Below are 57,671 nucleotides of genomic sequence, written 5' to 3' on the forward strand. Positions count from 1 at the left end.
ACCTTTTTCTGAATTGAAATTACATAAGTTTTAATTTTATAGACTATAATAAGATGGTACGAAAAAAAATAATTCTGATAAGTTTTCTTCTTTTTGTGTTCTTTTCTTGTAATTATACGAATAAGAGACCACAAAATAATAATGACCATTCTATCCATAAAACATCTATAATAGATACAGTTTCTATAACATCATTAGTAGGGAATGATGCTATAGATAAATATCTCAATCAATTCAAAAAAATAGCAGTAGACAGTATTATTCCTTGGGCAACAGATAAGAAAAATCCTTATTCTGAAACATTTATTATTGGAAATAATAAGATAAAATTCATACAAGGATTAAGAGCATTAGATTATAAATCAAATGAGAGACACTATACAATTAATGATAACACTATAAAAATTAGTAGAATTCTCATAGATAGCTTACCTGTAGACTTTGATAAAATAGCTATAGATTATGGTGAAAATGCTGAAGTTTATCAAAAAGATAATCTCATATTATTTGTAAATCAACCTATGGGCTGGAATGGGCTTTCAAATTCATATCGCTTAATTCAGATTCTAGATACGAAATCGTATGTTTGTTATGAGTGTTTAATAAATTATTCAAATATAATGTCAATAGTTCATTAACAACTTGATGCTTTATAACTTTTTATGATTGTCTTAAAAATAGTACCTTTAAACCACAAAATTATAGGAAAATATTAGTAGAGAGTTGAACATGTTATTAATCTGTTTTTATGAAAAATATAATCATAACCATATTAATTTTATTTTCATCATTAACTTCTTGTAAAGTAAAGGAAAAAGAAAATATGAATAAAGAATATCATTGGGTCGCTTATGTGAAACCTGTAGCGGGCTACCCTATAAGAACTTATCGCGGGGTAGTATATGGAAAAGATGGAGCTAGTAAATTTGGAACAAGTTCAAATTTTATATTTGAAAACGATTGTCCTTTTCCCCTTTTTTCAATAAGTAATGGAACACCAGGTCTTTTTAAAAATGCCGAAGAAGGTGAAGCTAAAGGGGTTCCTACTCACTTGGATGTTTCTTGGCTTTCGTATGTAGAAAAATGTGAATATCTCTTAGAAGATCAACCTTTAGACAGCGTTAAGATAGAAGAACTTTTAAAAGATAAGGTGTATACTCTTTCTCTTAATGAGAATGATATTGCTCCAAAAATAGAAGAGTATAATATATCTGTAGGTTTAGCTCCAGGAGGAGTGGTTTTTGTTTGGTTACACAACTATGGTAGGGTTGTAGAAGTAGGGCGTTACCAAGCAAAAAAGACAAAAGATATTCATTTTGTAACTAAAGAAGAAGCAAGTCAATATTATAAAAGAACAGGAGATGTTGTCTTGGATGAGCATACTATAGAAAATAGAGATTATGCTATAAAATTAGGTATGCCTAAGAAGAAAATATTGATGAAACACAATGAATGCGGTACACCTGTTACTGAAAGTTCTGTTAAAGAAGATGATATTCTTAAGATTCCTTATGGAATATGGGATACCTTTAGAAAACGTTATCCTTGGAAAATGACTCTTATTACCAAAGACAGAACAAAATTCATTCACTCTTATTATTACCAAGGTCTTAATCGTGAAATAGAAGAATTATTTGGTGAAAGAATATGGGGTGAAAATCAAATAGAAAAATATAGTATCCCTGAAAAATTTCGATACACAACCATTGCTCAAAGGTCAGTACCCTTTGTTGTATATATTAAATTTTATGATGAAAAAGGCATTATTTATAAAGCTTCTATCAAGTTCAATGTAAAAGAAGCAATGGATGTTTTTGAGAAAGCATTTAAGGGGCAAGAAGATAAGGCAGGAGAACTTATTGTAGAAGTGAATCAAGAAAAAACAGATATAAATGCTCACCTAAAAGTAGGAGAACGTAACGAATGGTTTTGCAATGGTAGTTTTTCTATATCTGAAGATGATGAATGGTAATAAAAAATGAATAACTATGGGTTGAATTGGCGTTGGTAACAAATTTGTGAAAATTGGTTGTACAAATAAAAAAAAGTTGTACCTTTGTCATTATTTAATAATCTTTTGCATTATGAAGAAAATATTTGTCATTTCACTTGTTTTATTGGGGGTTGTAGCTTGTAATAACCCTGACGAGGCTATTAAAGCATATCAGCAAGCAAGAACGAGTATGAATGTACCTTCTCAAGAGAAAGGTGATTTAAGCTCTTTATCTGTTACTCCTCTTTTGGAAGTGGAACCTGCTGAGTTTGCAAAAACTATAGGAGATTTTGAAAAAAAATACGATAGCTTGCTGTCAAACACTAAAAACTTACCAGCAGACTTTGTAGCTAATGAAAAGAAAAATAATGCTTATTATTTGCTGTACTTTAAATCGGAATATTATTTAAAGCACCTAGATTATGCTGAAGAAGATGCACCTATATTCAAAAAAATAGAGGAAGAACTCAGCAAAGTAGATACTGATAATGCAGCAGATTTTGATGCTTATCCGTCATATAAGGACTTGGTGTCTAATCTTTTTAGAGAAAAGATTAGGACTTACTTGAGAAAATATGAGTTTAATGACCCTTGGGGTAAAATTTTGGCTGATTTCAATACTTTGAAGTCAGAAAATATCAAAAAAAGCCTTGCTTTTGATCTATTGGAGGGTATTTCGCCTATTTCATCGGAAGAAACTAATGAAGCTTTGATAGCTTTATTGAAAGAAAATACAAAAGATGCTGAACTTCAACAAAAAGATATGTTGGACTATGTTATTGGTGAGCTAAATAGACTAAAGGCGGGACAGCCTTTTCCTCCTTTTGAAGGGGTGGTAGATATAAATGATAAACCTGTAAGCTATAAACAGCTGAACTTAGAAGGGAAAGCTATTTTTATAGATATATGGGCTACTTATTGTCCTGATTGTAGAAAACAATTGCCTGCCTTAGAGGAGTTGCAACAAGCGTATAAAGGGAAGCCAATCACTTTTGTAAGTATTTCGGTAGACCGAGATAAAGAGGCGTGGAAGGCGATGGTGAAAGAGAAAAAGCTGAGTGGGGTTCACTTATATGCGAGTCCTGAAGTGAAAAAATTATTTAATAATTTGTATGACTTGAGGAATATACCACGCTTTATGGCTGTAGATAAAGACGGGAAAATTGTATCTATCAATGCTCCAATGCCGAGTGATACTGAAAAAATGGCACAACTAATGAGCACTTTGGGACTTTAATATATTGCTTTATCAATCATATTTGTAATGCTTATTCCGAATACTTTTAATATAGCAGCTGAGGCGGATATTCTTCTTTCTATAGATTCTGAAGCAACACTTTTGGCTGCACTACAACAATATAAAAATCCGTTTGTTTTGGGTGGCGGGAGCAATATGTTGCTTACTCAGGATATTAAAGCACCTGTTTTTCATATATTACTAAAAGGTATTGAAAAAGTAAAAGAAACCGACACGCACATTTGGCTGAAAGCACAAGCGGGTGAAAATTGGCACCAGTTTGTGTTATACACTTTGCAACAGGGCTATGGAGGGCTTGAAAATTTGGCACTTATTTATGGCAATGTGGGGACTACTCCTATACAGAATATAGGGGCTTATGGGGTGGAGATTAAAGATGTGATGGAAAGTTGTGAGGCTATTAATATTCACACTTTGCAGAAACGAGTTTTCACTAATGAAGAATGTGCTTTTGGTTATCGGGAATCGGTGTTTAAAGGGAAAGAAAAGGGGAATTATATCATTACAGCGGTTACCTTTAAACTTACGAAAAAAAATCATAGGTTGCACACAACTTATGGGGCTATAGAGCAACAACTTCAGCAAGAGGGAATTACCCAACCAACGCCCTCTGATGTTGCAAAAGCAGTGATAGCTATACGCGAGCGCAAATTGCCTAATCCTGCGCAGATAGGCAATAGTGGTAGTTTTTTTAAAAATCCGATTATTAGCAAAGAGGCGTTTGTGACACTTCAGCAAAAATATCCTGCTATACCTCATTATCCTATTGATGAACAACAAGTGAAAGTACCCGCAGGCTGGCTTATAGATACTTGCGGACTGAAAGGTTATCGCAAAGGTGATGCGGGGGTACATACTGAACAAGCCTTAGTGCTTGTAAATTACGGTAAGGCTACAGGCAAGGAGGTATTGGCTGTGGCGCATTACGTTAGAGAACAAGTGCAGCAACAGTTTGGTATTTTATTAGAATTTGAGGTTAATATTTTTTAAATATTGGTGATAAAAAGGAGTTTTATTTAGCAAATATTTTTTATATTTGCGCCTTAAACGAAAAATTGTGGATATATCAGTAGTTATACCGCTCCTTAATGAGCAAGAATCATTGCCTGAATTGTATCAGTGGCTTACTAAAGTGCTTACAGCGCATAGTTATACCTATGAAATTCTTTTTGTAGATGATGGTAGTACTGACGGTTCGTGGCAGGTAATAAAAGGCTTATCGGCAGCAGATAAAAGGGTGCAGGGGATTCGTTTTTTGCGCAACTATGGCAAATCGCAAGCACTTAATGCGGGTTTTAAGCAAGCAAAAGGCGAGGTAGTTATTACTATGGATGCTGATTTGCAGGATAGTCCTGATGAGATACCTTCTTTGTATAAAATGATTACTGAAGAGGGATATGATTTGGTATCGGGCTGGAAGAAGAAACGTTACGATTCGGTATTGGCTAAAAATTTACCCTCAAAGTTGTTTAATTGGGCAGCGAGGAAAACATCGGGGCTTCAGCTTCACGATTTTAATTGTGGACTAAAGGCTTATAAGAATGAGGTGGTGAAAAATATAGATGTATCGGGTGAGATGCATCGTTATATACCTGTATTGGCAAAGAATGTAGGTTTTGGGCGTATTACTGAAAAGGTGGTACAACACCAAGCACGCAAGTACGGAGTTACTAAATTTGGGATGAGCCGTTTTATCAATGGTTTTTTAGACCTTATTACAATTAGTTTTTTATCGCATTTTGGCAAGCGACCGATGCATTTTTTTGGGGCACTTGGTGTACTGATGTTTTTTATAGGCTTTTTGTTTGCTGCTTATTTAGGTGTAGATAAACTTTTTATAAATACCAATGGGCGACTGATTGCCAATCGACCTGAATTTTATATTGCTTTAGTAACAATGGTTATAGGAACGCAGTTTTTTATAGCGGGCTTTTTGGGTGAGATGATTCTTAGGACAAAAAACAATGAGGAGCGTTATAAAATAAGAGAAGTATTACTTGAGGACAAATAATAAATAGCAAAATAAGAAATTACTAACAAAAATATATAATATAAGCGATGGAATATCAATTAAAAATATTTAATTCATTGACAGGTGAGAAAGAGGTGTTTGTACCTCTGCACGAGCATAATGTGGGAATGTATGTTTGTGGGCCTACAGTGTATAGCAATGTTCATTTAGGGAATGTGCGTACCTTTATGTCGTTTGATTTTATTTATAGGACGCTTAAGTTTTTGGGATATAAGGTGCGTTACGTAAGGAATATTACCGATGCGGGACACCTTACCGATGATGGAGATGTGAATAACGATCGCTTTGTAAAACAATCAAGGCTTGAGAAACTTGAGCCTATGGAGATTGTACAAAAATATACGGTTGATTTTCATAAAGTGTTGGAAGTGTTTAACCTTTTGCCACCTACCATTGAACCTACGGCTACGGGGCATATTTTGGAGCAAATACAGCTTACAGAGAAACTTTTGAAAGATGGGTTTGCGTATGAAAGTAACGGGTCGGTGTATTTTGATGTATTGGAATACAACAAACGCGGACTGAACTACGGAGAGCTTTCGCGTAGGAACATAGAAGAACTTTTTGCTAATACTCGTGATTTGGACGGGCAAGGAGAGAAGCGCAACCCACAGGATTTTGCGCTATGGAAAAAGGCATCGCCAGCTCATATTATGCGATGGGCATCACCCTGGGGCGATGGTTTCCCAGGTTGGCACCTCGAATGTACGGTGATGAGCACTAAATACCTTGGCAACCAATTTGATATTCACGGAGGGGGAATGGACTTGAAGTTTCCGCACCACGAGTGTGAAATAGCACAAGGGAAAGCAGGACACGGAGAAAGCCCCGTACGCTATTGGATGCACGCTAATATGCTGACGATGAATGGGCAACGTATGAGTAAATCAACAGGGAACTATATACTACCGATGCAATTGGTTACAGGAGATAATACTTTTTTTGAGAAACCTTTTGCCCCAGCGATTATTCGTTTTTGCTTTATGCAGGCACATTACCGCAGTGTATTAGATATATCTAACGAGGCGATGCTTGCTGCTGAGAAAGGATTTAATAGGCTAATGGAGGCAGTGAAAATAGTAAATGAGCTTACTACAGATGTACAACAACCTACTTCACTACCCATAAAAGAATGGAAACAGAAGTGTTATGATGCGCTTTTGGACGATTTTAACTCACCAATTCTCATAGCACATATTTTTGAAGCTGTAAAATGGATTTTCCAAGTGAAAAATGGAGAAGAGAAGATTTCAGTAGCAGAATTGGAAACGCTGAAAAGCTTGATAAACTCTTTTGTATTTGAGGTATTGGGCTTACAAAGTGAAGAACAAGTGAGCAGTAATAACGACAAGCTGGATGGAGTGTTGCAATTACTTATCGGTATGCGAATGGAGGCACGAGCTAATAAAGACTTTGCACTTTCAGACAAAATACGCGATGCGCTTTTAGCACTTGGTATTCAGCTAAAAGATGGTAAAGAAGGGACTACCTATCAGTTATAAGAAAAAAGTAATTTTATTATATCTTTGATTTTCAGGCGAAAAAGAAAAAATATTACAAAAAATATAGTTTTTTTTTACGAATGTTTTTTGTATTCTTTATAAAATGTATATCTTTGCGGTTTGAAGATTAAAAAGTTTAGTAATTAATTTAAAAAATGCAAAACAAGGGACTTATAAAACTATTTACACTGCTGTTTGGGCTTGTAAGTATCTACCAGCTCTCATTTACGTATGTAGCGGGTAGAGTAGAAGATGAAGCTAAGGCGTTTGCTGAGGCAAAAGTACCTAATACTCAGCAGGATTACGTTGGGAAGCGGGAAGCTGTAGAAGCTAAGTATTTAGACTCTATGTTAGGTAAAGATGTGTATAACATCGGTATTGCTAAATTTACTTTTGCGGAAGTAAAGGAAAAAGAATTGAACAGAGGTCTTGACCTTAAAGGGGGTATCAATGTGATACTTCAGATTTCTGTGCATGACATATTAAAAGGTCTTGCTAACAATTCTAAAGACCCGATATTTAATAAATCATTGGCAGATGCTGATGTTCAGTTACGCAAGACAGATAAGACATATTTGGATTTGTTTTTTGAAGCGTACGAAAAGAATGGGGGGAAATTAGCATCACCAGATGTATTTGCTAATAAAACGCTTAGTGATCAGATTAATTTTCAGATGAGCGATAGCGAAGTGCGTCCTATTATTAGGAAGAAAGTGGACGAATCTATCGTATCGGCATTTGAGGTATTGCGCAAACGTATTGATAAATTTGGAGTATCACAACCTAATATTCAACGATTAGGGGCTTCTGGTCGTATTCTAATAGAATTGCCTGGAGCTAAGGATATAGATCGTGTAAAGTCGCTTTTGCAAAGTACAGCCCAACTTGAGTTTTGGGAAACATTTAAAAATACAGAGGTAATTCCTTATATGCAGGCACTTAATGAGCAGCTTAAGAGTACTGTAAAAACAACAGCTACAACCGCTGCTGCAGATACACTTTCGGCTAATAGTGCTATAGACTCACTACTTACAGATGTGAAGAAGGACTCTGTACAACAAGGGAAAGCAAATCCGTTGTTTGATTTGTTGCAACCAGTAAAAACTTATGAAGGTTCGCCTGTAATTTTTACAGCAACTTTAAAAGACACTATGCAAATAAATAGCTATTTGCGTTCTAACGAGGCTAAACGTTTGTTGCCTGCGGAATTGCAATACGCTAAATTTGTATGGGGAAAACCAGAAAAGAAAACGTCATTTGTTGAACTTTATGCACTAAAAGGAAACCGAGATAACACTGCGCCACTAACAGGAGGTGTGATTACTCAAGCAGACCAGACCTATGATATGCATAGCAAGCCTGCAGTTTCTATGCAAATGGACGGAAAAGGAGCTCGTATTTGGGAAGCACTTACAGGTAAGGCATTTACAGAACGAGGTAATATAGCTATTGTACTTGACAATACTGTATATTCGGCGCCAGGGGTTACTACAGGAGCAATTTCGGGAGGTCGTTCAGAAATTACAGGTAACTTTACTTTGAATGAAGCGATAGACCTTGCAAATGTGTTGCGAGCTGGTAAACTGCCTGCAGGAGCTAACATAGTACAATCGGAAGTAGTGGGACCTTCATTGGGACAAGAAGCGATAGATAGTGGTATGAACTCATTCTTGATAGCAACAGTATTTATTTTTGCTTGGATGATTTTCTACTATGGACGAGCAGGTATTTATGCAGATGTGGCATTACTTGTAAATATACTTCTTATATTTGGAGTGTTGGCAAGTATAGGTGCTGTACTTACCTTGCCAGGTATTGCGGGTATCGTGCTTACTATAGGTATGGCAGTGGATGCGAACGTGCTTATCTTTGAGCGGTCGAAAGAGGAACTTGCTAAAGGTAAGAGTATTGATTTGGCGGTAATAGATGGTTTTAAAAATGCGTTATCATCAATCTTAGACTCTAATATTACTACAGGACTTACAGCGTTGATTTTGTTGTTCTTTGGTAGTGGTCCTATTCAAGGTTTTGCTACAACACTTATCATAGGTATTTTGACAACTCTATTTACAGCTATATTTATCACGCGTTTGCTTATTGATTATAGTGTAGAGAAACGTCACCCACTTTATTTTACTACTTCAATCACCAAAAATTGGTTTAGGAATGTAAATTTGAACTTTATAGGCAAACGTAAAGTGGGATATGCTATTTCAATAGGTCTTTCGATAATAGGTATAATTTCACTCTTTACAAGAGGGCTTGACCAAGGTATTGATTTTGTGGGAGGTAGAACCTATCAGGTACGTTTTCAACACGAAGTAGAGCCTACACAGATTGCACAATCATTACAAACTACTTTGGGAACTGTAGAGGTAAAAACTTTTGGTTCGCCTAACCAAGTGAAGATATCTACAAAATATAAAGTGCAAGAAGAAAGTACTGAAGTGGATAACGAAATACAAGAATTGTTGTATAAAGGATTGCAATCATACCTTCCTGAAGGAACAACTTACGAAAGTTTTGCACAAGCGAGTTCTACTGATAAAGTGGGTATTATGCAATCTATGAAAGTGGGACCTACGATAGCTGAGGATATTAAGAGCAGTGCATTTTGGTCGGTAATAGGTTCGCTAATTGTAATAGGCTTGTATATATTATTCCGTTTCCACAAATGGCAATTCTCGATGGGTGCGATAGTGTCATCGGCACACGACGTGCTAATGGTACTTGGTATTTACTCACTTACTTATAGTATTATGCCTTTCAATATGGAGATTGACCAAGCGTTTATAGCAGCGATATTGACGGTAGTGGGTTACTCACTGAACGATACGGTGATTATTTACGACCGTATAAGAGAGGTGATGCGTGAGCCACATTGGTCACGTGAGAAGATTAACCACGCTCTTAATACAACCCTTAGTCGTACATTGAATACTTCATTTACTACTTTGGCGGTATTGGTTACCATCTTTATTTTTGGTGGAGAAACACTTAGAGGCTTTATGTTTGCAATGATTATAGGTGTATTTGTAGGTACTTATTCATCTATATTTGTGGCAGCCCCTATTATTTATGATACCGTGAAAGACGAGGCAGAGCCCGTAGCAGAAGTAGCATAAATGATAAATAATTAAGATTTTTTAAATGTTAATAATGAGAGATTTGAGAGAGGTAACTTTCTCAAATCTCTTTTTTTTAAGGAATAAAAAATAAAAAACGAAAAAAAAAGAATTAAATATTTGCAAAATTCAATAATAAGTTATACATTTGCGCAATAAAACGGAATGTATAAATTAACTTAAAGAAAAACATAATTAATAATCAATACGATATGAAAATGTATGATGTAGTTATTATTGGTTCAGGTCCTGGAGGTTATGTAGCGGCAATTCGTTCGGGACAATTGGGCTTTAAGACCGCCCTTATAGAGAAGTATGATACTTTGGGAGGGACTTGCTTGAATGTGGGGTGTATTCCTTCTAAAGCTTTGTTGGACTCATCTCATCACTATGAAGATGTGATGAAACATCTTACAGATCACGGAATTGAAGTTACAGGTGAAGTGAAGTTGGATATTGAAAAAATGATTGCGAGGAAGGCTGCTGTAGTGGAACAGACTTGTGGCGGTGTGAAGTTTTTGATGGAGAAAAACAAAGTAGATGTTTTTACGGGTGTAGGGAGTTTTGTATCGCCTACTCAAATAAAAATCACTCCTAAGGAAGGGGAAGCAGAAGTAATTGAAGCGAAGCATACTATTATAGCTACAGGCTCAAAACCAGCTTCTTTGCCTTTTATAAAAATTGATAAGGAACGAATAATTACATCAACAGAGGCTTTGAAGCTAAAAGAAGTACCTAAACATTTGATAGTAATAGGAGGTGGTGTTATAGGATTGGAATTGGGACAAGTGTACAATCGTTTGGGGGCTAAAGTTTCGGTGGTGGAATACGCTGATAGTATAATTCCAACAATGGACAAAGGCTTAGGACGAGAGCTTACCAAGGTACTGAAAAAACAAGGTTTTACATTCTATACAAGCCATCAGGTGAAAGAAGTAACTCGTGATGGTAATATGGTGGTTGTGAAAGCGAATACACCTAAGGGTGAGGAGCTTGTACTTGAAGGAGACTATTGCCTGGTGGCTGTAGGTAGGCGCCCTTATACGGAGGGGCTGAACCTTGAAGCTGCAGGAGTACAAAAAGATGAGCGAGGTAGGGTAGCGGTGAATGACCACTTACAAACAAATGTACCTCATATCTATGCTATAGGCGATGTAGTGCGAGGTGCGATGCTTGCTCATAAAGCAGAAGAAGAAGGTGTGGTGGTAGTGGAACAATTGGCAGGGCAAAAGCCTCACGTGGATTACAATCTTATCCCAGGGGTAGTATATACTTGGCCAGAAGTAGCATCGGTGGGCAAAACAGAAGAACAATTGAAAGCAGAGAATACGGCTTATAAGGTAGGACAGTTTGCTTTTCGTGCGTTGGGGCGTGCTCGTGCAAGTATGGATACTGATGGTTTTGTAAAAATATTGGCAGATAAAACAACTGATGAGGTGCTAGGCGTTCATATAATAGGAGCTCGTGCAGCGGATATGATAGCAGAAGCTGTTACTGCTATGGAGTTTAAAGCAAGTGCTGAAGATATAGCGCGTATATGTCACGCACACCCTACTTTTACAGAAGCTATAAAAGAGGCTGCCCTTGCAGCTACAGAAAACCGAGCTATTCACGCCTAATGAGTAGCTACTATATAGAAAAAGCTACCAAAAAAATGTAATTACTCTTTTTTGGGTAGCTTTTTTTGATACTACTATAAATATTATTAACAATTATTAGAAGGATATTGCATAATATTTAAAAGCCTATATGATAAACTTCAATTTATTGTGAGAATGAAAATAGAAGAAATGAAAAAAATATATTAAAAAATATATTAAAAAATTTTCGTAATTAAAAGAAATAGTTTATCTTTGCGGCACAAAAGAGGTGTAAAACTAAAAACTAATAACAAATAACTGAGAACTAAAATGGGTACACAATTTAATGACACTAAGACAGCTTTTGAGCTTAAAAGCGATTCGGAACTAAACTGGGCTTATTGGCTATTTAAAATGATAGGCAATAATACACTTATCAATGTGGGGACAGCTTTGACGAATTTTTCGTTGAAATTACATCTTCCTGTAGAAGGGATGATTCGCAGCACGGTATTTAACCAATTTTGCGGAGGTATTTCGGAACAAGATTGCTTGCCTGTAATTAAGAAAATGCACGAAAAAGGAGTAGGTTCTGTTTTGGACTACTCTGTAGAGGGTAAGGACGATGAAGCGTCATTGGAAGCTACATTTAAAAAGACAATGGAAACTATTGATTTTGGGAATAAACACCGCAATGATGGTATCCCAATTGTGGTTTTCAAACCTACAGGATTTGGTAGATTTGCAGTTTTCCAAAAAGTTACAGAGGGGAAAGAATTGACTGAAGCAGAGAAGAAAGAATGGGAACGCATCAGGGAACGTTTTGATGCTGCTTGCAAGAAAGCTTATGAATACAATATTCCTATTTTGGTGGATGCTGAGGAAAGCTGGATGCAAACAGCTGCTGATGACCTTGTAGAAGAAATGATGCGCAAATACAACAAAAAAGAGCCTATTGTATATGGTACTCTTCAAATGTATCGCCACGATAGGTTGCCTTACTTGAAAGCGCTTTACGAACGTGCGGTGAAAGATGACTTCTATATAGGTATGAAAATAGTGCGTGGTGCTTATATGGAGAAAGAAAATGAACGTGCAGCTGAAATGGGCTACCCAACTCCTATTTGTGCAAACAAACAGGCTACAGATGATAACTATGATGCAATGCTTCGCTTTATATTGGATCATATAGATCGTATTTCGCTATTTGCGGGTACTCACAATGAAAAGAGTGCGGCTTTGCTAATGAATTTGATGAAAGAAAAAGGTTTGAAACCTAACGATAAGCGAGTATGGTTGGCACAATTGTATGGTATGAGTGATCATATTAGCTTTAATGCTTCAAAAGAGCATTATAACGTAGCTAAATACTTGCCTTTTGGTCCTGTTCGTGAAGTGATGCCATACCTGATTAGACGTGCTGAAGAAAATACTTCGGTAGCAGGGCAAACGGGTAGGGAATTGATGCTACTTGAGGCAGAGAAAAAGAGACGTAAAGCGGCTAAAGCCTAATGTGAATGATAGAGAATGACAAGAGAGGTGTTCGTGAAAAATAAGTTTTTTGTGGACACCTTTTTTGTAATTAAAAAAATAGTTGTATTTTTGCGCCATTATTGCTAATATTTTTTATAGGAAAAAGGATGTCGGGTTCAATAGAATCATTTAATAAACGCAGGTTACTTACTTCGTATTTTTCGGTGATAGTGAGTATTACTTTGGTACTCTTTTTGTTGGCGTTTTTTATGTTTTTAGTACTTAGTACTAAAAAGTTAGCCAACCATTTTAAAGAGCAAGTAACGGTTACGATTCTGATAAAAGATAAAGCGAAAGATGTGGATATTACGCAATTACAGAAAACGCTATCGGTAGCACCTTTTGTGAAATCTATTAAATTTATATCAAAAGAAGAAGCAGCTGAAACTTTTAGTAAAGATATAGGGGAAGATTTTGTAACTTTTATAGGCACTAATCCGCTTCAGAATGCGATAGACTTGAGCTTGAAGGCTGAATATGCTGATCCTGATAAGATGCAGGAAATAAAACGAGATTTGGAACAACACACTTTTGTATCGGAAGTGGTGTACGACCAGTCGTTAGTAGCTCTTATTCACGAAAATGTAAATAGGATAGGGTTTATAACTTTGGTATTTAGTGTGTTATTTACGTTTGTTTCGGTATTACTAATTAATGCATCTATAAGGCTATCGATTTACTCTAAGCGTTTTATTATTAAGACGATGCAACTTGTGGGGGCTACGCGTAGTTTTATACGCCGTCCGTTTATTTATACGAATGTGAAGTTGGGGATATTTAGTGCTTTTGTAGCAATAACTTTTTTTAGTTTGGCACTTTTCTCTATCATAAAATCATATCCTGATTTTGCTGTACTGCTTGATGCTACAGTGCTTACAGTAGTTTTTATAGGTGTTTTTGTAATGGGGATACTCATTAGCTGGGGGAGTACTTTTTTTGCCACTCAGCGTTTTTTGAACTTGAACACGAACGAATTATATTATTAAATAGTAAAATTGTATTTGATGAAACACCATTCAACCCTTTTGTTTAAAGAAAAGAATTATTTTTTTATGTTGCTGGGTTTTGCTATCATTGCACTTGGTTTTATACTGATGAGCGGTGGAGGAAGTGATAATCCGGCTGTTTTTGATTTTTCGGTATTTAGTTTTAGGCGTATTCACTTAGCACCTACTTTGGTACTTTTAGGATTTGCAGTGGAAATATATGCTATACTGATAGAGACAAAGCCTAAAAACACTACTAACGAAAAAAGTAAATAACAATGAATACATTACAAGCTATTATCATAGCGATTATTGAGGGGCTTACAGAGTACTTACCTATATCTTCTACTGCGCATATGGGGTTTACGGCATCACTATTGGGAGTGCCTGAAGATGAGTATTTGAAATGTTTTCAGGTATCAATACAATTTGGTGCGATCTTATCTATAGTGGTACTTTACTGGCGTAAGTTTTTTGATTTTTCTAATTTTAATTTTTATATCAAATTGGCTTGTGCTGTAGTACCTGCACTTATTTTGGGAATGCTTTTTGATGATAAGATAGAGGCTGTACTTGGTAACCAAAAGGCTATTGCTATTACACTGATATTGGGTGGGGTTATTTTGATATTTGTAGATAGATGGTTTAAGCATCAGAGAATAGATAATGAAAAGGAAATAGGACTGAAAAAAGCAGTTATTATTGGTTTTTGGCAGTGTTTGGCGATGATGCCAGGCACCTCACGTTCGGCAGCTTCTATTATTGGGGGGATGACACAAGGACTAACGCGTAAGGCTGCTGCTGAATTTTCTTTTTTCTTGGCGGTACCTACGATGTTGGCAGTGACGGTGTATTCGCTTTTTTTGAAAAAGTGGGGTGCTGAAGGAGAACTTCAACAAAAGGGATATGAATTGGTAATGGCTTCATCAGAAAGTTTTTGGCTTTTTATTTTAGGCAACATAGTAGCTTTTGTGGTAGCGATGATAGCGGTAAAGTTTTTTATACATATACTTACTAAATTTGGATTTAAAGTTTGGGGTATTTATCGTATTGTTATAGGTACTTTGCTACTATTTATTCTTTAAAATATATACTATTATTTTGTTGAAAGCTGTATTTATAATTTTAAGCTGTTTATTTTTTTGTGAATTAAGAGCACAAAATGATAGCCTACAGGTATCTTCTTTATTATCGCAAAAACGAAAGGTACAAGAATGTTTATTACCTGCTTCACTTATTACAGTAGGGGTAATTTCTAACGCTACTTTCATTAATCGTTATGTGCAGCGACAAGCTTATCATTATTCGGGGGGGGGAAAGTTGCGTTTTGATGATTATATACAATATGTACCTTTGGCAAGTGTGTTTGCATTCAGTAATTTAGGTGTAAAGCCAAAACATACCATCAAGGAACGACTTATAGTGGGAGCTACAGCGTATGCTATTATGGGTGCAGTGGTGAATGGAATAAAATATACGGCTAAGATACGTAGACCTGATAATAGTGCTTATAATTCGTTTCCTTCGGGGCATACCGCCAATGTATTTACGGGTATGGAGATGCTTTGGCAGGAGTATAAAGACGATAATATATGGATAGGAATTGGAGGTTATACTATAGCAACTACAGTAGGGGCTATGCGGATTTACAATAATCGTCATTGGATAGGTGATGTATTGGTGGGTGCTGGGGTTGGTATTTTGAGCGTGAGAGTAGCTTATTGGCTTTTACCCTATACTTCAAAATGGTTTGCTGGAAAACGGCAAGAAGAAAAAAACTTGGCTACTGCAGCTCTTTATCCTGTTTATTCGTCAGGGACAATGGGTGTAGGGCTGATTATCAATTATTAATTGTCTGCAAAAAAAGAGATTGATTTGTTTCGCTTGATATTAAATATAGTTCCTCGTACTTGGCTTATAAAATTGAGCTATATAGTACGTCCGTTTTTGACATTCTATTTGCGAGGAGAGACGTATGAAGATCCTATTGATGGGAAGAGGTTTAGGCGTTTTTTGCCATATGGTTATACTAAAAAGCGGGCTAATGTGTTATCACCTTCTACCTTATCGTTGGAAAGGCATAGGCTATTGTGGTTGTATTTGAAAAGAGAAACTACTTTTTTTGATAAACCATTGAAGGTGTTGCACGTAGCACCTGAACAGGCTTTTTATAAAAGATTTAGGAAGCAGGCTAATCTTGATTATATTACAACCGATCTCAATTCGCCTTTGGCAGATGTGAAAGCAGATTTATGTAACTTACCTTTTGCAGATGAGAGCTTTGATGTGATATTCTGCAATCACGTGTTGGAACATATTTCAAATGATAGGAAGGCTATGCAAGAATTACACAGGGTAATGAAGCAAGGTGGTTGGGGGATTTTTCAGGTGCCACAGGATTATAATAGAGCAGTTACCTTTGAAGATGAGACTATTACAGACCCCAAGGAACGGACACGTATATTTGGACAGTATGATCACGTGCGGGTATATGGTTTGGATTATTTTGACAAATTACGTGCTGTAGGTTTTGTGGTTGAAGAAGTGCCATATGGCAGGAGGCTCACAAAAACAGAGATAGAACGTTATAGAGTGGTGGAAGAGGAAATACTTCCTATTTGTAAAAAGCTAAAAATCAGTAACTAAGGAGAAGAGGTTAAAAGGAAATTAATGGTTTGTTAATGTAAATGTAAAAATAATTTGTTATTTTCTTGTAAGTTATAAAAATAAAGAGTACTTTTGCGCCGAGATAAGTGAAATATGAAAAAAATATTAACATTAGTTACTATAATTTTAATATCTTGCCAGCCTAAAAACAGAGAGGCTATTTATTTGATAGAAGGAGAGGCGCAAGGCTCTACTTATCATATTAAGTATATTTCTGACACTAAAGAGGATTTGAAGCCTGCTATTGATTCTATACTGAGAGTAATAGATTTATCACTATCAACTTATCTTCCTGCGTCGGCAATAACAAAGATAAACGAGGGTGATAGTACTGTGGTAGTTGATAATCATTTTAGGACGGTTTTTGAGGCATCACAACAGATATGGCGAGAAAGTGGAGGGCTTTTTGATCCTACCGTAGGGGTATTGGTTAATGCTTGGGGATTTGGTAAGAAAAAAATAGAAGAATCTGACTTGCCTACAGATGAAACGTTGGAGAAGCTGAAGCAGTATGTGGGGTTTGATAAAGTGCAGCTTACAGATGATAATCATATAAGGAAAAAGGATTCCCATATATTGTTTGATTTTAATGCTATAGCGCAAGGATATACTTCGGATGTAGTAGCTGCGTACTTGAATACCAAAGGGATAAAGAATTATATAGTGGAGATAGCTGGGGAGATGTTTTTGAGAGGTAAGAATGTAGTGGATAATAAACCTTGGACTATAGGGGTTGAAAATCCTATTAAACCTTTAGATGATAAGGAATTGATAGCTACAATTCAATTTAGTGATAAAGGGCTGGCAACTTCGGGCAATTATCGCAAAGTGTGGGTGGATAGTAATGGCAGGAAATATGTACATTCTATAAATCCGATTACGGGAAAATCAACACCGAGTGATGTGCTGAGTGCTACTGTGGTAGCCCCAACGACAATGTATGCAGATGGTTATGCAACAATGTTTATGGTGATGGGATTGGAAAAAAGTAAAATGTTCTTAGAAAAACATCCTGATATGGCGGTATTATTGGTGTATAGTAATGATAAGAATGAAGAACTTATTTTTAAAACAAAATCTTTTGAGAAATTGATTGTATATTAAATAGAAAATTAAATTATTTTTTATATCGGAAGGCAAATATGAAAGTAAAATTTTTAACATTGTTCTTAGGGGGGCTTTTATTATTTTCGTGTGATTCGGAAAAGAAAACTCCTAAATATCAAGAGTTTGAAGGTATAGCAGGGACTGTAGAATATAGGGTTAAATATATTTCTACTGATACAACTAGCTTGAAATCATCGGTTGATTCAATTGTAAGGGTTATTGATAACTCACTCTCAGTTTATAATGAAGAGTCTATACTTTCAAAAATTAATAAAGGATATGTACCTACTAAGGCAGATGAACACTTTAAAAAAGTGTATACTGCTGCTAGTGAAGTATGGAAAGAAAGTGGAGGAATGTATGACCCTACCGTGGGTATATTTGTAAAAGTATGGGGATTTGGAGGAGAATCGGTACAGCCTATCTCTGACCTTCCTACAGATAAGTTGCTTGACAGCTTAAAACGTTATGTGGGTTTTGATAAGGTAAAAATAGATGCTGATGGTTATGTAAAGAAGGAATCTCAAGCTATTCAAATAGATTTGACTTCAGTAGTGAGAGGTTATACCGTAGATGTTATTGGAGACTTTTTGAAAAAGAAAGGGATAGATAATTATGTGGTGAAAGTGGCTGGAGAGATAAAAGCAAGCGGTAAGGATATTATTGATGGGAAAACTTGGGTGATAGATGTAGTTGATCCTTATCAATTAGATGATAATTATAGTGAAATTACTTTGAAATTAGATAATGAGGCAGTATCTACTGATGAAAGTTTTCGCCGTGTGTGGATTGATGGTACAGGGAAGCGTTTTGTGCATATTATCAATCCTTTTACAGGAAAACCATTGGAGAGTGAAATGCTAAGTGCTACTGTAGTAACAAAATCATCACGACAATCTGATTCGTATGCTACAATGTTTATGCTTATAGGGCTTGAAAAAAGTAAAGCATTTTTATCTAAACATCCTGAAATAAAAGCATTATTAATATATAGTGATAAGGATAATAAAGTGCAGTCTTTTATGACTGAGAATATGAAGCCTTTATTGGTTGAACATAAATAAGAGGAGTTTTTATTGATAATATGAAAGTAGTTGTTTTTAATTTATAAACAACTACTTTTTTTAATGTAGAAAATTATGATAGGAATTATAGGTGCAATGGAACTTGAAATAGCTCTTTTAAAAGAAGCTATTAGTAATTGTAAAGAAACGAAAATAGGGAAATTTACGTTCTATGAGGGTATTCTTGAGGGGAAAGCTGTAGTGGTGCTACTTTCGGGCATAGGAAAAGTGAGTGCAGCTGTAGGAACTACGTTACTTATAGAACGTTATCATCCTAAACTTATTGTAAATACAGGTACTGCAGGGGGGCTTGCAGATACTTTAGTGCACGATATTATCTTGGCTACAGAAGTGTGCTATCACGATGTAGATGTTACGGCTTTTGGCTATAAAATAGGTCAGCAAGCACAGATGCCACCGGCTTTTAAAGCAGATGAGTTATACTCGGGGGTGATAAAAGAGGTTGCAGAAAAGCATCGGTATACGATGCATTACGGGCAGGTAGTGAGTGGGGACTCATTTATATCAGACCCTAATAGGCTTCAGCAAATAGCTAATACTTTTCCTGACGCTAAGGCTGTAGAAATGGAAGCTGCTGCTATTGCACAGACTTGTTATCTATTGTCAGTTCCTTTTGTAATGCTGCGTGCCATCTCGGATAAGGCTGGTGAGGGTAATGCTATATCCTATAACGAGTTTGTAGAGGAAGCAGGGCGTATATCGGCAAGGATTGTGAAAGATTTTTGTGGATTATCTAATACTTTCTAAGATTTCTTCATATAGGGATAGCTCTTCTAAAGAAATATCATTCTTAAAACAATCAATGAGATAATTACGCCATTGAAATGCGTTTTCATCAGAAAGAGCTTCATTTTTATTAATAATAAAAGTCTTTTTAATATCATTAAGGAAGGTACTATCATTGCCTTCCCTTTTTTTTATGGTATTGATAATCTTCTTTACTTCTTTTTCTATTTTCTTTAGGTTGTTTTTGTCAGTTTCGCCGCTGATAGTGAGATAATATTTTGGACTTGGGTAAGGTAGTAGGTCTATTCCTACATAAGGGGAGTATATCCAGCCGTTTTTTTCGCGTATTTCGCTAATGACAGCCTTACGCACTATTTCACAGAATAATTTGGCTGATAGAGTTCCTTTTAGTCCTTTTTCATAGGTATCGGTATAGAGAATTGTGAAAGCTGTACGATTGTTGTTTTGAGGTGCTTTTAGTGTTTTAAATGAAGGTATTATTTTTTTCTTTTCTTTTACAATAGTAGTGGTAAGGGTGCTGGATAGGGTGCTTAACATTCCTACTAAGTTGTTTTTTACTTCTTCTACATTGAAATTACCTGTTACAACACATAGCAATCCGTTAGCGGATAAAAAGTGCTTTTGATAGTAGTGGTGTAGGGTTTCTAAATCGGTATTTAGAATATCGTTGGTGGTTTTAGGGGTACTGGTAAATGTATGAAAACCTTGTTTTAGGGCTTCAATTTTGAAATCTAATAGCCTAATAGGGTCGGAGGGGAGGGGGGGGCGCTTTTGAAGTGAAGATTGTAGTTCTTCTTGTTTTAACAGCTCGAAATTTTCAAAATCGAGGGCTGGGTGTTGTAGTTTTTGCTGTATGAGGTTGCATAATAATTTGCTTTCGCTAACGGGAGCCGTTGCCATTGCTAAATGGTGGTAGGCTTCGGTTCCGATGATGAATGATAGGTTGTTTTGATATAAAAATTCTTCATAGAGGTCTCCTGTGAAGCTTTGTATACCTCCCATATGTACATACGACAGCAGGTCTTCATATAGTTTAAATTCTTTTTTTGGTAATAGTGCATAGCCACCTTTGAAAAGGAGGCTAATATTGAGCGTATTGTCATTTTGTGTGGGTTTGAAGTAGATAGTAGCTCCATTGCTGAGCTTGATACGATGTATTTTTAGTGTACTGAAGTAGGTTTCTTCGGTAATCATTGAAGAGGAGTAAGCTATATCGTTGGTGAGTATTGCGGGGGAGGCTATAGGGGCAGTAGAGGTGTTTTCAGCAAAGGAAGGAGTTATGGTTATGGGTGTTTTTTTGCCTTCGGCTATGAGATTTTGTATTTCGCTGTAGGTTATGTTGCCTTCATTGGTGGTATAAATGGCTATAGGAGTTGTGGTTGCTAAAGGATAATAGTTTAACATTTTACAGAAGGTATTGCAGGATTCTTGCCATTGATTGAGATTGAGATTTTGTAATATGTTTATTAGTTTTTCTTTGTCTTGCTGGGTAGCTATAAATTCTTCGTTGAAGATGAAAGCATCAATGAAGTTCATTGCCCACTCGCTGGAGATGCGTTGGGTGGGAATTTGGTCTATTTCTTGTATTACTTTGGCTAAAACATTATCTATTTCTTCTTGTGTGATGTTGTTTTTTATACCTTCTATGATAGAAAAGGTGTTTTTGAGTTCTTTTTTGATGTCTTCGGCAGTAATTTCTATTTCGATGAAACATAATTGTTGTAAATACCAATAGTTGCTGATAGTTACTTCTTTATTGGCAGCTTTCATTCGGTTTTTGAGAAGGTTGATAACTACTTTTTGTATATAATCTTCTACTATTCCTCTCCAATGGGTGCTGTTGTACTTCTTTGGATAGAGTAGGGTGAGGGTATCTTTTCCTTTTTTTCCTTTTTCGGTGTCTAAAAAATATGGTTTTTCTGCAAAAAGAACGCTATTTAGTGTAGATATTGCAGGCAGTTCATTTTTGTTTAAAAGAGTTTTAAATGTATTTTCAATGGATTTTACAGTGCTAGAGGTAGCTACATCGCCTACAACTATGACGGTTGCGTATTGTGGAGTGTAATATTGCTGATAAAAATCTAATAGGTCTTTTTGAGTAATTTTTTGGACTTGTTCTTTGGTTCCTATGGGCAGGCGTGATAAGTGTGGGTCGTAACCTACTTTTATGGGGTTCAGGTCTTTACGAGGTTGGTAGCTGGCGATTTCTTCAGTGATGATACGGCGTTCTTTTTCTATATTTTCGGGGGTAATAGACATATTATAGAGCCAATCGGCGAGGATATCAATAGTTTTTTGCAGTTGTTGTTCGTTGATGTTAGAAAGACTGATGCTATAGACGGTGCGGTCATCGGTAGTATAGGCGTTGATAGTTTCGCCAAATTTAGCTCCCAAGCTTTCCCAAAAGGCAATGGCTTGGTTATTGGGGTAGTTCTTAGAGCCATTGAAGGCGAGGTGCTCTATAAAATGAGCTACCCCTTCATTATTTTTATTTTCTTGAGCTGAGCCTACACGTAGGCAGAGGCGTATTTCTACTTTATTTTTCGGGGTATTATTAGGCATTACCACATAGGTAAAGCCTGTATGGAGTGTTTTTTTGATGGTGTTTTCGGGAAGAGCGAGGGTTGTGGATTGTGGGTATAGGTGGTTTATGATGATAAAGAACAAGAGGTATAGATAAAATTGTCGCATTACTATTAAATAAAATAACTTCGGCAAAGATATGAAATCTTTGCCGAAGTACCAATAAAATAGGGTTTATCTTTCGCTTAATATGCTAAGGTTTGCCTATTATTGAGCTGTGTATTCTACTTTTACTTGTACATAGCCGTTACTAAGGGTATGATATACTAAGAACTCGAAGGACATTGTTTTATTTTGGAAGTTGATAGACCCTTTTGAGGCTTTCCAATTGCCTACTTCGTATTCGTCTGTAAGGATTTTATCATTATTTACGTAATGCTGAGGGTTGGAAGTGCCATCGCTATCGAGGATACTTTGTGCTTCGCTATTGCCGCTGGCAGCTAAATTTTTTAGTCTGTCCCAAGCAGTATATTCCATTTTGAAAGGAACGGCTTTTATGACAGATTCATTTGTTTTGGTAACGTTGCCTATGAAGTTGATTTCGCTGATACCATTGACAGGGTTTTTGATCTCAATATTATCTAAGCTGACATTGAAGGTTTCTTGACTATTTTTATCCCAATTGATAAGTTCTTTTACTTTTTGATAATTAGGGTATTGAAGAAAATATTCAGTATCTTCAATAGTGTTTTTTTTCAGTAAGAAATACAAAAATTCGGTAAGCCCCATAGGGTTATCGGTCATTTTTAGTACAGCAGAAGAGGTGGTAGCGCTACTGCTGAGCCCTATTATGCTTTTTCCATTAAATTCACGAGTAAATTCGGTAGCAAAATCTTGTGTAGAGCCTCCTTCAGAGCTGAAAACGGTAGTTTTAACCTTTATACTTCCTATAAAGGGGTACAAATCGATGCCTTTGGCTTTGTAACCATCTAAAAGTGTGCGTTGCGCATCGGTAAGTGCCTCAATAGCAGGGGTAGGTTTTACAACTATATTTAAATCCTCTTTGGCTACGAGTTCTGCAGCACTTTCAAAAGTAATCTTTAATCGTTGTTCTTTTGTGAGAGCAGCGTTGGGGCTGAGTTTCACTTCAAAAGCAACTTCTTTACTATCTTTGGCTATGGTAATGGGGTTTTGAGAAAAAGTTATGAGCGAGGAAGGTTGCCCGTTGGCATCTACCGCTTTTAAGGTAAGGTTGGTATTTTGGGTTACAGGGTTGGTAAGGGTTACTTTGGCATCAATTTTTTGGTTGCTTTCTCCAATTGTCAGGGTTTTATCGCCTTGTGCCGTGATATACACTTGGTTTTTACCTGAATATTCGTTGCTGTTGTCATCTTTAGAACAGCCAATAATACTGAGTGTAGTGAGTGCTACTGCGCATAAATTACTAATGAATTTCATATAAAGAATATTTAATGTTACAAATTAATTGCCTGCTTCGCCTATATTCCAGCCGTTGTTTTGCAAAATAGCGGTGTTATAGTGTTTTTCGGAAGCGGGGATAGGGAGTGTCCACCGATAATCATCGGCACTTATATTGATACTGCTACCGCTAAAGGTGCGTTTTGTAAGGCTGCGGCGGTTGCGTTTGAGGTCGAAAAAACGAAGAGGTTCACCTATAAACTCTTTTTGTTTTTCGCTGAGTAGAAGGTTGAGTAATGTTTCGGTATCGGTGGCTGTAGTTGATAGTGTTGTGGCATTACGCACTGTCATTAATTGGTTGAGAAGTATGAGCGCATCGTCTTTATTACCTTCTTTTATATAGGCTTCTGCCAATAAAAAGACGATTTGGGCACTTCGGGCAACAGTGTAGTACTGCATTTGCTCGCGCTGTAGTGCTTGCTTGCGGTATTTGCCTAATAAGAAACTATTGGGGGTGTGCGGATTGGGGAGGGTATATACATTTTTACGCACATCGGCATGGGTATAACTAATTGTGTGGTTGGCTATAGCATAATCACCTAAACTGGTGTTGTATTCCAACGATAAATAGGGGGAGGTGGTTACATTTTTAGTATCTAAGGCAAAAAGCCGTAACGAAGATGCGTTGGCAGACCATATATTGCTTATGGGGGTACTGCTGAAAAGAGTTGCTTGGTACTTATGCAGCAGCGGTTGTGCTAAGGTAATCGCTTTGGTGTGATTGCCTGCCCATAGGGCTAACTCGGCACGGGTAAGTTGTGCTACATCAGGGGTGATATAGTAGGTGTTTTCATCATTTATAGCTGTAATACTCAATAATTGTTCTATAGCAGTAACCGATTCATTCAAAGTTAGTCGTGCTTGAATGGGCTTAAAAGTGAAGGAATTTTTAAACAAAATACCATAAGGTTGTACGTTGGTCTGACCAAATGCAGGCGAGAAGATACGCAACAAATCAAAATAACAAAGTGCTTTTAGGTATGTAGCACGCTGCTGAACGAGTTGCAATTCGCGGCGTTGGCTGCTGTTCTGTGGGGTTACATTGGGCAAACGCTCTAAGAGGGCATTGCATTGAGCAATAGTGTTGTACAGCGATTTCCAAATATCTTCGCTGTGATTGATGAGCTCGCGGTCGTTCCAATTATAGGTATTTTGTAGGTTTACTTCGCGAGCGAGGTACTGAGTAGGGATTAGGTCATCAGAACGCAATACCCAAGTAAGGGCATTGCTGTAGGGCTTATAACTGCTATAGGCAGAAGCCAATAGTCGCTGCGCCGAAGTAACCGAGGTAATGGCATTGGGGTCGCTCACTTCGTCTTCAGGAGGCAAATCGAGCGAACAATAAGAGGATATACCCCCTATGATTAGTAATATAAATAGTTGATATGCTTTCATCGGTGCTTTTTTAAAAGGTAATATTTAAATTAAGAGTAATAGTAGGAGGCAAAGGATTGACGATGTTACTTGTTTCGGGGTCGCTATCCTTATAGCCCGACCATACAGCGATATTGGCTGTAGTGAGACCAATAGTAGCATAACGTAGGTTACCTATACTCTGTAACATTTCTTTGCTGAGCTGATAACGCAAAGAGAGGTTTGAAAAGCGTAGGAAGTTAGTACTCATTAAGTTTTTGTTGTTAGGCTGACTTAAATTTTCAATAGCAGAGGCAGAATGGAATGGGGTAGGGTAGCGCTTATTTTCATCGCCCACTTGCCACCACATATCAGTAAGTTGTGCTTTAGCAGCATTATAGCGTGCGGTGTCGGTATTACGTATGTATTTGCTTGAATAGCTTCGTTTACCGCCAATAGTGTAATAAAAATCAGCAGTAAGTTCCCATTTTTTATAACTAAAATAAAGGTTACAACTTCCACTAAAGGGAGGTGATGCCATTCCTAAATAAATATAATCATCTGCAGAAAGCGCAGTATTAGCATCTACTTGTCGCCCATCGGCAGTGATAAATTCGGGCAAACCTGTAATAGGGTTGATACCCGTAGAATTAAGTCCGTAGAGTGCATCAGTAGATTTGCCTAACTGATATTCGGGTATTTTTTGTTCAGCAGAAGTATAGATGCGGTCTTTTCCGTATAGGTTAGTAACTTTATTTTGGTTGTAAGATATATTGCCACCCCAGCTGATGTAGTAGTCTTCATTAGAGTAAATGGGTTGTCGTATACTTACTTCAAAACCTTTATTTTCTAATATCCCTACATTTTGCATTTGTAGGTCAAAGCCTGCAGATGAGGGAATAGGAATGCTTAACAAGGCATCTTTGGTAATGCGTTTGTAGATAGAGAATTGCAGGTTGGTTTTAAGAATAGTAGCAGAGAGTCCAAGGTCGGTAATTTGGTTTTGTTCAGCTTTTAAATCTTTGTTGGGCAGCGAATTGATGGTCATAATACGCGTGTCGGCATAGTTTTCAGCTAAATATTTAAAAGTAGCAGTAATGAGTGAAGGCGAAATGGCTTGTGCATTGGCAGTATGCCCATAAGAAGCACGCAAATCGAGGTCATTTATCCACTGAGAGTCTTGCAAGAAAGGATATTGTTTAAAGTTGATACTTGCACCTATAGCCCAAGCACTATTCCAACGTTTTTCTTTAGGCAAGATTGAAGAGGCATCTAATTTATAAGTACCGAAAAGGTTGTAAATATTATTATAGGTATAGGCAGTGAGCGCCCCGAAACCGAGATTGCGGTCGGTTTGTTTACGTCCTCCTATAGTGGGTTTTCCTGCCCCAGTAAGCGAATTGTCAATAGCAGCTACCGAGCGTATTTTACCATATAACCCGTGTCCAACTACTGAAAGATTGTCGGTAATAGTAGTGTAGTTATCGGCATTTGCGCCTAAGGTAAAATCGTGTTTTCCTATTGTTTTTTGATAGTTTATGCGCGTGTTTGCGGTGATATTAGTGAGTGTATTACGCGATTGGTAAAGTGTCCCCAAGGCATTTTGAGCACGCCCAGATCGTTGTTCAGAATAAGCTGTTTCAGGAGTTATTTGGAGGTCATCAGCCAATGAATAGTCTAAACCAGCTACAGCTGAAATATCTAAAGAAGAGGTAATTTTCCAATTGAAGCTGAGAGAAGCTCCTATATTTTTAGTAGTTTTTTCACCACTAAACTGATTGAAAAGGTCTGCATAACTTCTGTCGGGGTAGGAGTAAAGCCGCTGAGAATTAGTAGTTTCGTAAGGATTGAGGTTATAGATGAGTTCTTCGGTAGAGAAGTGAGCACCATTGGGCGTATTGAGTTTAGCATAAGCACCATTCATAGAAAGTGTAGCTACGGCATTTTTAGTGATATTTTGGTCGATAGCAAAGCGAGAAGAGAGGCGTTGTAGCCCGTTGCCTTTTATTTGTCCATCTTGCTGCAGATAACCTAATGAGAAATAGTAATTGTTATTATCATTTCCATTTTGGAAGCTGAGGTCGTGTTTTTGGAAAACTTGCAAGTTGGTCAGCTCTTTGTGCCAATCGGTATTGATACGGCGCAATGAATCTAACTTGCGTTGCCCTTCGGCTAAACGTAAAGGAAGCTCACTACCTGAATATCTGCGGTTTATATACTCTTCGCTGTACAGATAGCCAGGGGTTTCTTCTTTTTTTAGGAGGCGTTCCAAGGCTAATTTTTCAGTACTATTCATCAATTGTACTTTTAGAGGCGAAGGCATCGTAAAGCCCGTTTGCATATGATAGCTAAAAGTTTTTTCACCCCCGCGTTTTGAGGTGATTTCTATAACACCATTAGAAGCTTTGATGCCATAAAGAGCAGTAGCTACAGCATCTTTTAGTACTTTCATTTCTTTGATGTCTTCGGGATTGAGATAATAGAAAGTTTCAGCAGAAATCATTTTGCCATCTAAGATAAAGAGCGGCTGGTTAGCATCATCACCTTTGCGGAGCGATGAGTTGCCTCGTATGCGAATTTCGGGTTTAGAACCTAATTCACCACGATTGATAATACGCATACCAGGGGTTTTACCTTGTAAGGCTAAGGCTAAGCTTGCTACAGGGGTATTTTTGAGGTCTTTTATTGCTATAGTTTCCACATTTCCAGTTTTGGAACGCGCATCAATTTCATTAATATTCTGCTTGGCAACGAGTTGTACACCTTCTAACACCATAGTATCATCTTCCATTTGTATTTTGAAGGTTGTATCTCCCTGAAAAGGGTGTTTTATAGTTTTCATTCCCATAAAACTGAAGATAAGAGTACCTTTTGGTCGCGATGTATATAAAAAGAACTCACCTTTATCATTGGTGATTATTCCTTGTAAAGTACCTACTATTTGTACGGTAGCACCAGCTAATGGCAGTCCATCAGCATCGGTTACTATTCCTCTTAGATTGTAATGATTTTGTGCAACTGCCTGAAAGAAAGACAGCAATATAAACGCCCGTACAAAGTATTTCATAAATGTATTCTTCTTTACGGGTACAAAGATAGTATTTTTATCTTATCTAAATAGCAAAATTAAGAAATATTTTTTCTGAAGTCTATTTCTCTTATGAAAGAGGGGCGAGTATTACTTCAAGCCCTTCCAATTCAGGAGTTATAGGTATTTGGCAGCCTAATCGGCTATTAGGTTTTACGTGAGAGGCTTCAAAAAGCATAGCTTGCTCCTCTTCACCCATTTCGGGAAGTTTTACCTCATTTTCATTTTGTACATAACACTGACACGAAGCACACATTGCCATACCCCCACAGATACCTATTTCGCCATCTTGGGCTATTTCGTAGGCACGCATTACCTCCATCAGGTTCATATTCATATCAGTAGGGGCTTCTATCTCATATAGAAGCCCCTCTCTATCGGTTATTTTTAAATGTATATCACTCATTTAATTATTTGAAGTATTCAATTTTACGTATGCGAGCCACTATAGGTTTACCATCTTCTATCATTAATATTTGTACCCAGTTGCCCATTTTGTCAAAAACATATTCGTATTTGTAGCTAAATTCGGGGGTTGAGTATGCAGTAAGTAAGTTATTTTCAAATACTTTTGTAGAAGCTATTTGTTTGCGACCTTTAATAACTTCTGTTTCGCCCGATTTAGTAAAAGTATAGTTTGTTTCAACATAAAAGTTAGGGTCATCATTAGCCGTACAGATACTTTGGATAAGTTTTCCAGCTTTGTTGTATTTATATGTACAAATAGTCTCTTGCTTAGATTCGTTTAAAAATTTAGCTTTTGAAAGTCGTCCCTCTTTGTCGTATTCATTTTCTGTTTTTAAGAATACATTTTTATCTACTAATTTGTCCTCAGTTTCACTTACTTTGTTTAAATTGTTGTATTTATACGATTTTTCACGAGTATATTCAGGACGTATTTTACGTTCCAATATTAAGTTTTTAGACTCATAACGTTGTATATCCTTTTCTAAAGCCGATACACTCGCTACTTTATTCTTCTCAATATTATTTCCGTAATCATCATATTTATAAGTAATAGTAATAAGCCACTCATTAGTAACTGCATCACTCTCATCTATTTTTACAAGCTGGTTCTTCTCATTGTAGAAGTACTGACGATTCACTTTCAGTTCGCCGTCCCCTGTAATAAAAGTAGATAATGATTTAACAACTTTACCATTTTTATCATAGTAAAATTGCATTCCACCAAAAGGTTGGTCTTCAGCATTAAAAGTAATTACCTCAATATTGCGTCCATTATTATCAAAAATGTACGCGATATTAGTTTTAGATGTCTTGGTTACATCTCTTTCAATACCCCATTCTTCTGAATAAGGAAATACATTGTAGGTTTTCCCGTTAAATTTCCTTGTTCCTTGAGGGTTTTCTTCTAATAAGAATGAAAAATCTTCTACTTTTTTTATTTTACCCTTTAGTAGAAGTGTTTTACTGCTAATAGTGTCTATTTGCGCCTGTCCTAAAGCACAACAAAATAAAAAAATACCTGCTAATAGTACATTTATGCTCTTCATTTTTATTTAGTTATTAAATTAGTAGTCTCTTTAATTAGTCAATTGATTTTATTACTGCTTTTTCAGCTTCTTTGCGAGTGCCGTCAAAACCATCAATACCCACTACTGTAGTGTATTTGAGTACATACTTTTTGTTTGGATAGATACGGTTATAGACACTTTGACACATTAGGGTAGCTTCGTGAAAACCACAGAGTATGAGCTTTAATTTACCTGGGTAGGTATTTACATCGCCTATAGCATATACACCCTCTATGCAAGTTTGATAATCTAAAGCATTATTTACTTTTACAGCGTTCTTTTCTATCTCAACCCCCCAAGTAGCTATAGGTCCTAATTTAGGAGTAAGCCCGAAAAGAGGTATAAAAGCACCAGCAACAAGTTCCTCTTTATCGCCCCCCTCTTGCTCCAATACTACCTTTTCTAATTGGTTTTCTCCTATGAGACCTACCACTTCATAAGGCGTTTTGAGATTGATTTTCCCTGCAGCTTTTAGGGCTTTTACCTTTTCTACCGAATCTAAAGCACCTCTAAATTCATTGCGCCTATGCACTAAGGTAACTGAGGCAGTATTTACTTTCTCAGCTAAATAGATACTCCAATCGAGAGCAGAATCACCTCCCCCTGCTATTACTACGTGTTTGCCAGCATAACTTTCAGGGTTCTTTACAAAATAAACCACTCCTTTGCCCTCGTATTGAGCTATATTTTCAATCTCAGGTTTGCGAGGTTCAAAGGTACCTAATCCACCAGCAATAGCCACAGCCTTGCCTTTTATTTGCGTACCGGCATCAGTGGTAACAATGAAAGTACCATCATCATTTTTAGTGAGAGTCATAGCAGTTTCGCCTAAGGTAAATTCAGGCTGATACTGCTTAATTTGCTCCATTAGGTTGTCTACCAACTCAAGAGCCCCCACACTAGGGTAACCAGGGATATCAAAAATAGGTTTCTTGGGGTATAGCTCTGTCAGCTGTCCGCCCACTTGGGGTAGGGTGTCAATAAGGTGACACTTCAATCGCAGCAATCCTGCCTCAAAAACCGCAAAGAGCCCTGTAGGACCTGCCCCTATGATGATGATGTCTGTCTCTTTCATTATTAAATGATTTTGTGCAAAGGTACAAAATAATTTTGAATTACGAATTTTGAATTATGTTTTTTATAGACGAATTAACTTACAAATAGTTTAGATCTCACACAAATTTTATAGATTTTGATATGAGTTTTTCTTAGATTAATAACCGTGATACACAGAAATTAGAAGCCCCTATTACAGGATTTTCACGAGTAGAATACGAAAAGTAGTTTATATTCTAATGTAAAATCTGGAATAATTATAATGTATATATTCCTATGTTTTTTAAATAATCATAAGTTGGTGTATAGAAAGAAGGATTACGAGTTTTGTCATCTTTATCTCCTTCAGGAACAATAATTATTATTCCTTGTCTAGCTCGTGTTAGTAATACTCTGTAAGCATTTATCAAATACTTTCTATTTTCATCTTTATGAATATTCTCCCATTTATTCTTTTTGAAGGAAAAAGTACCCCATCCTTCTTCAGAAAATCGCAAGTTAGCATCCCAAACTAAACATACCCAATCAAGTTCCAATCCCTGTATATGAAATTCTGTAGCTGCATCTTCTAAAAAAAATGAGGAACGAACATCATCTTTATCTCCTAAAAACCAATTAATATAATTTATATCAGTTCTAACATCAATAGCTAAAGGCTTTAATCTATATGCTTGTGAAGAGACAACAATGCCATATCGTTCACTACCTCTAGCTTGTTTTTTTATCCATTCTTTAGCTTTGTCAATATCTCTTGTTAGTACAATAGGATATTTATCTTTTAATTCCTTCAAAGTCTCTTTTGCATTGTAATTAATATCTAATAATTCTTTTACGAATTTTGATAAATATTCAGCTCTAAATGAACGCATAGAAACAGCTAAATGAAGTTTTCTATCAAATAGTACTTTATTATTTTGTTGTAGTTGATATATAGATTCTTCTGCTGCATATTCTTTATTAGAAAGGTTTGGTGATATTCTTGTTTCCCATTTAGGAAAACTATTTTTTATTGCTTCTAACCATTCTGTAATACCTCCTTCTCCAGTATTAATTTCTTGTCCACCACCTACTAAACAGATAATAACAGCCCAGTCTTTATGTCTATCTAAACAAGATATTAAAAACTCAGGTTCAGAATATTTAAAACCAACGATTCCTTTTTTACGCTCCATAAAATCTACTGTTTGTTTTTTATTCCAAGTTCTTTGAGCTTCATCAAAAATAGCTACATGGTCATAAGGAGCGTTTTTATCTCTAAGATATTCATCACGATAGTGATGTATGATTTGTATAAAAGTCTTTATATTATCTCTTGCTTGGTTTTTTGTAATTTTATTACCTTTATTTTTCTCTTGGCTTACTTTATCTCTTGCCAATGCTTCCTGTAAAATATCAACAAGTGGCTTATTTCCAGAAAGGAAAACACTTGTATTTCCTTTTTCTTTATCTAAATGTTCTGTGGCAACTTTTAAGCCTACTAATGTTTTTCCTGCACCGGGTACCCCTGTTACAAAACAAATGATTTTCTTACTATTATTTTTAGCATATTCAATAGTTTCAGAAATATAATTTGTAGTAATGTTTAGGTTTGTAGCATCAGCATCATTTCTTGTAATCTCTTCAACATTGTGATTGTTATAGAGATTTATAGCAGCCTCAATAATGGTGGGAGTAGGTGAATAACTTCCTGAAACATATTCTTGACTATTTATAGCTTTTTCATTCTGAAAAGAAGCTAAAATATGCTTTAGCAATTCTCCTAAATCCTTTGCATTTGTTTTCAAAGGATTAATTAGATTATCATTGAGACTTGATAGAACAACTTCAAAAGGAGATGATTTAGCATCTGTAGCAACTAGTATAGGTACTAATAAAGCTTGACGACTTGGTTGATGGAAGTTCTTTAAATCTAAAGCATAATCCCACACTTGTTCCAAATCCTTATTTTTAAAGTCTTTTTCAAATACTTTAAATTCAAGGATAAAAATGATATTTTTAATAATTAGCAAGCAATCTACTCGTTTTCCCATTCTTGGTATAGAAAACTCAAAAAATAGATTACCCTCATACCCAGTTAATGTATTTTTTAAAATATTTATCTGATGCTCCCAAGCGCGTAACTCTGTGTCAATATGCCCCAAACGTCCATTTACAGAAATCTCTCCTATGATTGTTTCTGAAGGTTTTTTGCAAAAATCTGATATTTTATCTGAGTAATAATAATTAAGCATAATATTTTTTCTTTTCTCCAAAATACAGAATAAACGACGTTCTTTTTTATTAAACGGCAAGCTACCTATTTAAAGCTTGCATAAATTATGACAAAAGCAAACACTGTGATAAATTATGAAATTTATATTACTTACTCCCCTTTAACGAGTGCTTGTGCTTTTTCGAGGGCTTCGGCTATGCCTTCGGGATTTTTACCCCCCGCTGTAGCAAAGAAAGGCTGCCCACCGCCACCGCCGTGTATGTATTTGCCTAATTCTCTTACTATTTTGCCTGCATCTAACCCTTTGGCTTGAGCAAGCTCTTTACCGATATAGCACAATAATAAAGCTTTGCCTTCGTATGCCGAACCAAATAAAACAAACGGATTTTCTACCTCATTGCCTAACTGAAAAGCGAGATCTTTGAGGGTAGTTGTATCTAAATCGAGCTGTTTGATAAGGCATTGTACCCCATTGATAGAAGCAAATTCATTTTTCAGAGATACCTTTAGGTTCTTAGCTTGCTCTTTCTTCAGTAGCTCTAACTCTTTGTGCAGTTGTGCATTCTCTTCTTGTAGGTGTACGATAGCTTTGATAGGATCTTGTACGTTTTTGAGGGTAGTTTTGATGTTATCTACTAACTTTTCTTGCTCTGCAAAGTACTTCATAGCCCCTCCGCAAGTGATAGCTTCTATCCTACGGATACCAGCAGCAACAGCTCCTTCTGAAAGAATTTTGAAGAACCATATATCACCAGTATTCTTTACGTGTGTACCTCCACAAAGCTCTCTGCTGTCGCCAAATTGTATCATTCGCACGTGGTCGCCATACTTTTCGCCAAATAGCGCCATAGCACCCGCTTCTATCGCTTGTTGTATAGGTATATTGCGATGCTCTTGTAGTGGTATCTTTTCCCAAATACGTCTGTTTACTATGCGTTCTACTTCGCTTAATTCCTCATCAGTTAGCTTGGCAAAGTGAGAGAAGTCAAAACGAAGGGTTTCTGGCGATACACGCGACCCTTTTTGCTCTACGTGCGTACCCAATACCTCGCGCAAGGCTTGGTGCAATAGGTGGGTAGCACTATGGTTAGCTTCTGCCAACTGACGTGATAACGGATGTACTTCCGCTTTAAATGGGTCAGTTAGGTTTTCAGGCAAGTGCTCTGCTATGTGTATGATAAGGTTGTTTTCCTTTTTAGTATCTAATATGTACACCAACTCGCCATTAGCCGACTGTAGCGTACCTTTGTCGCCTACTTGTCCGCCCCCTTCAGCATAGAAAGGTGTGGTATTGAACACCAATTGGTAGTGTGTACCGTCTTTTTGGCTCTCCACTTTGCGGTATTTTACAAGGCGTACCACAGCCTCTAATGTATCGTAGCCTATAAATTCTTCTTCTTCGTCTTCTCGAAGAACTACCCAATCGCCTGCTTTTACTTGAGCAGCCGCACGCGAACGCTCTTTTTGCTTTTGTAGGTTCTCTTCAAATCCTGCCTCGTCTAAAGTCAATCCTTTTTCAGAAAGTATAAGAGCAGTTAAATCTTTAGGGAATCCGTAAGTGTCGTATAGTTCAAAAGCCTTAACACCCGATAACTGTTTATTGGTAGCGTTTTGTATCATCACATCCAGCATCAGCAATCCTTGTTCGAGTGTGCGCAAGAAAGAGTTTTCCTCTTCTTTTATCACACTCATAATGATAAACGCTTGTTTCTCCAATTCGGGGAAAGTACCGCCCATTTGTTTCACAAGTGTTTCTACCAATTTATAGATAAAAGGTTCTTTTTGATTTAGGAAAGTGAAACCATAGCGGATAGCACGGCGCAGAATACGGCGTATTACATAACCAGCTCCGTTATTAGAAGGCAACTGCCCGTCTGCTATGGCAAAAGCTACCGCCCTTATATGGTCTGAAATCACGCGAATAGCAATGTTTATCTGCTCTTGTTCGGTACTTACATTGCTGCCTGTATAATATTTGCTTTTGGTAATCTCTTCTACTTTCTGAATTAGCGGAGTAAATACATCAGTGTCATAGTTTGATTGCTTTTTCTGCAATACCATACAGAGGCGTTCAAAGCCCATACCTGTATCCACGTTTTTAGAAGGAAGTTTCTCGAGGCTGCCATCAGCTTTGCGGTTGAACTCCATAAATACGTTGTTCCAAATCTCAATCACTTGAGGATGGTCGTTATTGACAAGGTCTCGCCCTGCTATTTTAGCTTTTTCTTCATCAGAACGAATATCTACGTGTATTTCGGTACAAGGACCACAAGGACCTTGATCGCCCATTTCCCAGAAGTTATCTTTCTTATTTCCGAGTAAAATATGGTCTTCAGCTATACGTTCTTTCCATATATCGTAAGCTTCTTGGTCAAAAGGCACACCCTCTTCCTCACTACCTTCAAACACCGTTACGTAAAGGTGTTCTTTTGGTATTTTATATACTTCAGTCAGCAGTTCCCACGCCCAGCTAATGGCTTCTTTTTTGAAGTAGTCGCCAAAAGACCAGTTGCCCAGCATCTCGAACATCGTATGGTGATAGGTGTCTCGCCCTACCTCTTCGAGGTCGTTGTGCTTACCCGATACGCGCAAACATTTTTGAGTATCTACCACGCGTGTGTGTTTAGGTTTAGCATTGCCGAGGAAAAACTCTTTAAACTGGTTCATACCCGCGTTCGTAAACATCAGGGTAGGGTCGTTTTTAATAACCATAGGAGCAGAAGGGACGATAGTATGCCCTTTGCTCTCAAAGAATTTTAGGAATTGCTGTCTTATTTCTTGTGAAGTCATATATTTCTAATTTAGGGTGAATAAGGTTAATTATTATATTTCAGGCGGCAAAATTACAAAATTAATGCAATACAAACAAACTTTTTAACTGTTGTATTCTTGTATTACAATCATTCATCATCTCATCAATCACCTCTTTAGCAGTCTGAACCTTATCTATTAGTGCCGCTACCTGTCCTATCTCCAATTCTCCTTCAGCCATATCGCCCTCAAACATTCCTCGTTTGGTACGCCTATTGCCCACTAAGGCTTGTAGGTTAGCAACGGTAGCTTGTTGGGTATTATATAGGTCTTTTACTTGCTGATAAAAGCCATTCTTCAGCAAACGTACAGGGGCTAATTCTTTCAGTGTGAGTTCAGTATCTCCTTCGCCTGCAGCAATCACCTTTTCTTTGAAAGCAGGGTGTACAGAGGCTTCGGCAGTGGCTACAAACCGACTCCCTACTTGCACGCCTTCAGCCCCTAAAGCCATAGCTGCCAACATTGCACTACCAGTGGCTATTCCCCCAGCAGCAATCAGCGGAATGTTTAACATTCGCCGTACCGCAGGGATAAGTACCATTGTAGTCGTTTCCTCACGACCATTATGTCCGCCTGCCTCAAAGCCTTCAGCAACCACAGCATCAACGCCTGCAGCTTGTGCTTTCAGAGCAAACTTACTACTGCTTACCACGTGTGCTACTTTTATACCTTCTTTTTGCAGTAAAGAGGTGTAGGTAGCAGGATTACCAGCCGAAGTAAAAACAATCTTTACCCCTTCGCGTAAAATTACTTCTATAGCTTTGTCCATTTCGGGGTACATAATGGGGATATTTACTCCAAAAGGTTTATCAGTAGCCGCTTTGCATTTGCGTATGTGTTCTGTAAGGGTTTCGGGGTGCATAGAGCCAGCCCCTAGCAAGCCCAATCCGCCGGCATTACTTACAGCTGCCGCTAACCGCCAGCCGCTTGCCCATATCATACCCCCTTGAATAATAGGGTATTGAATACCAAAAAGTTCTGTTATTCTTGTTTTCATAGCCTATCAAAACTATTTCTAATCTAATTCTGCTCTTGAAAAAAGGTCGTTAATAAGAGCCTCAAAAAGTCATCTTTTTTTTCTATTTATTGCTAAAAAGGGTCGTCTTTTTTACAGACAACCCTTTATTTTAACTTATATTTTAATTTACTAATTTTCAAAATTTGTTAATCCATTTAGGCTTTTGAAGTAAGTGATTTGAAGAATACAAACCCAAATCCTAAAGTAAGCATACAATGGAAAGGAAACATACCAAAGTCGTTTAAATGAATTGCACTATACAAACCAAATATAAAGTATAACATTAGTAAAAACTCAATAATCATATTAGGCGATAGCTTTGTATTGATATATTTGTTATTCTTCCAGCTATCACTTAGTGAATTGATATTAAACTTAGGTGTACGTACAAACTCGCTACGTTTGCCAGTATGCCCTTCAAGTACAGCAATAGTATTGTGGAATGAAAATCCTAAAGCTACTGAAAAGAATGTAAAGAACAACTTTACATACTCCAAAAAGTCATCAAAAGTTTTTCCTTGTAAGTTTCGATAAGTAAACCAATAGCAAATAAACAATATAATTGTACTAGTAATAAAGAAGCTTGTGATATGGAATATCCACCCTAAGTGTCCGTAAATGTTCTTAAGGTACAGCATAGGAATACTGAAGATAGCGGTAATAAACACCCATAAGAACATCGAGCTATTCAAAAGGTGCATTACTCCGTGGAACTTCGTTTTCCAGCTAATATTTTTAGCAGCTAGCACTCGGCTTACTGTTTTGCGGAAGTTTTCAGCTCCCCCTTTGTTCCAACGGAACTGTTGTGAGCGTGCTGCTGAGATAACTACAGGTAGTTCAGCAGGTGTTTCTACATCTTCTAAATATTTGAACTTCCAGTTTTTAAGCTGTGCACGATAGCTAAGGTCAAGGTCTTCTGTAAGCGTATCACCTTCCCAGTTACCTGCATCGTAAATACACGCTTTGCGCCAGATGCCCGCAGTACCATTGAAGTTGATAAAATATCCTTTAGAATTACGACCTACTTGCTCTAAAGTGAAGTGAACATCAAGAGCAAGGGCTTGTATTTTAGTAAGAATAGAATAATTACGATTGATATGCCCCCAACGTGTTTGTACTACCCCAATTTCAGGATCTTTAAAATAGATAACGGTGCGTTTTAGCCAGTCGGGTTGTGGAAGGAAATCAGCATCAAAAATAGCTATAAAATCACCTTTAGCAACAGCCAATCCTTCTTTTAAGGCACCGGCTTTGAAACCCTGACGATTTTCGCGGCGTATATGCTTAATATCTAAGCCTGTAGCTTGTAAATCTTTAACTATCTGAGCTGTTTCAGCAACAGATTCGTCAGTAGAGTCATCAAGTACTTGAATTTCAAGTTTAGTACGTGGATACTCCAATTTTGCAATATTTTCAAGTAGGCGAGGTACTACGTACTTTTCATTGTAAAGTGGCAGCTGAATAGTTACGTAGGGAATCTCTTTAGGGTCAAGTAAATTGAACTTAGGAGACTCATCATTTTGTTTGCGATGTTTCAGGTAGTTGAGTAACAAACTGAACATCGAAATACTGTACAAAAATATCAATATCAGAGCAGTACAATAGATAATGATAATTGTATAATTAATAATTGTTGCCATAATTATTTGAAACTGTTTATTCTGATGCTGCAAAAGTACAGTTTTTTTTGAATTAACCAAGTGAAAATGCTAATTATTTTCATAAAAAAAATATAACTATTTGATTATTAGTGGTAAGTTATAAATCTCTTTATAGCCAACATTGCTCAAAATAAGGCATTTAGAACAGAAGCTTCTTTTGCAGCCCATCGCATATCATATACTTCATCGGCGATTGTTTTATCATTAACTATCTGCAACCCTTGAGCTTCGGCTTTGAGGGTTAGCAGGTTGCCAATAGTAGTTTTAGCATTTAGTTTATCAAGTAGTGCTTTTACAGTATCGAGAGAAAGATCATTGGCTACTTGTCCTTGGAAAGGCAGTTCTAGCCAAATAATCTCTTTAGCTTCTACATCTAAGATACCAAAGAGGAGTCCCTTTTGTAGCGGCTGGGTAATACGTACCTGATGAATGACGGTAGAAGGATCGTAAGCCACTCCTGTGCGCTCGGATACTTTCATCTCGTACTTACTATCCATCCAACCTACTACTAAATTAGGTGATAATGCCCCATTAGAATAAGCATTGCACACAAAAGTTACGTATTTAGCTTTCTTTTGGCGTAAGGTGTTCACATCAATATTGATATACTCGGCAGTACCTACCTTGTTAGGAATACTGCGAATATCGCCACTATGCTGACACCCCGTAGCGGTAAGCTTGCCAAAAAAGCACATATCACGCTCTTTATCAAAGATGATATGACAAGATAAATCCATATCGAGATGCTGGGCAGGAAGGTCTTTACCCCATTGCATAAAAAGGCGTATCTCGTTGCCCTCTAAAGGGAATTTCGTACCCATTAGGGTTGCATTAAAATCGTGTATAGTAGTACTTCTATCGCCTATAGGTAAAGGGATATGGTATAGTTGTTCATCTATAAATATTGTTTTATGGGGATTAGGTTGTGCAGCGAACTTTCGGCGTATTGCCCACAAGCAAAGCTCTTCTATAGCTGTTTTCATCTGGGCTAATTGCTCTTCGTTATAGCCTATTACCCATTGATTTTTAGGGGCATTTATATAATCGCCTGTAATGATTTTTATAGGGCGTGTACCTTGTGGTGTAAAGTAAAAGTCGGCGTAATTATTAAGACTAAAGAGCAAGCGTATAGGCACTTGGTCTATCACCTCTTTAAAGGCAGTGATAGTACTTTCAGCGCCTACCCACAACATTGTAGCGAATAGTGAACGTGCAAACTGAGAAGGTCGCTCTTTTAGATAACCTAAAACAGCATCGGTATCTACATTTAAATAAGCCTGCTGAACCTTGCCTTGCCACACTTCATATTTCTGATGATAAAAGATATCTAGTAGCGTGGCAAGCTTTTCAAATCCTTTTTTCTTGCTGTATTCAGCTAAACGTAAGGCACGGATAAAGCGCACCCACATCTCACGCTTGGGGTGCATTAACTCACAAGATTTTTCGGCTGAAAGAGGTAATGCATTGAGCCAGCGTGCCACCCTCATACATTCAATACGCGAGTATTTCAAGCGAAGTTCTTCTTTAGCTTCTATTTTAGCTTCTTCACTTTTATTTAAAGGATAAACAATATGGCTGTAGTTTTTAGCATTTTTAGTAACAATTGTTTTTGGAGGTATTAGCTGCAAAAATCCTGTCTTTTTATACCACAAATAGCGTAGAATATCAGTAGGAGTACGAAAACAAGCCCCTGCTTCTGCTTCATTCCCTTCGGAAAAAAGATAATTATCAACTACTAAAATGAGTGTTTCTTTCATTTCAATAGTAGTTTCTTTTGCTACTGAAAAATAAGGCAACAAGCGTTTGAGAGAATCTATTTGGGTAGCATCTAAAGCAGTTTTGGAAGCCAATAGATTTTGGTAATAAGTATTAGCCTCTGCATCACGCCAAAGGTCAAGAATTTTGAGTTTGCTACCTTGTTCAGTATGTTCTATCTTTCCTAACTCAAAAGGTGTACCACAGAAAGGGCAGCCATTATAACGCCACAAAGGGAAAGTACCATAAGGGATATAATGCCCACAAGCTAAAAAACGCTCGTGTTTATGAGTGAAATATTCTCTATTGTAGTTGTCAATGCTATTTGCCTCATTATAATCATCGTGATCATACCAATAACAAATATAATCATCATTCTTTATTAAATCAGGATATTGGTTGTAGAAAGCGGTGATGATATGGTCTATTGCACCCTCGCCTGTAGGTACTTCCCAATTTTTGATAAGGGGTGCCCAATTGAGTTTTACATTGAGTATTTGCTTGATAGTGTGCACCACCAATTGGCGATACTCGTTATCGGTACCATTGATAGCGTGCAAGAGGCTTTCGGTAACGCCAAAGCCGTGCTTGCGCAAGGCAGCTACCAATTCCAACGTTTCTGGTTGTATAGTTCTTTGTGAGACCATACTATCAGGAATATAAAGTGCATTTTGCCTAAGAGCAACTTTTAGTAAAGCGGTTGTCTTTTCCATAGTATAAAATAAAAAAGAAAGGTAATCACGGAAGTAAATTCTTACCTAACAGAGAAATGAAGTAACTTCCGTTTGACCTTTCTTTATCAATATGAACACAATCTTTCTTTATTCTTCAGCAGGAGCTTCTACCACTTCAGTGGTTTCGTCTTCTTCATCGTCTTCTTTCATTACTTTAGTAACGGCAGCAATAGAGTCTTTACCTTTGATATTGATAAGTTTTACTCCTTGTGTTGCACGCCCTAATATACGAAGGTCGTCTATAGGCAAGCGTATTGCAATACCCGATTTGTTAATAATCATCAGGTCTTCGCCTGCTAAAACACTCTTGATAGCTACTAAATTACCTGTTTTATCGGTGATAGAAATCGTTTTTACCCCTTTACCGCCACGATTGGTGATGCGATATACCGCTTCGTGTGTTTCAGGGTCATCTATATACGAACGCTTTCCGTAACCATTTTCAGATACTACCAATACGGTCTCTTCAAGTGGGTTTTCGATAGCAATCATACCTACTACCTCATCGTTTTCAGGGTCTAAATCAATACCGCGTACGCCTTGTGAATTACGTCCTACAGCACGCACTTTGTCTTCAGCAAAACGGATAGCACGTCCTGATTTTACTGCCAACATCAGCTGGCTGTTGCCCGAAGTAAGTTTTGCTTCTATGAGCTCATCACCTTCTTTTATAGTAATTGCATTGATACCATTTTGGCGAGGGCGTGAGTATTCTACCAACAAAGTCTTTTTAACAATTCCCTGTTTAGTAGCCATAATCAGGTAGTTGTTATTGATGTATTCTTCGTCTTTAAGATTTTGAACGCTTACAAAAGCCTTAATTTTATCATCTTGCTCAATGTTGATAAGGTTTTGAATAGCGCGTCCTTTGGCTGTTTTGCTACCTTCGGGTATTTCGTATACTCGCAGCCAGAAACATTTTCCTTTTTGAGTAAAGAACAACATATACTGGTGGTTGGAGCTTACGAATAGGTGCTCTAAGAAATCTTGGTCGCGGGTAGTAGAAGCTTTTTGTCCTACTCCTCCACGGCTTTGGGTTTTGTATTCGCTCAATAGAGTGCGTTTGATATAGCCAGCGTGTGAGATAGTAATCACCACTTTATCATCGGGTATCATATCTTCTACACTAAATTCGCCTCCTGCATATTCAATTACAGAGCGGCGTTCATCGCCATATTTTTCTTTTATTTCAAGAAGTTCTTGTTTGATAATCTCTACGCGGCGTTCTTTGCGAGCTAATATATCCTCAAGGTCTTGTATTTCGAGTAATTTTTGTTCGTACTCTTCTTTGGTTTGCAAAATCAACGCTTTATTAATGCGGCGTAGCGCTAATGCCAAAATAGCTTCAGCTTGTATGTCAGTAAGGTCGAATTCTGCGATTAAATCCTCTTTAGGCTTGTCGTGAAAACGGATAATTTCGATAGCTTTACCCATAGTGTCTTCGGTAGCCATTACCTTCATAAATCCTTCCAAGATGTGGATACGCTCTTTGGCTTTTCGCAGTTCAAAGTCGGTGCGGCGATATACCACTTCGTGGCGGTGTTCTACAAAGTGATGGATAAGGTCTTTGAGGTTTAGCAACTCTGGGCGACCTTTTACTAAAGCGATGTTATTCACACTGAAGGAGGTTTGCAATTCAGTGTGTTTAAACAAATTGTTCAGCACTATATTAGGCACAGCATCGCGTTTTAAAATATAAACAATACGCATTTTACCACGAGCAGACTCATCGCGTACATCGGAGATGCCTTCGAGTTTGCCCTCTTTCACAAGGTCAGCTGTCTTTTTTATAAGGTCAGCAGTGTTTACCTGATAAGGCACTTCTGATACTACGATACATTCTTTGCCTCTTACCTCTTGGAACTCAGCTTTGGCACGGACGATAATACGCCCGCGTCCTGTTTTGAAAGCCTCTTTTACACCTTCATAGCCGTAGATAATACCACCTGTAGGGAAGTCAGGGGCTTTGATATATTTGATAAGTTCGTCAATTTCAATGTCGTTATTATCAATATAAGCGATAGTACCATCTATTACTTCGCTAAGGTTATGAGGAGCCATATTAGTAGCCATGCCTACTGCGATACCTGCAGAGCCATTTACCAAAAGGTTGGGGATGCGAGTGGGTAATACAGTAGGTTCTTGTAGGGTATCGTCAAAATTAAGCTGATGGTCGACAGTTTCTTTTTCTATGTCGGAGAGCATTTCTTCGGAGATTTTGCGCATACGAGCTTCGGTATAACGCATTGCAGCAGGCGAGTCGCCTCCCATAGAGCCAAAGTTACCTTGCCCATCAACGAGCATATAGCGCAAGCTCCAATCTTGAGCCATACGCACCATAGTATCGTATACAGCTGTATCGCCGTGAGGGTGGTATTTACCGAGTACTTCCCCTACGATTCTGGCAGATTTTTTATAAGAGCGGTTGCTAAGCACGCCTAATTCGTACATACCAAATAACACGCGGCGGTGCACAGGTTTTAGTCCATCGCGCACATCGGGTAAGGCACGTGAAACGATTACCGACATTGAATAATCAATGTAAGCGGATTTCATCTCTTCACTGATATCAACAGGAATCAATTTTTCTCCTTCAGTCATCATATTTTATATTAAGTAAGATATGTGTTTTTTAATTTTAATAGCGGGCAAAGATACAATATTTTTTTGAATTATAGTTGTTTTTACCAAAAAGTTTTATATTGTTTAATCATAATTCAAAAAAACAATGTTTATCCTTCGCTCAACCTTCGCTCAACCTTCGCTCAACCTATAGCTAAAAAATAATCATTAAACATTAACCATTAACCATTATTTTACTATCTTTGCCCTCAAATTATTTTTTTAAATAGTATTATGAGAAATTATAAAGATTTTATATCGATTGTTTTTGATAAAAAGCAGGTGCATATACCTTCTGAAGATAAAAAAAACATAACTGAAAGCTACGATTTTCTGAAAAGTTTTGCCCAAAATAAAATTATTTATGGTGTAAATACGGGATTTGGACCTATGGCACAATATCGTATTGCAGAAGAAGACCAGCTACAATTGCAATATAACCTCATACGTAGTCATTCTGCTGGTAGTGGTGATTATTTTGATGAAGAAACGGTACGTGCCGCTATATTATGTAGGCTCAATAGTCTGTCTTTAGGTAAATCGGGTGTGCATATAGAAGCAATACAGCTGATGTGCGACCTGCTTAATCATCAAATTACGCCTTTAATTTTTAAACACGGTGGGGTAGGGGCAAGTGGTGATTTGGTGCAATTGGCGCATCTTGCCTTAGTACTCATAGGCGAAGGTGAGGTTTTTTACCAAGGCAAACGGCGCCCTACTGCTGATGTTTTTGCCCAAGTGGGGCTTAAACCACTACAGATACATTTGCGAGAGGGGCTTTCTTTGATGAACGGTACTTCGGTGATGACGGGCTTGGCAGGTGTGAATTTACACTACGCTCACAAGCTATTGCTATGGGCAGTGAAGTTTAGCACTGCTATCAATGAGTTGGTACAAAGTTATGACGATCATTTTTCTGCAGAGCTAAACAATGCTAAACAACATAACGGACAGAAAGAAATTGCTAACTTGATGCGTACCTTTTTGGCTGATAGTAAGCGTACTCGTAAGCGTGCCGATCACCTTTATACGGGAGAACACCAAGAAACAGTTTTTAAAGAAAAAGTACAAGAATATTACTCATTGCGCTGTGTGCCACAGATATTGGGAGCAGTATACGACACTATTGCTCATACCCAACGCATAGTAGAAGAGGAGCTAAATTCGGCAAATGATAACCCTATAATAGATGTTCCTACGCAACAAGTATATCACGGAGGAAACTTTCACGGCGACTATATATCGCTTGAAATGGACAAACTCAAAATAGTGATTACACGTATTACAATGCTTGCTGAACGCCAACTGAACTATCTTTTGAACCCTAAAATTAATGAACTATTACCTCCTTTTGTGAATGCAGGTAAATTAGGTTTTAACTTTGGTATGCAAGGGGTGCAATTTACGGCGACTTCTACTACTGCCGAAAACCAAACTCTATCTAACCCAATGTATGTGCATAGTATTCCTAACAATAATGATAATCAGGATATTGTAAGTATGGGAACCAATGCAGCTACCCTTACTCATAAGGTAATAAACAATGCTTTTGAGGTATTGGCTATTGAAGCTATTACTATTGCACAAGCTATTGATATACTAGGATGTTACGATGAGCTTTCGGCAACTACGCGAGCTTGGTATGACCTATTGCGCCAGCAAGTACCTTTCTTGAAAGACGATAAGGTAATGTATCCTTACTTGGAAAAAGCAAAAACAATGTTGCGAGCTGCACAAGTACAATTTTAACGACTAAACACTAACAACTAAAGACTAATTTTATAACAACAAATACAATGAAGAGACTATTAATTTTATTGAGTATTGGCTTGGTAGCTATGGGCTATGGGCAGCAGAAGATGAAATTTAGTCAGCCGCAAATGCCGCTGGCTACAGACAAAGAGAATGTGCTAACTACCTTTGTTTTGCCTATTGAAAAGGGGGCAACACTGCAACAGCTTACACTTTCGTTTAAATCGAAAAAGCGATTACTAGATTTGGCACAAGTAGCAGTGTATGTAGGAACCCGAGATAAAAAGGAAAATGCTACTTTATTTGCCAAAACACAAAAGCTATCACACAAAGTAGTGCTGAAAGGGGAATATAAACTTTTAGCAAAAGACAGCTTACACGTTTGGATTACAGCGCATACTATAGCAAAGCCCGAATTGCTAAACAAGGTGCTGCTCACTGGCGTAGAAGCTAAAACTTTGGCTACTAATTTTAGGCTTCGCAATACGAGCAAAGAAGGGCAACGTTTTGCTATTACTTTGCGAAAACCGAAGCAAGACGGGGTAGCGTGTTATCGCATACCAGGTTTGGTTACGACTCCTAAAGGTACGCTTATCGCTATTTACGACAACCGCTACAACAATTGTAAAGATTTGCAAGAGGATATCAATATAGGAATGAGCCGTAGCACTGATGGTGGACACACGTGGGAACCAATGAAAGAGATTGTAGATATGGGACGCTGGGGTAACTTGCCCGAGGAGCTGAATGGTGTGGGCGATGCTGCGGTGCTGGTAGACGAACAAAAAAATACTATATGGGTAATATGCCTATGGCAACACGGCTTGGATACTAAAACCTATAGCTGGTGGGGATCTAAACAAGGATTATCACCTGAAGAAACAGGGCAATTATTGGTAGTGAAAAGCGAAGATGACGGACTAACGTGGAGCAAGCCGGTAAACATTACTAGCCAAGTAAAAAGACCAGAATGGCGCTTGTTTTTTCAAGGTCCGGGAAGTGGTATTATGATGAAAGATGGTACTTTGGTATTTGCGGGTCAGTTTAAAGATGAAAACCAAGTGCCTCATTCTACTATTATTTACAGCAAAGACCACGGAGCTACTTGGCAGGTAGGTACAGGGGCTAAAACGCATACTACCGAAGCACAAGTAGTAGAGCTTGAAGATGGTAGCCTAATGCTAAATATGCGTGATGATAGAAATAGAACTAACTATGAGCTATCGGACGATTATCACGGTAGGTCGGTAGCTATTACTACAGATATGGGCGCTACTTGGAAAGAACACCCTACTTCGCGCTTAGGCTTGGTAGAGCCTAATTGTATGGCAAGCATTATTCGTTACAGAGGCAAAGGGGGCAAACCTTATTTGTTATTTTCTAATCCGGCAAATGCCACTCAGCGCACTGACTTGAGTATTAAGGTGAGCGATGACGAAGGCAAGAGCTGGGATAAACTGCCACAAACAGTGCTTTACGAAGCTGCGGGCTTGGGCTATTCTTGCCTTACGGTAGTAGATAAGAAGACGATAGCAATACTTTATGAAGGAGCTGATGGGGAGCTTTATTTTCAGAAAATACCTGTGAAACAGCTTCTTAAAAAGAGAAAATAAAGTATTATGAAAATTAAAAAAACGTTATATTGCAAAAAAGATTTGTTTTATAAATAAAAAGTAAGTAATTTTGCGGCAACTAAATTCTCTTTTTAAAAAAAATGGACTTCCAAAATAAGATAATTACAGAAGGACTCACCTATGATGATGTGCTTCTGATACCCAATTATTCAGAGGTATTGCCTCGTGAGGTAGCAATAACTACTCGTTTTACTCGTAATATTACACTAAATGTGCCTATTATATCGGCAGCTATGGATACGGTTACCGAAGCAGCTATGGCTATAGCAATGGCACGCGAAGGGGGTATAGGTGTGCTTCATAAAAATATGACAATTGAGGAGCAGGCAAAGCAAATAAGGAAAGTAAAGCGTGCTGAAAGTGGTATGATTATAGACCCTGTAACGCTTTCGCTTGATGCAAAAGTAGCTGATGCAAAACGTTGTATGAAAGAAAATAGCATAGGAGGTATCCCGATAGTAGATGCTGATGGCACGCTTAAAGGAATTGTAACAAACCGAGATTTGCGATTTGAACAAGATGGAGCTCGCCCGATAGTGGAAGTGATGACCTCTAAGAACTTGGTGATAGCCAATGAGGGTACTTCGATGAAAGAGGCTGAAAAAATCTTACAACGCAGCAAAGTAGAGAAACTTCCTGTAGTAGATAAAAACTACAAACTGATAGGGCTTATTACCTTCCGCGATATTGCTAATTTGCAAGAGAAATCGATGTCTAACAAAGATAGCTATGGTCGTTTGCGCGTGGCTGCGGCTTTAGGAGTTACAGCAGATGTAGTAGAGCGTTCGTCAGCCTTAGTGCAAGCAGGAGTGGATGCCGTAGTGATTGATACAGCACACGGGCATACCAAAGGAGTGGTACAAGCACTTAAAGCCGTGAAGAGTCAGCACCCTGATTTGGATGTAGTAGTAGGTAATATAGCTACAGCCGAAGCGGCTCTTTATCTTGCTGAGAGTGGTGCTGATGCGGTGAAGGTGGGTATAGGGCCTGGCTCGATATGCACAACCAGAGTAGTAGCAGGGGTAGGTTTTCCGCAGTTTTCGGCAGTACTGAATGTAGCTGCCGCACTGAAAGGTAAAGGCGTGCCTGTGATAGCTGATGGAGGTATTCGCTATACAGGTGATATAGTGAAAGCAATTGCAGCAGGTGCTGATAGTGTGATGCTTGGTTCGTTGTTGGCAGGCACTAAAGAATCACCAGGTGAAACAATTATTTTTGAAGGAAGAAAATACAAATCATACCGAGGTATGGGCTCGGTAGAGGCTATGAACCAAGGTAGTAAAGACCGCTATTTTCAAGATGTGGAAGATGATATCAAGAAATTAGTGCCTGAAGGTATTGTGGGGCGTGTGGCTTATAAGGGTGAATTACAAGAAAGTATGCACCAATTTATAGGTGGACTGCGAGCTGGTATGGGATACTGTGGTGCTAAAGATATTGCTACTCTTAAGGAAGTAAGCAGGTTTGTACGCATTACTACCAGCGGTATAGCAGAGAGTCATCCGCATAATATAACGATTACTAAAGAAGCTCCTAATTACTCACGATAGTGGTTGGTTATTAGAGAATAGTCGTTAAGATACTATAAATTAGCCAATGTGTGTATCAGCTTTAGCTAATCAACACATTGGCTAATTATTTGTTATAACGCTTTGAAATTAGAAACTACTATTAATAGTAATGAGATGTAATTTTACTGATATATTGGCTGATTGACAAATTATTATTATCTTTGCATTCAGATAAAAATATTATTTATAAGAGCTAACATCTAAACACTAATATTTAACATTATGAGTTTCTTAAAAAATCTACTTAATCTGCACCAAGGCGAAGAGAAAAAAGAAAAAGTAATAGAAGATATTCTTAGCAATATCTCTTTTCGCGGTTCCAATCTATGGGTTTTGGCTTGTGCTATTCTTATTGCATCTATCGGACTAAATGTCAATTCTACGGCAGTTATCATTGGGGCGATGCTTATTTCACCTCTTATGGGGCCTATTGTGGGGGCAGGCTTTGCATTAGCTACCTACGATTTTGACTTATTGAAAAAAACAGGACGCAGTTTGCTTATCGCTACGGTAGTGAGCCTTATAGTATCGTTTATCTACTTCTATATCAGTCCGTTTAAGGATGTACAATCAGAGCTTTTGGCTCGTACCTCGCCTACTATTTACGATGTGCTCATCGCTTTTGTGGGTGGGTTGGTAGGTGCTATCTCCCTAACCCGCGAGGACAAAGGGAACCCTATACCAGGGGTGGCCATCGCTACTGCTTTGATGCCTCCGCTCTGTACAGCAGGCTTTGGCTTGGCAACGGGCAATTTTAGTTATTTTTTAGGTGCTTTTTACCTCTATAGTATTAACTGTTTCTTTATTGGTATTGCTACTTTTCTCATTATTAAATACCTGAAATACACTCCTAAAAATACGGGTAATGAGGCACTTAACAAGCGTTTGCGCGTGGTTATCACTACACTAGTAATCCTCATCGTCACTCCCAGCCTCTATTTAGCTTATAGTCTTTTAGAAGAGAAGAAATTCCACGAGAATGTGGCACACTATATCACTGCTGAGTTTGAAAACAGTGGTTATACTATCATTTATAAGAAAATACGCTACAATACGAACCCTAAAAGCATTGAATTAGCGTTTTTGGATAAGAAATTTAGCGATGAAGAGTTAAAAACACTGCAAAGCAACCTTAAAAACTTCAATCTACTCAATACAAAGCTTATTGTACGACAAAAAGAATCGGAAATAGACAAAGAAATACTATCAGAAATCAACAAAAACAAGTCGTCGCTCTCTAGTAAAGATGTGATGATAAAGAACCTAACTGACGAACTGGAAAAATACAAGCCTACTGATGCTACTTTTGCTAAAGAAATGCAGGTATTATTCCCAAGCATAGACGATTTTTATTTTGGCAAGCTGAACCACTTATATAATAAAGATTCTCTACAAACGGCAACTGTACTGCTCTACACCCTGAAAAAAGATACTATAAAGGGCAAAGAAGTGGTTAAAGAAATAGATGCCGCACGATTGCAACAATGGCTCGCTGAGAAGTTTGGCGATAAGAAAGTGATTTGTAAATTAGCAGATTAGGGAATTAGAGAATTAGGGAATTAGCAAATGAGAAAATGAAATCCCCGTGTGGTATGGTACTTCACGGGGAGTTTTTAGCTAACTTGTAAATTAACTAATTATTATCTTTACAGTAGCACAACAGTAAATAGTCTCATCTTCCACTCATTCAGTAGCGATTAGACAGATATTTTACACTATTATTAGCCTTAGATGAAGAAAGCTCCATAAGTAATACCTAGCATACTTAACAAATGCAAATATCAAAGAATAACAATGACGCATAACTTATTTCAAAATATCTACAAACACCCTCTCATAGGAGCACAAGAGTTACAACAAATACAAAAAGCTCATCAGCCTATTGCTTTTCGCAAGGGTGATTTTATCTTGCGCAAGGACGAAATAGCTCGTGGTTATCTCATCTTGCAGAGAGGAGTTGCTCGCGCCTTTGTGTATGACTATGAGGGAAATGATATCACTACCGACTTCTTTTGTGAAGGTGAAATTATCGTGCAAGAACTTTCTCTTTTTAAGCATTTACCTTCTGCCGAAAATATCCAAGCCCTTACTGATTGTGAGGGGTGGCATATAGATTATGACCATTTTCAAGAACTTTATCACAGTTTGAAAGGATATTCGGAATGGGGGCGACTCTTTATGACAGAGAAATTGTTTGAGGCAAAGAAACGTTCTCTTGAAATGATTACACTCCCTGCCAAAGAGCGCTATATGCAGTTTATTAAGGAAAAAACCAGTGCTATAAAGTACGCCCCCTTAAAACATATAGCTACTTATTTAGGCATCACAGACACTTCGCTAAGTCGCATCAGGAAAGAAATGTAAAAATTAATTATTATAAAATGAAAAAAACAGTTTTTTTAGATTTAAAAAATAATATATTAATCATATTAGCTTCAATTATATCATATTTAATTTACAACTATTATGAAAATAAAAAGAGTAATAAAGATCTCATTAGTACTACAATAATGGCTATGACTGATAAAATATCTGAAATATCATTTATGAATATCGAACCTATCTGGACAAATTATAACGATAAGGATACTTTATTTTTATTTAAAAATCCTATAGAATTAGAATATTTAATTTTCTATGATGAACTCTTAAAAAGTAGAGGGTTGGACGATGAATTTCGTGTAAATATACTAGATTTTCAAAAGAAAAGTAGAAAGTTACTAAAAAATTACACAATAAAGGACAGTGACTTTTTAAGAAAAAAAATAAGTAATGCAATTGTTTTAGAAATACAAGAAGAAAAAGACATATTAGAGGGAGAGCTTAATTATCTTAATGGTGAAATATCAAAAGATTCATTAAAAAAAGTTAGAGAAAATACATTTAGAAAATATATTTCTTTTAATCTAGATAATTACTAAGAAATAAAATCTTGTCTTATGGCAAGATTTTTTTTGTGTATTAGTCATATTTTTGCCCCCGAATTTTAAACAGTATTTAAAAATGACAAAAACAAAACACTTTGAATTTCTTTTATCCATTCGCAAAAACCTATTGACTTACTTAGATAGTCTTACCCCTGAACAATTAGGTTATATCCCAACAGGTTTTTCTAACAACATCTTTTGGAATATAGCACATTGTATTGCTGTACAACAATTCTTATGTTATCAGCTCAGTGGAAATAAACTGCTAATCAGCAATGATTTTTTAGAGAAATACAATCGTGGCACTTTTCCTCAAAAGATTACACCTTCAAAGGAAGAAATCAAGCAAGTAAAGGAATTGTTACTCAGTACAGCCAATCAATTACAAGAAGATTATCAAGGAAGGTTATTCAATGAGTTCCCGACGGTTAAGGTAGGTTTATTTTCTATTGATACTATAGAAGATGCTATGTATGTAAACAATATGCACGAATCGAGACATCTGGGAACTATAGTAGCTTTAAACTATTTTAGCTCAAAAATCTAATAAAAATATGGCTTATAGTATAACACTTGCGAATAGAGTTCGCGAATATTTAGCTGAAATTCCTCACATCAAGGTTGAAGAAAAGGCGATGTTTGGCGGTTTGGCTTTCTTGGTGAATGACAAGATGTGCATCAACATAGGAGATAATTGCCTAATGTGTAGGTTTGACCCTGAGCAGACAGAAGAAATTGCCGAAAGGCAGGGCTTCTCGCCAGTGGTAATGAGAGGGAAAGAACTCTCTGGGTATTGCTATGTAGACCCTACGGGGTACAACCAAAAAAAAGACTTTGATTTTTGGTTACAACTCTGTTTAGAGTTCAACAGCAAAGCAAAGAGTTCTAAGAAAAAGAATTTAGCTAATTAAGTCGTAACACGAGTCGTAGCACGACAAGCGTAAATAAAACTCCCCGTGGTGCAAACTGCCAATGCGGCTCACATTATGGGAGTTTTTTAATTGACAAATTATTACTATCTTTGTCCCCATAGAGGAAATTCAATCGTTATAGGGGTATAATATTAAATTTAAAAATGTATGAAAGATTTTGTATTAATTTTTCGTTTGAACAACATCGCTGATTTCAAACCTACTCCCGAGCAAATGCAAGAACGTATGAACTGGCTTGCAGGTATCGCTTCACAAAACAAATTAGCCGACAAAGGCAATACCCTTTTGCCTATCGCTGGCAGTGCCAAAACTATCAAAGCCGATAAGGTTGTAACCGATGGACCTTTTACCGAAATTAAAGAGTTTATCAGTGGCTATGTGGTAGTAAAAGCTGAAAACATTGATGAAGCAGTGGAAATGGCTAAAGCCAACCCTATTTTTGAACAAGTAGGTGGCAGTATTGAAGTGCGTGAAGTGCTAAAAAGAGATTAAAATGCCTCACTCACAACTTTTATCCGATTTGTTTCGAAAAGAATACGCTAAAATGGTGGCAGTCTTATGTCGCCATTTTGGCTTTTCTCATTTGGAGATTGCTGAAGATATTGCGAGTGATACTTTCTTAAAAGCCTATGAATTGTGGGAAACAGAGCCCTTACCTCCCAACCCTACTGCGTGGCTTTACACCGTCGCCAAAAACAAAGCTAAAGACTATGAAAAACACGTAGCTATATTTGAAGATAAAGTAAAAAAGGCACTTACACCTACTGAAAAAAGCGAAGAACTTACCTTTGAAACTTCTGAAATAAACGACAGTCAGTTAGAAATGCTCTTCAATATCTGCGATCCTTCTATTTCTGTAGAGTCTCAAATAAGTTTGGCTTTGCAAATACTCTGTGGTTTTACAGTAGAAGAGATTGCCAATGCCCTACTCACCCATACCGAAACTATAAAAAAACGACTTCTTAGAGCTAAAAGCAAACTCAGAGAGCATCATTTTCAAATCAAAACCGTAAGCCCAGCCGATATACAAGCCCGATTAGAAACTGTACTGCGCTGTTTGTACTTATTTTTCAATGAAGGCTATTTTTCAGAAACTAACAATCAGTTTATACGAAAGGAGTTTTGCAAAGAAGCCTTGCGCCTTACACTCTTACTTGCCGAGCACCCTCAAACTGATACACCACAATTGAATGCTCTTTTATCGCTGATGTGCTTCCAAAGTTCCAGACTTGAAGCTCGTATCAATACCACTGGTGAAAACACTCTTTATGAACAACAAGATAAAAGCAAATGGGATAAAGAACTTATACACAGAGGCAACTATTACTTAGTAAAAGCCTGCGAAGACTCTCAAATCTCTAAATATCACTTAGAAGCTGGTATTGCCCATTGGCATACTACCCCTACCGATGAAAATAAGTGGGAGTATATTCTCCGCCTATATAACCAACTCATTATCATTGAATATTCTTCTGTAATAGCCTTAAATAGGACTTTTGCTTACGGCAAGGTGTACGGCAAAGAAAAAGCTATTGTAGAGGCTGAAAAATTAGGATTGCAAAACAATCGTTACTACCACGAGTTATTAGGATATTTGTATACTGATATCAATAACCAAAAAGCAATTGCTCACTACCAAAAAGCGATTACTCTCTCTAAATCCCCCAACGAACGCGCTACACTGCAAAAACACATAGAACAATTAGTGGAGTAAGGTTTAAAGAACTCAAAATGCACACCTTGGGGGATTACTCAAAAAAAGAGGGAAAATGAAACGGTGTCAAATTGTCACCAATTAAAATTAAATACTGCTGATAGTGGAATGGGCGGCTGATACAAAAGCTACCAATTAGTAGGTCAAGTAAAAAATAATATGTACTTTTGCATATTATACCATTTAAAGGTAGCCTGTGGCTACCTTTAAATGCAAAAAAAGCTGGGATAGCCACCGCAGCAGTAAAAAAACAATTGCAACAAATGACCCTCAAAGGGTATATACAACGCAAAGAAACTGATGACTCATTGCGTATCTTTGCTACTACCTCAGTATAATTAACAGATGAAAAAGAAAAAGATGTATATCCTTATCATCATAGTATTGGTTTTGCTCATAGGAGGGGCTTACTATATATGTCGTCCTGTGCTTTTTGCAAAACCTATGGGCAAGTATGCCATTGGCACGGTAACCTATTGTGTAACCGACCCTGATAGGGAAGAGATTTTCATCACTGATAAACACCAAGCCAGACAAATCCCCATACAAGTGTGGTACCCTGCTGAAAATACCGCTCAACCTGATTACGCTCCTTATATCCCTGAAGCTACAAAGGTGAGCGAGGCTATTTCAGAGCTTTTGCATATTCCAAAGGCGTTGCTTTATCCGTTGCAATTCAAGCGTTCGAATGCTTTAGTAAAAGCTCCTGTAAACAAGGAAAATGCGCAATATCCTGTACTTTTATACCTTACAGGACTTTATGGTCACCGATGTATAAGCACTTTTCAGATACAAGAATTAGTCTCTCAAGACTATATAGTGGTAGGTATTGATTGCCCTATGGCAGTAGCCTTGGCAACTTTCCCCGATGGCAGTACGCTCAAAAGCCTGCCGCGAACGGTCATCGACCCTATGCTCAATGAGAGCCTTACAGAAGAAAATCCACTCTTAAACTATAATGGAAAAACTTTTGAAGGGGGATTGATAGCCTACTTCGCTAAAGATGTATCGCGAGTAATAGATTTCCTTACGGCACTCAATACAAACGACCCTAACCATCTTCTTACCACAAAACTTAACTTGGATAGATTAGGAGCTTTTGGCGTCTCTCTTGGAGGAATTATCGTATCGGAAGCCTCGTGGGAAGACCCTCGTATCAAAGCTAATTTAATTATGGAATCGCGGATTCCACTAAAAATAGCACAAACGGGCTTGCGTGTTCCTACAATGGTTATCACACGTCCGGCAGAAGCTATGCGCACAGAAAGAGAACGCTCAGGAGGGTGGACAGAGAGCGATATTCAAGAGCACCTCAGCACAATGGAAAACCTATGCAAAAACACTGTTGAGAGTGAATTTGTACAAATCCCTGATATCTTTCACGTAGATTTTACCGATGCTCCTTTGTGGTTGCCTTTTGCTCATTTTTTGGGATTTAGTGGCAAAACCCCTATTGAGGAAACTCACCACAAACTGAATGAACTTACCCTTACTTTCTTTGAAAAACATTTATAATAAACTATATGAAACACTTAATTATCTTGTTATTATTCCCGTTCTTAGCAGCTGCACAACCTATTATTAGCTGTACAGATGTGATAAAACCTTATGGAGACTTCCAAAGTCCATTGGCTTTTGAAGAGACTGTAGCAGCCCTTCAGAAAACACTGAACAGCAAAGGAATTACCATTTTTGTTACTATTGAACACCACAAAGCAGCTGAGGCAGTAGGCGAGCATATGCAGCCTGCCACCGTGCTTATAGTAGGGAACCCCAAAGTAGGAACCGCCCTAATGCAAGAAAACCCTCGATTGGCTATTGAACTTCCTTTGAAAATCCTCATCTATGAGAAGGAAAAAACAGTAAACATACGCTATGAGAAAATTGCTGCTATCGCCGAAAAATACCATATAAAGCAAAACTTCAGCACAGCAGAGAAAATAGATGCAGCAATGCTACAGTTGATAAAATCGTCAATTGGGGAATGAGGAAATTAGCAAATGAGGAAATTAGCAAATGAGCGAATTGGAAAATTAGCAAATTAGAATTTTAGAAAATAAAACTCCCCGTGGTGCAAACTGCCTATGTGGCTCGCATCACGGGGATTTTTTTATTGGCTATTTTTGAAAATAAGCAAGATAGGAAAAATCTTTTCTGCAAAACTGCCTTACCTTTGCCCTCGTAAATCAGTAACTCAATATGAAAAACATTACTTACAACGATTACATTCAGCGCATCAATAAGGTAGTTGCTTACATCAACAATCATTTAGATGAGACTTTAGACCTTAAAAAACTCGCTAATGAGGCGGCTTTATCTGACTTTCACTTTCATCGTATCTTCAAAGCCCTAAAAGGTGAAGCTATTGGAGGGTATATCACTCGTCTTAGGTTAGAAGCTATAGCTCGTTTGTTGCGATATACTACCCTGACAATTGAAGAAATAGCCTTTAATATAGGCTATGAAACCACAGCTTCGCTCTCTAAAGCCTTTAAGAAACAATATGGCATCAGCCCTACTGAGTATAGAACAAACAAAGATACCTATATTATGAAAAAAGAAATCATTAATCCTGATTTGGCTCTAAAAACCCCTAAAATAGTAACATTAGAGCCTAAAAACCTTATTTATGTAGCCCTCACTGGTGCCTATGGAAGTTTAGACTACGGAAAAGCCTACGAACAACTATGGGCTGTTATTAAGGCTCAAAAACTTTTCACCAAAGGGATAGAGTCTATATGCATATCGTATGACGACCCGAAAATCACCGAAGGCTCTTTGCAACGCTCTGATGTATGTTTGGCTATCCACAAGCCCGCCATCCCACAAGAAGAAGTTAGTTGCAAAACCTTAGCAGGGGGTAAATACGCTGTTTTCTTTTATCAAGGCAGTTACGAAAACCTTTCTCAGGTATATGATACAGCCGTACGCTGGGTGATGGACCACGAGTACACGCTACGCGAAGAGCCTTTCTTTGAAAAATACCTCAATGATGCGCGCCGTACCCCTAAAGAAAAGCTAAAAACAGAGATTTATATTCCTATTAGTTAACCCATTTGTCAATCAGCAAATATAGTGCATTTTATAACTTTTAATGCTATGCAACTTACAAGAACAGAAAAAACTATTGGTATCGTCTTAGCGATTGCCTTATTATTGCTCACACTTTCAGGAAGTAGTTATTTCTTCTTTAGCCTGAAAACAAACATAGTACAATGGATTGCTTACAATGCTTGTTCGCCGAGTAGCTTGGTATATTTAGTAGGCTTTATAGTCTTTTTGTACAACAAAAATGCTATCGGGTTGGCACTTGCTTTCTTGCCAATGTACTATTTTGGTACTATGGGACTCTTCACCTTTACGTGGAGTGGTGCTAATATTTTTGCCCAAATGTCGCATATCACTATGACACTTAATCTTCTTTGGGCAGGCTATATACTCTATCGCCTCGGCAATTACAAAGTCTTTGCACAAGGCTTGCTGTGGAGTATCATACTTTTTGTACCTTTTATTGCTTTTGTGATGTATTATTGTCGCACTCACGCTGACGAAATCAGTAGTTTGTTGCAAATGACGGCTTAGGATATTTGTATTATTAATGATTGCAGACAAATCATAAAGCTTGAATAGTATTTTTTTAAACGATTTTATTTCTTACCCCTTGCATATTATAAAAAAA

Annotated in this window: 45 protein-coding genes; 32 read left to right on the top strand and 13 right to left on the bottom strand. The window is 37.4% G+C overall.

The genetic code is table 11. The features are described from left to right. Window positions 1–53 precede the first annotated feature (53 nt). From HMPREF9075_RS11185 to HMPREF9075_RS11265, 17 genes are all read left to right on the top strand, one after another. The gene (locus HMPREF9075_RS11185; protein ID WP_009416701.1) at window positions 54–638 is read left to right on the top strand and encodes a hypothetical protein; all 585 of its coding nucleotides are present in this window, start codon (window positions 54–56) and stop codon (window positions 636–638) included. A gap of 110 nt (window positions 639–748) precedes the next feature. Further along, window positions 749–1,972: a DUF2931 family protein gene (locus HMPREF9075_RS13930; protein ID WP_009416702.1), complete on the top strand. Its 1,224-nt coding sequence runs from the start codon at window positions 749–751 to the stop codon at window positions 1,970–1,972. Between the two features lie 112 nt (window positions 1,973–2,084). Then, window positions 2,085–3,230 (top strand): TlpA disulfide reductase family protein, encoded by a 1,146-nt coding sequence (locus HMPREF9075_RS11195; protein WP_009416703.1) that lies wholly within the window; start codon window positions 2,085–2,087, stop codon window positions 3,228–3,230. A gap of 27 nt (window positions 3,231–3,257) precedes the next feature. Then, on the top strand, window positions 3,258–4,241 hold the full coding sequence (murB, locus tag HMPREF9075_RS11200) for a UDP-N-acetylmuramate dehydrogenase (protein WP_009416704.1): 984 nt from the start codon (window positions 3,258–3,260) through the stop codon (window positions 4,239–4,241). Window positions 4,242–4,308: 67 nt separating this feature from the next. Beyond that, window positions 4,309–5,262 carry a glycosyltransferase family 2 protein gene (locus HMPREF9075_RS11205; protein WP_009416705.1) on the top strand — a complete coding sequence of 318 codons (954 nt, stop codon included), beginning with the start codon at window positions 4,309–4,311 and terminating at the stop codon, window positions 5,260–5,262. A gap of 47 nt (window positions 5,263–5,309) precedes the next feature. Then, entirely contained in the window at window positions 5,310–6,785 is a 1,476-nt protein-coding gene (gene cysS, locus HMPREF9075_RS11210; RefSeq protein WP_009416706.1) for a cysteine--tRNA ligase, read from the top strand. 155 nt (window positions 6,786–6,940) lie between these two features. Then, window positions 6,941–9,910 (top strand): protein translocase subunit SecDF, encoded by a 2,970-nt coding sequence (gene secDF / locus HMPREF9075_RS11215; RefSeq protein WP_009416707.1) that lies wholly within the window; start codon window positions 6,941–6,943, stop codon window positions 9,908–9,910. Between the two features lie 212 nt (window positions 9,911–10,122). Beyond that, window positions 10,123–11,529: a dihydrolipoyl dehydrogenase gene (gene lpdA / locus HMPREF9075_RS11220; RefSeq protein WP_009416708.1), complete on the top strand. Its 1,407-nt coding sequence runs from the start codon at window positions 10,123–10,125 to the stop codon at window positions 11,527–11,529. Window positions 11,530–11,820: 291 nt separating this feature from the next. After that, window positions 11,821–13,002 (top strand): proline dehydrogenase family protein, encoded by a 1,182-nt coding sequence (locus HMPREF9075_RS11225; RefSeq protein ID WP_009416709.1) that lies wholly within the window; start codon window positions 11,821–11,823, stop codon window positions 13,000–13,002. A gap of 128 nt (window positions 13,003–13,130) precedes the next feature. After that, window positions 13,131–14,009, top strand: a complete 879-nt coding sequence (locus tag HMPREF9075_RS11230; protein ID WP_034557645.1) for an ABC transporter permease — start codon at window positions 13,131–13,133, stop codon at window positions 14,007–14,009. Between the two features lie 18 nt (window positions 14,010–14,027). After that, entirely contained in the window at window positions 14,028–14,285 is a 258-nt protein-coding gene (locus tag HMPREF9075_RS11235; RefSeq protein ID WP_009416711.1) for a DUF3098 domain-containing protein, read from the top strand. Window positions 14,286–14,287: 2 nt separating this feature from the next. Next, on the top strand, window positions 14,288–15,094 hold the full coding sequence (locus tag HMPREF9075_RS11240; protein WP_009416712.1) for an undecaprenyl-diphosphate phosphatase: 807 nt from the start codon (window positions 14,288–14,290) through the stop codon (window positions 15,092–15,094). Between the two features lie 19 nt (window positions 15,095–15,113). Then, the gene (locus tag HMPREF9075_RS11245) at window positions 15,114–15,860 is read left to right on the top strand and encodes a phosphatase PAP2 family protein (protein ID WP_034557647.1); all 747 of its coding nucleotides are present in this window, start codon (window positions 15,114–15,116) and stop codon (window positions 15,858–15,860) included. Window positions 15,861–15,878: 18 nt separating this feature from the next. Then, on the top strand, window positions 15,879–16,655 hold the full coding sequence (locus tag HMPREF9075_RS11250) for a class I SAM-dependent methyltransferase (protein ID WP_034557683.1): 777 nt from the start codon (window positions 15,879–15,881) through the stop codon (window positions 16,653–16,655). Window positions 16,656–16,769: 114 nt separating this feature from the next. Next, window positions 16,770–17,780, top strand: coding sequence for an FAD:protein FMN transferase (locus tag HMPREF9075_RS11255; RefSeq protein ID WP_009416716.1), 1,011 nt, complete (start codon window positions 16,770–16,772; stop codon window positions 17,778–17,780). A gap of 38 nt (window positions 17,781–17,818) precedes the next feature. Next, window positions 17,819–18,847, top strand: coding sequence for an FAD:protein FMN transferase (locus HMPREF9075_RS11260; protein WP_009416717.1), 1,029 nt, complete (start codon window positions 17,819–17,821; stop codon window positions 18,845–18,847). A 72-nt stretch (window positions 18,848–18,919) separates the two neighbouring features. Next, window positions 18,920–19,615 carry a 5'-methylthioadenosine/adenosylhomocysteine nucleosidase gene (locus tag HMPREF9075_RS11265; RefSeq protein ID WP_034557649.1) on the top strand — a complete coding sequence of 232 codons (696 nt, stop codon included), beginning with the start codon at window positions 18,920–18,922 and terminating at the stop codon, window positions 19,613–19,615. On the opposite strand, the gene HMPREF9075_RS11270 is transcribed toward HMPREF9075_RS11265, so the two are convergent. The 13 genes from HMPREF9075_RS11270 to gyrA all read right to left on the bottom strand — a co-directional run bounded on the left by HMPREF9075_RS11270 (window position 19,598) and on the right by gyrA (window position 43,441). Next, on the bottom strand, window positions 19,598–22,306 hold the full coding sequence (locus HMPREF9075_RS11270; protein WP_034557652.1) for a M16 family metallopeptidase: 2,709 nt from the start codon (window positions 22,304–22,306) through the stop codon (window positions 19,598–19,600). The two genes, HMPREF9075_RS11265 and HMPREF9075_RS11270, sit on opposite strands and share 18 nt — an antisense overlap. 99 nt (window positions 22,307–22,405) lie before the next feature. Further along, window positions 22,406–23,596, bottom strand: coding sequence for a DUF4929 family protein (locus HMPREF9075_RS11275; RefSeq protein ID WP_009416720.1), 1,191 nt, complete (start codon window positions 23,594–23,596; stop codon window positions 22,406–22,408). Between the two features lie 24 nt (window positions 23,597–23,620). Further along, window positions 23,621–25,012 (bottom strand): RagB/SusD family nutrient uptake outer membrane protein, encoded by a 1,392-nt coding sequence (locus HMPREF9075_RS11280; protein WP_009416721.1) that lies wholly within the window; start codon window positions 25,010–25,012, stop codon window positions 23,621–23,623. Between the two features lie 10 nt (window positions 25,013–25,022). Next, window positions 25,023–28,037, bottom strand: coding sequence for a SusC/RagA family TonB-linked outer membrane protein (locus HMPREF9075_RS11285; RefSeq protein ID WP_009416722.1), 3,015 nt, complete (start codon window positions 28,035–28,037; stop codon window positions 25,023–25,025). 91 nt (window positions 28,038–28,128) lie between these two features. Continuing rightward, window positions 28,129–28,464, bottom strand: a complete 336-nt coding sequence (locus tag HMPREF9075_RS11290; RefSeq protein ID WP_009416723.1) for a hypothetical protein — start codon at window positions 28,462–28,464, stop codon at window positions 28,129–28,131. A gap of 4 nt (window positions 28,465–28,468) precedes the next feature. Further along, window positions 28,469–29,572, bottom strand: coding sequence for a hypothetical protein (locus HMPREF9075_RS11295; RefSeq protein WP_009416724.1), 1,104 nt, complete (start codon window positions 29,570–29,572; stop codon window positions 28,469–28,471). Window positions 29,573–29,606: 34 nt separating this feature from the next. Then, complete coding sequence (locus tag HMPREF9075_RS11300) at window positions 29,607–30,668, bottom strand: NAD(P)/FAD-dependent oxidoreductase (protein ID WP_009416725.1); 1,062 nt, start codon at window positions 30,666–30,668, stop codon at window positions 29,607–29,609. Window positions 30,669–30,906: 238 nt separating this feature from the next. Beyond that, window positions 30,907–32,880 carry a DUF2075 domain-containing protein gene (locus tag HMPREF9075_RS11305; RefSeq protein ID WP_009416726.1) on the bottom strand — a complete coding sequence of 658 codons (1,974 nt, stop codon included), beginning with the start codon at window positions 32,878–32,880 and terminating at the stop codon, window positions 30,907–30,909. Window positions 32,881–33,011: 131 nt separating this feature from the next. After that, window positions 33,012–35,651, bottom strand: a complete 2,640-nt coding sequence (alaS, locus tag HMPREF9075_RS11310; protein WP_009416727.1) for an alanine--tRNA ligase — start codon at window positions 35,649–35,651, stop codon at window positions 33,012–33,014. A 61-nt stretch (window positions 35,652–35,712) separates the two neighbouring features. Next, window positions 35,713–36,669 (bottom strand): nitronate monooxygenase family protein, encoded by a 957-nt coding sequence (locus HMPREF9075_RS11315; protein ID WP_009416728.1) that lies wholly within the window; start codon window positions 36,667–36,669, stop codon window positions 35,713–35,715. 176 nt (window positions 36,670–36,845) lie between these two features. Beyond that, window positions 36,846–38,330 (bottom strand): cellulose synthase family protein, encoded by a 1,485-nt coding sequence (locus HMPREF9075_RS11320; protein WP_034557654.1) that lies wholly within the window; start codon window positions 38,328–38,330, stop codon window positions 36,846–36,848. A gap of 146 nt (window positions 38,331–38,476) precedes the next feature. After that, window positions 38,477–40,819, bottom strand: a complete 2,343-nt coding sequence (locus tag HMPREF9075_RS11325; RefSeq protein WP_009416730.1) for a TerD family protein — start codon at window positions 40,817–40,819, stop codon at window positions 38,477–38,479. A 108-nt stretch (window positions 40,820–40,927) separates the two neighbouring features. Continuing rightward, a complete protein-coding gene (gene gyrA, locus HMPREF9075_RS11330; RefSeq protein ID WP_034557657.1) occupies window positions 40,928–43,441 on the bottom strand; it encodes a DNA gyrase subunit A in 2,514 nt (837 codons plus the stop codon). A gap of 255 nt (window positions 43,442–43,696) precedes the next feature. On the opposite strand from gyrA, the gene hutH reads away from it, so the two are divergent. The 15 genes from hutH to HMPREF9075_RS11400 all read left to right on the top strand — a co-directional run bounded on the left by hutH (window position 43,697) and on the right by HMPREF9075_RS11400 (window position 57,574). Next, window positions 43,697–45,211 carry a histidine ammonia-lyase gene (gene hutH / locus HMPREF9075_RS11335; RefSeq protein ID WP_009416733.1) on the top strand — a complete coding sequence of 505 codons (1,515 nt, stop codon included), beginning with the start codon at window positions 43,697–43,699 and terminating at the stop codon, window positions 45,209–45,211. 47 nt (window positions 45,212–45,258) lie between these two features. Continuing rightward, window positions 45,259–46,827, top strand: a complete 1,569-nt coding sequence (locus HMPREF9075_RS11340) for an exo-alpha-sialidase (RefSeq protein ID WP_009416734.1) — start codon at window positions 45,259–45,261, stop codon at window positions 46,825–46,827. 101 nt (window positions 46,828–46,928) lie between these two features. After that, on the top strand, window positions 46,929–48,398 hold the full coding sequence (guaB, locus tag HMPREF9075_RS11345) for an IMP dehydrogenase (protein WP_009416735.1): 1,470 nt from the start codon (window positions 46,929–46,931) through the stop codon (window positions 48,396–48,398). 243 nt (window positions 48,399–48,641) lie between these two features. After that, entirely contained in the window at window positions 48,642–49,958 is a 1,317-nt protein-coding gene (locus HMPREF9075_RS11350) for a DUF389 domain-containing protein (RefSeq protein ID WP_009416736.1), read from the top strand. Window positions 49,959–50,213: 255 nt separating this feature from the next. After that, window positions 50,214–50,783 (top strand): Crp/Fnr family transcriptional regulator, encoded by a 570-nt coding sequence (locus HMPREF9075_RS11355; protein WP_009416737.1) that lies wholly within the window; start codon window positions 50,214–50,216, stop codon window positions 50,781–50,783. A gap of 17 nt (window positions 50,784–50,800) precedes the next feature. After that, the gene (locus HMPREF9075_RS11360) at window positions 50,801–51,340 is read left to right on the top strand and encodes a hypothetical protein (RefSeq protein ID WP_009416738.1); all 540 of its coding nucleotides are present in this window, start codon (window positions 50,801–50,803) and stop codon (window positions 51,338–51,340) included. An 82-nt stretch (window positions 51,341–51,422) separates the two neighbouring features. Beyond that, entirely contained in the window at window positions 51,423–51,893 is a 471-nt protein-coding gene (locus HMPREF9075_RS11365) for a DinB family protein (protein WP_009416739.1), read from the top strand. Between the two features lie 7 nt (window positions 51,894–51,900). After that, a complete protein-coding gene (locus tag HMPREF9075_RS11370) occupies window positions 51,901–52,257 on the top strand; it encodes a TfoX/Sxy family protein (RefSeq protein ID WP_009416740.1) in 357 nt (118 codons plus the stop codon). A 168-nt stretch (window positions 52,258–52,425) separates the two neighbouring features. Further along, window positions 52,426–52,770, top strand: a complete 345-nt coding sequence (locus HMPREF9075_RS11375) for a YciI family protein (protein WP_002666814.1) — start codon at window positions 52,426–52,428, stop codon at window positions 52,768–52,770. Window position 52,771: 1 nt separating this feature from the next. Next, window positions 52,772–53,992, top strand: a complete 1,221-nt coding sequence (locus tag HMPREF9075_RS11380) for an RNA polymerase sigma factor (RefSeq protein WP_009416741.1) — start codon at window positions 52,772–52,774, stop codon at window positions 53,990–53,992. A gap of 167 nt (window positions 53,993–54,159) precedes the next feature. Next, window positions 54,160–54,330 (top strand): hypothetical protein, encoded by a 171-nt coding sequence (locus tag HMPREF9075_RS13625; protein ID WP_009416742.1) that lies wholly within the window; start codon window positions 54,160–54,162, stop codon window positions 54,328–54,330. A 7-nt stretch (window positions 54,331–54,337) separates the two neighbouring features. Then, the gene (locus tag HMPREF9075_RS11385) at window positions 54,338–55,507 is read left to right on the top strand and encodes an alpha/beta hydrolase (protein ID WP_009416743.1); all 1,170 of its coding nucleotides are present in this window, start codon (window positions 54,338–54,340) and stop codon (window positions 55,505–55,507) included. A gap of 8 nt (window positions 55,508–55,515) precedes the next feature. After that, entirely contained in the window at window positions 55,516–55,980 is a 465-nt protein-coding gene (locus HMPREF9075_RS11390; RefSeq protein WP_009416744.1) for a DUF302 domain-containing protein, read from the top strand. A gap of 211 nt (window positions 55,981–56,191) precedes the next feature. Next, the gene (locus HMPREF9075_RS11395) at window positions 56,192–57,043 is read left to right on the top strand and encodes a GyrI-like domain-containing protein (protein WP_009416745.1); all 852 of its coding nucleotides are present in this window, start codon (window positions 56,192–56,194) and stop codon (window positions 57,041–57,043) included. 48 nt (window positions 57,044–57,091) lie between these two features. Continuing rightward, window positions 57,092–57,574: a hypothetical protein gene (locus HMPREF9075_RS11400; protein ID WP_009416746.1), complete on the top strand. Its 483-nt coding sequence runs from the start codon at window positions 57,092–57,094 to the stop codon at window positions 57,572–57,574. The last annotated feature ends 97 nt before the right edge of the window (window positions 57,575–57,671 follow it).

This window comes from Capnocytophaga sp. oral taxon 332 str. F0381, assembly GCF_000318275.2.
In the GTDB taxonomy this organism is placed as follows: domain Bacteria; phylum Bacteroidota; class Bacteroidia; order Flavobacteriales; family Flavobacteriaceae; genus Capnocytophaga; species Capnocytophaga bilenii.

What these genes read in the sequence shown, in the direction of transcription:
- HMPREF9075_RS11185 (WP_009416701.1), top strand. Translation starts at nt 54, where the DNA reads ATGGTACGAAAAAAAATAATTCTGATAAGTTTTCTTCTTTTTGTGTTC.
- HMPREF9075_RS13930 (WP_009416702.1), top strand. Translation starts at nt 749, where the DNA reads ATGAAAAATATAATCATAACCATATTAATTTTATTTTCATCATTAACT.
- HMPREF9075_RS11195 (WP_009416703.1), top strand. Translation starts at nt 2,085, where the DNA reads ATGAAGAAAATATTTGTCATTTCACTTGTTTTATTGGGGGTTGTAGCT.
- murB (WP_009416704.1), top strand. Translation starts at nt 3,258, where the DNA reads ATGCTTATTCCGAATACTTTTAATATAGCAGCTGAGGCGGATATTCTT.
- cysS (WP_009416706.1), top strand. Translation starts at nt 5,310, where the DNA reads ATGGAATATCAATTAAAAATATTTAATTCATTGACAGGTGAGAAAGAG.
- secDF (WP_009416707.1), top strand. Translation starts at nt 6,941, where the DNA reads ATGCAAAACAAGGGACTTATAAAACTATTTACACTGCTGTTTGGGCTT.
- lpdA (WP_009416708.1), top strand. Translation starts at nt 10,123, where the DNA reads ATGAAAATGTATGATGTAGTTATTATTGGTTCAGGTCCTGGAGGTTAT.
- HMPREF9075_RS11225 (WP_009416709.1), top strand. Translation starts at nt 11,821, where the DNA reads ATGGGTACACAATTTAATGACACTAAGACAGCTTTTGAGCTTAAAAGC.
- HMPREF9075_RS11230 (WP_034557645.1), top strand. Translation starts at nt 13,131, where the DNA reads ATGTCGGGTTCAATAGAATCATTTAATAAACGCAGGTTACTTACTTCG.
- HMPREF9075_RS11235 (WP_009416711.1), top strand. Translation starts at nt 14,028, where the DNA reads ATGAAACACCATTCAACCCTTTTGTTTAAAGAAAAGAATTATTTTTTT.
- HMPREF9075_RS11240 (WP_009416712.1), top strand. Translation starts at nt 14,288, where the DNA reads ATGAATACATTACAAGCTATTATCATAGCGATTATTGAGGGGCTTACA.
- HMPREF9075_RS11255 (WP_009416716.1), top strand. Translation starts at nt 16,770, where the DNA reads ATGAAAAAAATATTAACATTAGTTACTATAATTTTAATATCTTGCCAG.
- HMPREF9075_RS11260 (WP_009416717.1), top strand. Translation starts at nt 17,819, where the DNA reads ATGAAAGTAAAATTTTTAACATTGTTCTTAGGGGGGCTTTTATTATTT.
- HMPREF9075_RS11270 (WP_034557652.1), bottom strand. Translation starts at nt 22,306, where the DNA reads ATGCGACAATTTTATCTATACCTCTTGTTCTTTATCATCATAAACCAC.
- HMPREF9075_RS11275 (WP_009416720.1), bottom strand. Translation starts at nt 23,596, where the DNA reads ATGAAATTCATTAGTAATTTATGCGCAGTAGCACTCACTACACTCAGT.
- HMPREF9075_RS11280 (WP_009416721.1), bottom strand. Translation starts at nt 25,012, where the DNA reads ATGAAAGCATATCAACTATTTATATTACTAATCATAGGGGGTATATCC.
- HMPREF9075_RS11285 (WP_009416722.1), bottom strand. Translation starts at nt 28,037, where the DNA reads ATGAAATACTTTGTACGGGCGTTTATATTGCTGTCTTTCTTTCAGGCA.
- HMPREF9075_RS11290 (WP_009416723.1), bottom strand. Translation starts at nt 28,464, where the DNA reads ATGAGTGATATACATTTAAAAATAACCGATAGAGAGGGGCTTCTATAT.
- HMPREF9075_RS11295 (WP_009416724.1), bottom strand. Translation starts at nt 29,572, where the DNA reads ATGAAGAGCATAAATGTACTATTAGCAGGTATTTTTTTATTTTGTTGT.
- HMPREF9075_RS11300 (WP_009416725.1), bottom strand. Translation starts at nt 30,668, where the DNA reads ATGAAAGAGACAGACATCATCATCATAGGGGCAGGTCCTACAGGGCTC.
- HMPREF9075_RS11305 (WP_009416726.1), bottom strand. Translation starts at nt 32,880, where the DNA reads ATGCTTAATTATTATTACTCAGATAAAATATCAGATTTTTGCAAAAAA.
- alaS (WP_009416727.1), bottom strand. Translation starts at nt 35,651, where the DNA reads ATGACTTCACAAGAAATAAGACAGCAATTCCTAAAATTCTTTGAGAGC.
- HMPREF9075_RS11315 (WP_009416728.1), bottom strand. Translation starts at nt 36,669, where the DNA reads ATGAAAACAAGAATAACAGAACTTTTTGGTATTCAATACCCTATTATT.
- HMPREF9075_RS11320 (WP_034557654.1), bottom strand. Translation starts at nt 38,330, where the DNA reads ATGGCAACAATTATTAATTATACAATTATCATTATCTATTGTACTGCT.
- HMPREF9075_RS11325 (WP_009416730.1), bottom strand. Translation starts at nt 40,819, where the DNA reads ATGGAAAAGACAACCGCTTTACTAAAAGTTGCTCTTAGGCAAAATGCA.
- gyrA (WP_034557657.1), bottom strand. Translation starts at nt 43,441, where the DNA reads ATGACTGAAGGAGAAAAATTGATTCCTGTTGATATCAGTGAAGAGATG.
- hutH (WP_009416733.1), top strand. Translation starts at nt 43,697, where the DNA reads ATGAGAAATTATAAAGATTTTATATCGATTGTTTTTGATAAAAAGCAG.
- HMPREF9075_RS11340 (WP_009416734.1), top strand. Translation starts at nt 45,259, where the DNA reads ATGAAGAGACTATTAATTTTATTGAGTATTGGCTTGGTAGCTATGGGC.
- guaB (WP_009416735.1), top strand. Translation starts at nt 46,929, where the DNA reads ATGGACTTCCAAAATAAGATAATTACAGAAGGACTCACCTATGATGAT.
- HMPREF9075_RS11350 (WP_009416736.1), top strand. Translation starts at nt 48,642, where the DNA reads ATGAGTTTCTTAAAAAATCTACTTAATCTGCACCAAGGCGAAGAGAAA.
- HMPREF9075_RS11355 (WP_009416737.1), top strand. Translation starts at nt 50,214, where the DNA reads ATGACGCATAACTTATTTCAAAATATCTACAAACACCCTCTCATAGGA.
- HMPREF9075_RS11360 (WP_009416738.1), top strand. Translation starts at nt 50,801, where the DNA reads ATGAAAAAAACAGTTTTTTTAGATTTAAAAAATAATATATTAATCATA.
- HMPREF9075_RS11365 (WP_009416739.1), top strand. Translation starts at nt 51,423, where the DNA reads ATGACAAAAACAAAACACTTTGAATTTCTTTTATCCATTCGCAAAAAC.
- HMPREF9075_RS11370 (WP_009416740.1), top strand. Translation starts at nt 51,901, where the DNA reads ATGGCTTATAGTATAACACTTGCGAATAGAGTTCGCGAATATTTAGCT.
- HMPREF9075_RS11375 (WP_002666814.1), top strand. Translation starts at nt 52,426, where the DNA reads ATGAAAGATTTTGTATTAATTTTTCGTTTGAACAACATCGCTGATTTC.
- HMPREF9075_RS11380 (WP_009416741.1), top strand. Translation starts at nt 52,772, where the DNA reads ATGCCTCACTCACAACTTTTATCCGATTTGTTTCGAAAAGAATACGCT.
- HMPREF9075_RS11385 (WP_009416743.1), top strand. Translation starts at nt 54,338, where the DNA reads ATGAAAAAGAAAAAGATGTATATCCTTATCATCATAGTATTGGTTTTG.
- HMPREF9075_RS11390 (WP_009416744.1), top strand. Translation starts at nt 55,516, where the DNA reads ATGAAACACTTAATTATCTTGTTATTATTCCCGTTCTTAGCAGCTGCA.
- HMPREF9075_RS11395 (WP_009416745.1), top strand. Translation starts at nt 56,192, where the DNA reads ATGAAAAACATTACTTACAACGATTACATTCAGCGCATCAATAAGGTA.
- HMPREF9075_RS11400 (WP_009416746.1), top strand. Translation starts at nt 57,092, where the DNA reads ATGCAACTTACAAGAACAGAAAAAACTATTGGTATCGTCTTAGCGATT.